Source organism: Dongshaea marina (assembly GCF_003072645.1).
Lineage (GTDB): Bacteria > Pseudomonadota > Gammaproteobacteria > Enterobacterales > Aeromonadaceae > Dongshaea > Dongshaea marina.
Window position 1 is genome coordinate 2,375,272 of sequence record NZ_CP028897.1, and the last position, 57,671, is coordinate 2,432,942.

Genomic DNA, 57,671 nt, shown 5'->3' on the forward strand with positions numbered 1-57,671 from the left:
GCAAAAAAGAGGGGCGATCGCAAATTACTGTGTATAACCCTAGCGGTAAGGCTATTTACGGCCGGGTATTGATCGTTAATCGTAATATCTCTGCTCTGCGCAAAGTAATTAGTGATCAGTATCCGGATGTTCAGGTTAGGATCCGCCAGATTAATAATAAGATCTTGCTTGAGGGTAATGTTTCCGATGAGGGAACGCATGCCGCTATTGCCAATCTTGCCAAGCAACTATTGGATAAGGGCCTTAAGCTGGTTGACACACTGCAGGTGACTAATGCTCCTCAGGTGAATATCCAGCTCACTATTGCCGATGTTAGTAAATCCCTGGAACACAATATTGGGGTGGACTGGAGTGATCTAAGTGGCTCAACGGGAACCTTTTTCTTTAGTAATCTAACGGCTCCCGATCTGTCAGCACTATTGAATGCAAATAGTGAGAATAAATCTAGCTATGTATTGGCCGAACCCAATATGACAGTGATGTCAGGCAAAAAAGCCAAGTTCCTGGCAGGAGGGCAGATCCCGATTGTCACCAGCTCAGTTAATGGACAGAGCGTTGACTATAAGGATTACGGGGTACAGCTCAATGTGGGAGCCGTGGTTAAGGCCCACGGTAAGATAGATATCACAGTCGCTACCGAGGTCAGTACACTTGGTGCCAAGACATATAATAACTATCCGACTCTTGATACCCGCCGTGCCTCCTCAGTAGTCCAGGTCAAAGATGGTCAGAGCTTTGTACTAGGTGGCCTCTTGAGTAGTGGTGATGCAAAAGATCTCAATCGTGTACCACTTTTGGGAGATATTCCTGTGCTGGGTGCGTTTTTCAGACACGCTCAGAATACAACAGATAAGCGTGAGATGATCGTGGTGGCTACGGTTCACCTGGTTCGGCCGGTGCAAGCAGGTACTGTGCAGCTACCAAGCATGCAGCACACCTCGGTCTGGCATGATCTGCTTGGATTACCAACCAGCTCAACTAAAAACCCCTTGGTTCAGCAGAGTGCGATTCGTAATGGAGGCTTCATCCGATGAAACACTGGTTTAAATATGTAGCTTTAACGGTGAGTTTCCTGACGGTCAGCAATGCAAACGCAATCGGCATCAGCAATGTCAGCATTCAAACAACCGATATGAGTTACACCGTCATCATCAAAAAGGGAACTCAACTCAAGCGTTTGGGTAATCAGCAGCTCATCAGCTATCAGGGAATAGACCGTGAGTTTAAGCAATATCTGGAACAGCACCGTACTTCGATTTTGGGTGGGAATAAAAGTCTTACCCTAAAATGGGTTGGTAAATCCGGCTATAAGATCATGAGTAAAGCACGTTCGCAGTTGATTCTGATGGGGGTTGCTGCACAGCAGATCAAAATAGTTGAGTTGAAAAAGCCCAGGATGACTAAGAGTGCTCAAGAGGAAACCCATAGAGAAACAGCCAAAAGTTTCGACATTCTGGCGGTTAAAGATAATCAGCCTGAACTGAAAATGACGCAACAACCTAAAGGACTGAAGCAAAGTTTCGATTTTCGCCTGACGGTGACCGATTACAAGGTTAAGGCTAATCCGTGCGGTTCCTGGAAGCCGTTGCAAAACGATACTCCTGAATTTGGCTGTGCAGTGAACAATGCTCTGATGCAGTCTTTGATGCATCCACAGAATAATATCGTGATTGATTAAGAGGTAACTAAGATGGATTCATTTAACCTGACTACCAAGGTTGCGATTTTTTATCAATCACCTGAATGCCGCCATGTTTTGGAATCAGCCCTTGAGTTTGAGGGGATGCAGGATGTCACTGCTATTGAGAACAAGGTTTCTAAAATTGCCGATCTCTGTAAAGAGCAGGAGCTGGATATAGCGCTTCTTGATTGTAGCCAGGAAAGCGATCTTCAGGCTGCTGTTGATCGGTCTCGCTTTTACTTCTCTGCCAGAACTTCAGTGATTGTGGTGGGTTGTGACCAGTCTATTTCTGTGCAACGGCAGCTGAAAAAGCAGGGAATCTATTACCTCTACTGGCCAGCCCACAAGAGTGATGTTTGCGATCTGCTTGATACAGTGAGTAACGATCGCCGGAATAACCGTCGTCTCGGGGTGCGTAATGCAAAGCGGATTGCGGTGCTTGGCGTCAAGGGCGGGGTCGGTACCTCTGTAGTGAGCTCTCAGTTAGCCTATATGTTGGAAAGGCGCCATCACCTCAATACCCTTCTGGTAGATAACAGCTTTGGTCAGGGAGACCTGGATCTACTGCTGAATATTCCGACGGAAGATCTTCATCGCCACCAGTTGGACTCAACTCTGCTCCACTACCTGGATGAATCGGCGGCCCTTTCTCTGCTGTATAAGCACTCTGAATCTTTTCAGTTGCTGTCACTACAGAGCCAGGAGCTGAACGTAGAGCAACTGCGCACTGCTAAGCGCCAGGTGATGGGGCTCTTAGCCGATCACTTTAATTTTATCCTCGATGATCTCTCGGCCTCTGTTGGTTTTACCCCGGATCTTGAGTATCTGGCGGAGCACAATGATTATCTGATGTTGGTGAGCGATAGTTCAGTGTCATCGATTCGTGCTCTGAGCCAGATGCAAAAACGCTTTGCTGAGCTGCAGCAACACAAGGGGCACTGTCAGCTTCTGACGGCTGTTAACCATGCGCGGCCGCTACGCGGTGGCAGTGTACTGAGTAATTCGGAAATCAAAAACTATCTCAAGGGCGAGCCGGATTGGATTCTTCCTTATGAAGCTCGCCTATATGCGACACTACTGGCTGGTAAGAAGCTTGGCAGAGAGAAGTTCGCTCAGGGCATAGAGCAGATCTGCAATAAGCTAACCGGTGAAAAAGAGCGTGAAGATCTGGCATATCGCCTGGCTAAGCGTTTACAAATTTTCCGGAGGTAGGGGTGAATATTCGGCGACAGGCTGGGATGACCAGCCTTGAGTTTGGGCTTGCGGGCTGGAGCTTCCTGCTGACGGTACTTTTTCTCATTGGCTTTAGCTATATGGCTTATGTTGCCAGTGTGGTTAATTATGTAGCGACAGCTGCCGCGAGAGACTCAAAAGATTACCCAAATGTCCTGATGAAACCTGATTATTATAAGAATCGCTTTGATGATATGAAGAGCAAGTATGGCCTGGCGATGCATCTTGTTGATACAACACATAATAAGGAGCATCCGGAGAATGATGCGCTACAGGTGGATGTTAAGCTTTTTACTAGCCCTAAAGATGTAAATAATTATATTGAAGGGGAGGGACATTATGTAGCGCCATTAATTTACAATGCTCGACTTGCTCTTTTTACAGTTAGCTATCGAATATCACCAATAGTATTATCAAATTATGCTATTACTATTCACCGAAGTGTATTGACCTATTTGGAGTAACATAAGTATGTCAAGGCCAACCCGGTTGTTGAAAATATTTTTCAATTCAAATAGAGGCAGCTTTACGATTGAGCTTGCTTTGGTGTTTCCAGTATTGATCTTGATGCTATTTTTTTGCGTTGATCTTTTCAGCCGTGTAAGTACTGTAGGTGATCTACAAAAACATTCCTATGCCATCGCAAATATCTTGGCAAACCATGAGTATGTATATAAAGATTCAGGCAGTAAGCCTGCCAATTTTACTCATATGGATGCACAAAACCTTTATTTGAACGCTTTGAACATGCTACGTAAAGATGGCCATCAAGTTGCAATAAAGTACGGAGCAAAGAGGGAAGTGGGTGGTGGTAAATTATCGATGACTATTCGGATCGTTCAGCCAAATTCACCTCCAACAATTATTAATTTTGATCCGGGTCCAGCAGGGAGCACTGATAGGATTTATGACTACCATAAGTGGCAAGATTTGAGCAAGATGACCGGGTGCCCGCAGGGTGATATGAGCAAATCTTATAAGTATCAGGAAACAGTACTCTCCAAAGAGGTGAGCCTCTATCAGGTTGACCTTTGCTATACCGGGGGGAAGATTTTTTTGATCGATTTCTTAGTAAATCAGGGGTAATGGAGCTACATGCTCAATCTCTGGCTCTTGGTGAGCCAATATCTCTGAGTGGCCTTTAGGTAAGCTTCGGTTGTGCTGAGAGAAAGGGTTATTTACAGCCCTCAATTCAGGCATATGCCCGAGTGTGCCTGATTTGTATTGTTCATATACTAGCCACTCTGAAATATTGCCAATTACACTTTAGCGATCGGGTTACCAAGCATAGTGGCCCGGGATGATCCCATTGAAGAGCATCACTTTCAGTGGGCTGTCGTCAACTCGGGTTGGCATTGGCTGGTAACAGGAATTTTTATGATCGGTTCAAAAGAAAATTACAAGCTTATTCGTCAGGAACTCTTCTCCATGCTGGATGCAGAGGCGATTTTGCGCAGTAATCGTGAAGATATCATTCAGGATGTGAGCCGGGCGGTGAGCCAGGTGATCAGCCGTTACAATATTCCGACCTCACAGCGGATTCATCACGCCTATACCGAGGCGATGGTCGATGAGCTTATTGGTTTGGGGCCTTTACAGAAGCTGGTGGATGATGAATCGATCTCCGACATCATGGTTAATGGAATCGATCAAATCTACATTGAGCGCAATGGGATCCTCGAGCCTTGCCATGAGGTGACCTTTATTGATGAAGATCAGTTGCTTCATATTGCCAAGCGTATCGCCTCAAGCGTTGGTCGCCGGGTCGATGAATCAAGCCCCATGTGTGATGCGCGCCTTGCTGATGGTAGCCGGGTCAATATCATCATTCCACCATTGGCAATCGATGGCACCAGTATGTCGATTCGAAAGTTTAAAAAGAGCCATCTTACTCTGGATATGATGATGGAGCGGGGCGCCCTGAACAGGGAGATGGTGCAGATGCTTAAAATCGCTGCCCGCTGTCGACTTAATATTCTGGTTTCAGGTGGAACTGGCGCAGGTAAAACTACACTGCTTAATGCATTGTCACAGCATATCACCACTACTGAGCGAGTGATCACCATTGAGGACTCAGCGGAACTTAAGCTGGTGCAACCCCATGTAGTGCGTCTTGAGACTCGGGTTGCCAGTATCGAAAATACCGGTAAGGTGACGGCGCGCGATCTGGTGATCAACGCTCTGCGTATGCGCCCCGATCGGATCATCATTGGTGAGTGTCGTGGTGCAGAAGCCTTTGAGATGTTACAGGCAATGAACACAGGCCACGATGGCTCCATGTCGACTCTGCATGCCAATACCCCACGTGATGCTTTTTCGCGTGTCTCTAGCATGGTGATGATGTCTCAGGATGTCAATTTCCCACAGCAGGCGATCAACAAGCAGATCACTGATTCGGTGGATATGATTGTGCAGGTCTCCCGTCTTCCTGATGGCAGCCGTCGCATCACCTCTATTTCAGAGGTGATGGGAATGGAGGGGGATGTCCCTGTGATTGAGAATATTGTGGAGTTTGTACCTGATCAGATTCAGGCCGATCCCGATCGCATCCAGGGGCGTTTCCAGTTTAATGGTTTGTTGCAACGCTCGGTACTGCGTCGCAAGGCGAGTTATTTTGGTGTAGCTGAAGAGCTTGAACAGCTTAACCGGACGCAACGGATCAATATCTGATCGATCCGGAAATAATTAATAATCTTCCGCAGTAGCTGGATTTAAGCTCATCGGTAACACTGTTAGGTTTAATTGTTATGCAGATATTATCTTTTGGATTAATCATTATAGGCCTTGGCCTGCTAGCCTTGCATACCTGGTTGCGCCGTCGGGATTTGGGTCAGCTGATGCAATCAGATATGAGCAGTGATGTTGAAGAGGTACATGAAAGCAGCTTTAACCTCAAGGCCCTATCTAAGCAGTCTTTTTTACAACGAACCTGGACAAGTTGGGGGCGGGGAGCTACAACTTTGCTTGGGCCGTTGGGGCCTGTATATCTGGTTGTTGGTTCTTTAGTGGTGACAGGCGTAGTTGCTACTGGGACCTTTTGGTGGATAAAGCTCAACTTGCTTGCTTATTCACCATTGATCTTCATTGTATTACTGCTAGCTTCTTTAGCATTTTGTAATAAGAAACGGCAGAGCCTTTTTGAGCAGCATTTTCCAAACGTATTAAACATTACCAGTAGTGCAATGCAGTCCGGTGAATCTCTGTCTCGTGCTTTGGAGCATGTTGTCGACTCCCTGCATAATTTTGTGGGCCGAGAGTTTGAGCTGGTTAGCTCACGCCTCAAAGTAGGTGAGGATCCCCAAGTGGTTTTTTCCCGCTCTTATGAGCGTAATCCCTATCCTAGCTATCGCTTTTTTATGGTTGCAATCATGATGGGGATCAATAAGGGAGCGCGCCTCAGTGAAGTTATGCAACAGCTGAGTAAGGTGATCTACAACAAGCAGAAACTTGAAGCCAAAAAACGCGCTTTGACTTCTGAGGCTCGGATCTCTGCAAAAATCCTTTTTGCATTGCCATTTATTTTTATGGGGGTCATGGCATATATGGCACCCGGAAATTTTAAGTTTGTGCTACATAGCTCTCATGCCAGCTGGTTACGCTGGTACATTATTGGTAGTGAAGCTACAGGTATGTTAGTAATCCAGTGGCTGATGCGGAGAGTGAAATAGAATGAAGCTATACTACCTTTTAATAATTTTTGCTGGTATCGCCATTTTTCTTGTCAAAGTCATTCATAAACTTCGCTTGAAGAGACGCTATCGGGCTATTTTTAAGGATGTTGAATCCGTAAAAGAGCGTAAAAAGAGCTCACTTGAGATTAAAATCTCTGAACTGAATGATAAATGGATTTCCTGGCGAAAAGAGCAGAAGAGTGTTGTCAGTGATAAGTTGATCGCCGCGGGATTTTATAACCCCATCGTACATGAGCTCTATGAACCGGTCCGACTAGGTTGTGCCATTATTATTCCTGCACTATTCTATTTTGTTTTTCAGATACAGATGCCAGCTATTCTTTTGATACTGGCGATTTTATTTATTCCGCGGATTTGGATAGAGCTGCGGGGTAAATCGGTGACAGAGGACATATCTCTAAGTATTCCAACATTGATGGAGCTAATGGCTGTTAGTGCTCAGGTGGGTATTACCATTGAGAATACTCTTGGTTATTTGAGCGCTGAAATGAGCCAGATAAACAAACATCTAGGCTATATGCTCTCCCGTCTGGAGAATCGAGTGAAATTGATCGGTCTTGAACCTGCCTTAGATGAGATGAATGGTCACTATAAACACCCGGATATCTTACGTTTTGTGAGTACATTGAAGCAAAGTTCGCAGTTTGGTGCCTCTATTTATAAACCTCTATTGCAGCAAGCCACTGAACTACGTGAGCTACAGTTAACCAGGACCGAAGAGAAAGCGGGTAAACTTTCAGCTAAGATGAGTGTGCCTCTAATCTTATTTATTATGTTACCTGTTTTGGTGTTGATTGTTGCCCCACCATTTATTCAATTAATGGCATCCGGTGGGTTATCTGGTTTTATTGGATCATAGATAAGATATTTTTTAATGAGGTATATTCATGCTTTTTGTTCGCTCTGAAAAGGGGGTGGCAGCCATAATGTTTGCTATTATGGCACCAGTACTTTTTGGGTTCTTGTTCCTTGCAATTGAGGGGACTCGTTATGTGCAGGATAAAACACGACTAGCGGATGCAAGTGAACAAGCGGCTGTTGCAGCATCAGTTTTAGATATGCCTCCGGTTGGACAGGATCAAGATTACAAAAAAATTGCTGTAAATGTGATTAATTCATTTATTCCAGAGCTACAGTTAAACTCTAAATCCAAATCAATTTCTGTGATAAGAAAAGGGTGGCGTTGTCGTGGCTATCAATGTACTAAAGTCGATGAAAGTGATGAGCTTCATGTGGACCATCGAACTTATCAGGTCAACTCCCAGCTTACATTCACTAGTTGGCTTCAGGGAGGAAATATCATTCCTGGATTTGAAAAGAACATCGTTATTGGTAATCAGGGACTATCAATTTCTCAAGTTGGGAGAGGAGCTCCAACGGACTTAATGCTTGCCATCGATGGATCGGGTAGCATGAAAGGATTTGGAGATCAGATGAAAGAGTCTATTCAAAAGTTAATAACTACCTTCAGAGCAGAACCAGATATATATTCAGGTATTAGTCTTGGGACTACCACATTTAACTCTATTGCATACAGGTTTAAAAATGGTAAAGGGAAACCTTTACAGTATTTTGATATTGCGCATGATTATAATAATTACCATTGGTGGGACGATTGGAGGCTTTATAGAACAGCATTAATTGATAACTTATTTACCTATCCTTGGAAAGATAATGCAAGGCAAGTTTCGTGGCATAAAGGATATCAATCAATACCACTGGTTGGCTATGATCCAAAAAGTGCGTATCAAAAGGTATGGGATCAAGTCGACGAATATAATGATTTAGATGGTTCAACAACTGTTGCTAATGGTGTCATTAGTGCTGCTCAAGAGTTAGATAAAGCAGCGAAAACATATGCTAAAGATAAAGGTCATCATCAAATAATTGCTTTAATAAGTGATACATATGATAATACTAATGGTTGGGCAATGAGTAGTCTCCAAGATCCATCTTGTAAGACAGATAGGAGTAATTTAGATAATTGTATGTGTAATAAAATCAGAGATACTCTTATCAAAGATGGTTCTAAGAGCTCTGTAATATATTTGTTTTATTACGGCAAGAGTATGAGTAAAATACAGGCTAGAAATTGTTATGATAAGGTTTTTCATGTTCAAGGCGATCTTTCAGATCTAGCAAAAGAGATCGCAGGCTCTGTCCGAAGCACTACTTTAGGTGATATTCATTTCCGCTATGATAAGCAGTTTGTAAATCAATAATATTGACTCTGAAATAATAACCCAAGTAAGCCATTATTTAGATGGTTTACTTGGAGTTCTTTTTGTTTATTTAATCTCTGCGGCGTAGTGATTTTGGGTTTTAACTAACCAAATATCGTGTTTTGCAAGGCGAAGGTTAGTGTAAGTGCGAAGGGGGGCCGGAGATCATTTATGGTCACAGAGGTGCTGACTTTTTCGGCAGTCAGGTGTTGCTTTTAGGTTGACAGGCTGCAGCCTGAGATGAGTCCGATATAATTGAGGGTAGGGCCAGCCGTGAGGATGGCATCAACACATTGAAAAGGATTTGCTATGAAACGCTGGATAGCTTTGTTTGTACTTTCGGGCTTACTAACAGGTTGCGTCTTACCTCCCCAAGGTGGGCAAGGGAGTGGGTCCGGAGCTAAGCAGCCGCAGGCTAGTGATCTTGCTCAGCAAGAGCAGATCCTGGTGAAATCCAAAAACTATCCCGGTCTGATCGCCTTTTATGGGCAGCAACTCAAGAGCCAGGATACTTCGTTGACCCGGATCAAGCTTGCTAAAGCCTACATGGCAATAGATGATCCAGATTCGGCGATGTTTTATCTCAAGCCTCTGCTGGCAGATAGTAAATCCCCCCTCTATCCGGAAGTTCTGCTGCGCCAGGGGGAGGCACTCTTAGCAAAGCGCGAATATCGCGCGGCAATTACTGAGCTTAAAAAAGCAGCGCAATATAAAGAGCAGGCCCCTGAAGCCTATAACCTGTTGGGCCTTGCCGAGGCTGGCCGTAAACACTATAAAACGGCTCGCTCAATGTTTGAACAGGCCAGGCTTCGCCATTACAACGACTTTAAGGTGATTAATAACCTGGCGTTTCTCGATATAGCCGAAGGAAAGTACCAGGCTGCGATTAATAAGCTGCAGCCGCTGTTCAACAGTGGGATGACCAACCAAACAGTAATCGCTAATCTGGTGATTGCTCTGATCAAGGTGGGTCGGGATGATGATGCCAAGGCCGTGTTGGGTAAAAACTATTCATCTTTGCAATTTGATGCGATGAAACGCGCCCTGGGGTCAACAAAACATTGATTTTGAACCCATAGTGTTAGACTGCGCGTCGACTAATGGAAGAGTTCGGGATATATTTATGTCATACATATGACACAGAGCAGTAGTGATATCTTGAAAATTCTTATTGTAGATGATCACACCTTGATCGCGGATGGGATCAGAAATTTTATTGAGACCTACAGCGGTGAGTCTGACTGGAGTGTAGTCGGCCATATTGATAATGGATTGGAAGTATATGGGGCATGTCAGGAGATGTCCCCCGATCTGTTATTAACGGATCTTGGGTTGCCGGGGATGGATGGGATCGATGTGATCCGGCGGGTGAGCAAGCGCTGGCCTGAGCTGCCGATCCTCTGCATCTCGGCCCACTCTGAGATGAATAAACTTCAGGGGGCATTGAAAGCAGGGGCAAAGGGCTACATCCTGAAAAAAAGCTCCCAGCAGACTCTGCTCAATGCGATCCGTGAGGTGAGCGAAGGACGGGTATTTGTCGATCCTGAATTTGGGGTCGATCCAACTGAGTTGATGAATACCGAGGATCTGGAGGAGAGCTTTGGGCTAACTCCCAGAGAGAAGCAGATCTTAAAGCTTATCAGTGAGGGCAAACGAAATAATGATATTGCCGACACACTGAACATAGGAGTGAAGACAGTCCGCACCCACCGACTCAACTTGATGCGAAAGCTTGGGGCTCATAATGCGACAGAACTCGTCCATTGGGCGTTGCGACTGGGCCTTTAAGTTTTTTATTGTTGTAAAATGCAGGGCTTTGCCCTGCATTTTTGTGTCCGGCTTATGTGAGAGGCTGATTTAAACCTCAGGGTAGCAATGGAAGAATAACTCAACTGAATCCTATCTTTTCGATTCAATGATCTCAGGGCTATTTCTAAAAATATCAAACTTAGCAAGCGATTAACTCAGGTTGTGTTATTTTTTATGGATATCCGGATTGGATTCAAATGATGACAATTTCTATATTTCTGTCTGAAAATCTGCTGGATATTTAATATTTTGAGTTCGGAAGGATTTTAATAGGGAATGATTGAGTCCAAAATTGCCCATTCTCTTGGGGTGCGTCTCACAGTTTTGGTTGTGTTACTTGTCTCCATTTTTTGGATCATCGCTTATGTGGCTCTTATTATGGGATCTGACAGGCTATATGCATCTGACTATATCCATAGGATCAATGAGTTAAGGGCTTCGAGTATCAGTGCTCATTTCAGGAGTGTTGAAAATGATGTAGGCTCATTGAGTCGGGATCTTATTGATTTTAGGGATGTGAAGCATATTTCACTTTTGCCGATCTCGCATGGTTCGACTCGATTTATTCCTTTTTGGAATAGCAAGAATGAATCACAAACCATGCACTATGCTCAATTGATCGCCAGAGGGATCAAAGCATCACCCTTTAGCTATATTGGAGGTTTTATCATCTATGATGATGACTGGTTATTACTGCAGTCATCTTCTGGTCCCGAATTTATTCATCAGCCGAAACTTGCTCAATTTTTTACCTCACTGTGGAAGGTTACCCCTAACTCTCGTGGTTATTATTGGGGGAGACCTCATTATGATCCCCTGTTAAAATTTTACTGGGTACCGGTTGCTCGAAAAATCATGAGCTTGTCGGGTAAGCCTGTATTAGTCGGAGTTTTTTTTCCCCTGAGTCGTGAGACTAAGATGTTAGAGTCTTACAATGGGGTTTTAACTTCGCGCTCCGGAAATATATTACTGGGCTCTCACAGCTTGATTAATGGTATTGGGCTTTCAGAGCTATTAGCAAAAGAGCGAGCTCAGGAGGACAGAAGCTGGTTTTCTGCCGGGCGCTTTGTATCCAGCTCAACGCTCCAGGGGCCGCCCTGGTTGCTTATTGGGATCCGCCAGCTATCAGCTGTTAATCAAAGTGAACTCAGGGCTCATTTGATGCATGTCGGTACGCTGCCCTATATCTTGATCCCGCTTTTGCTGCTGATGCTCAGCTTGTTGCTTATTCTTCATCTGAGATTAGTTCGGCCTCTTCGGCGATTTACTCAGATTATTCGTGATACCGGGGGGAGGATTTTCAGCAGCGCCTTCCAACTCAGCGAAAGGACGAGCTAGGGCAGATTGCATATTACTACAACCAATTACTCTCAAAAATTGAGGAAGCCTATCTGGGGATGGAGGAGCGGGTGATCCGCCGGACCAGGGCTTTGTCTCTACTCAAGGATAAGGCAGAGACTGAGGCGAAATCACGCCGACAGCGATTAAGCTTTTTGACCCACGAGGTAAAAACTCCCCTCAATGGGGTGATGGGCGCGCTGGAGTTACTCAGTAGTAAGATTCAGGATACAGAGCAGCATGATCTTCTTAAAACCGCGCTGATCTGCTCAGAGTCTCTGATGGAGATGGTGGATAACTACCTGGACTTTGATTCGAGTGATATGGGAAAGCTTGAGCTCAGTGAGCAACCGACCCGGTTATTTGATCTCATCGATCAAGTGATGCAGATCGTGAGTAATAAGGCACTGATGAAAGGTTTGTCCCTGAGTACTTTAGTTAATGCTGATGTACCCTTCGAACTCAGTCTTGATCCCCATCGGTACCGGCAGATTCTGGTGAACCTATTGGGTAATGCCATTAAGTTTACCGATACAGGAGAGATCCGGGTCATAGTGTCTGTCCTGTCCGGACAGCTGCGGGTTTCAATAGCAGATACCGGATGTGGGATCTCAGCGGATAAGCTTCCTTTTATCTTTGAGCCTTTTGTTCGTGATCGCAGGGAGGTGATAGGTACTGGATTGGGTCTGTCTATTGCCAAGAGTCTCTCAAAGCTGATGGCAGGTGATATCAGGGTAACCAGCCAGGTTGGGGTTGGCTCCGTATTTACCCTGAATGTACCGATCAAAGGAGCTCAATATCAAACTCTCAGTACGAAGCAGGTTAGCTCTCCGCTGTGGCTATGTGAGCAATTAATAGCCTGGGGTATATCCTGTCAGACTGAGCCAGATGAGTTGCCGTCCCAGTGGCCCGCAGAGCTTCGCTATCTACCGGGAGAGCTCTGGAAAAGATTAAGCTCGGGCTCACAGGAGCATGTCAGCCAAAAGCGAGCTCTCTCTTATCAGCAACGTACTTTGCATGTATTGGTAGTCGATGATATTCAGACCAATCTGACAATCATGCAGCGCATGCTTCAGGCGTTAGGGCACAAGGTAACTTGTTGCCTCAGTGGTCGGGAGGCTTTAGAACTTTGTGAAGAGGCTCTGTTTGATCTGGTTTTGATGGATATTCGTATGCCAGAGATGGATGGTTTTGAAACTTGTGTCCGATTTAAGGCCGACGATAGTGCTGTGTTGGACCCTGACTGCCCTGTGATTGCTGTTACAGCAAGCTCTCACGGAGGATTAAAACATCGACTCAATGAGGTCGGTATGTTGGATTTTATTCAAAAACCTGTATCTATGGAGTGCCTGAGCAGTGTTTTGGACAAAGTGATTAGTTATCAGCTAGAACGAGGCATTGAACTGGCCTTGAACTCAAAATTGGATAAGCCTCTGTTGCTTGATCCGGGATTAAAGGAAGAGCTACAGCTTCAACTTAAGGAGTTACTGAAGCAGTTAACCCATGCCATAGAGTTGGGTGAGGTAAAAATGGCTGAGAGTCTTACTCACGCAATGAAAGGAGCAGCAGGCCAGGGAGGGGAGATGATGCTACATGATAAGTTGGGAGGGATAGAGATAATGATGAGACAGGGTAAATTAAAGTTTGAAGATGAACTGAAACAGATCGGTCGATTAATTAACAAGATTTTAATCTGAAAACAGGAGGTTAAGAGAAGCCAGCTATAGTAGTCATAGCAGCATCATTATGCTCTATCCCTGAGCTGAGACTTATAGCTAAGCTCTGCAAATATTGAAATTGAATAATTATCGTTCAGCTCTTCTGATACCAGGACTCATGGCCATAGAGTTTATCTGTACAACTTTCGCACAGGCAGTGACTGAAGGTCGCTTCAGAGTTTTTTTCGATATAGGACTCAACCTGTTGCCAGTATCCCTCATCATCTCGAATGCTTTTACATTGAGCGCAGATGGGTAAAATACCATGTAACTTACTAATCTGGTTATAGGCGGCCTGTAGCTTTTGATTTGATTGCTTGAGCTGTATGTTTGCCGTACGCAGCTCTGAAACCTTACGGGTTAACTGTTGTGCAATATCTGTTGTTGCAATGACAAAAGGGATCACAATCGTGAAAAAACTAAAGCCCAGGTAAAACCAGGAACCTGACTGACTCATATTTAAGTGGTCTGAGATGTTCAGGGAGAAAGGATGGTTGATGGATATATAGCTAATCAAAGACATTAGCAACATAGTATAAATTATGGTTAATAAAACACCCTTCTTGCTCCAAAATAGATTCGATACAAGGATCATGATAAGCAGGGTTCTTTGCAAAGTGACCAGGGTTCCCCAGGCAAAATAGTCAAGGAAGGTAATGATGGTCATAAAGAGCAGTAAACCCATCACTTTGAGATTGTATGGTGATCGCTTGAGGATAGGTAACAGGCAAAGCACAAATATGATAACAGCCATATTCAGGCTGACACCTAAACGAAATCCGATAAATTGACTATAGAGGAGAGTCACAATCAATGCCGGTAACGCCAGGATGCCGCTAAACCAGTACAGTCTGTAGATCAGCGCTTGTTGTATTCTCGTGTGTGTCACTCTTACATTCTCATCATCATAGTCGGCGGGGGATTTCTGTTGCGCGATCCTAGCATGTGGCTCCTACTCAACCGAGTGAATATTCCTGCTAAAGTGATTAATCAGGCATTGGACCTAGGTCTCCAATTGGAGCTTGTGCGAGTTTCAGTCATTGAACTACGCTTTGAATAGATAGGTGTGATGGAGTTAGCGATGGCCCTGTTACCAGTGGAGCAGCCATGAAATATTTCCGTAGTCCCTCAATGGTGACTCGGCTGACATTACTTTCTGTGGTGCTGGTTGCACTACTGTGGTTTCTTGCGGAAAGCATGGCTTTTTATAGCTATAGCAGATTTTATGATGATCAGGATGAGATCACCCTAAGCTACGCCCAAAAAGTGACAGCATTGCGTGCGATGAAGGAGTCGGTTCGCTTTCAGGGGATTGAAACCGATCTGTCACTGTTGGAACGGGAGTGGCGCAGGCAATGGTATGGCAGGGCCCACCTGGAACATACCTTTAGTCCTAATACTCGAACTTATACCTTTTCGCTTAACCAAAAACCGATACCTGAGCAGCTGGTGAGTCGGGCCATACAAGTGATCAAGCATAAGGGTGCGACATCACCCCAAGAGTACCTGGATGGGTTTGTTATTTTTGACCAGGATTGGTTGGCTATCAATACCCTGTTCCCGGATTTGAAAGAATATCTTGCCGATCGAAAAAAAGAGCTGCTGCTACTGGCTAAGGCTAAACCCAATCTCCAAGGGGTTTACTGGGGAACGCCCGTCTTTGACCCCATGTTCAAATTCTGGCGGATCTCGATTGCCAGGAAGGTTGCAGCGCCCGGCGGGAAGTTTGCCCTCATCGGCTACTCTGTGCTACTCAAAGACATGATCCCTGATGATCATGATAAGAATGATCATAGCGTTTTTGTACTGGCAACACGGCAGGGGAAAATACTACCCGTGCTTTCTCATCAGGTTAGCCAGCAGCAGCTTGATCAACTGATGTCGCACCCGGATTCACCCAATAAGAATGCCTGGATGGCGGGTGATTATCTTATCTCTAAGGCAAATTATATTGGCCCACCCTGGATGTTGCTCCATCTGGAGACTCTCAAGGCGATTCATGCTGCGGAATTGCAGAGCCATATGGAGACACTTCCGTTTGCGCTTGGCTCATTGGTTCTGCTGACTCTGATTTTACTGCTGACCCTCAGATACAGCATTGCGGTTCCTCTTCGAAAATTTATCAGGATTATTCGCTCTACCGGTCCTGAAGATTTTGATACCCGATTGCCGGTTCGGGGAGAGGATGAGTTAGGCCAGATCGCGATGGCTTATAATCAGTTACTCTCTGCCATTGAGCTCAACTATCATAGCCTTGAGGATAAGGTAAAACGCCGCACTTTTGAGCTGCAGCAAACCAAAGAGCAGGCTGAGGCGATGGCGCAGCGGCGGAAGCTGCACCTGAGCTTTGCAAGTCACGAGATTAGAACTCCGCTGAATGCGGTGATCGGCATCATGGAGCTTCTGTGTTTGCAAAACCTACCCAAAGAATCGAGGGACTTGGCAAATACGGGCCTGAATTGCTCGGTTTCTCTGCTGGAGATGATTAATAACTTGCTGGATTTTAGCCGAATGGAGGCTGAAAAAGTTGAGCTGTCCCCGGTTACCACGGAGCTACTGGCACTGCTTGAGCAGGTGATGTGGAATATTGCTCCCCAGATGAGTCGTAAGGGACTCAAATTGCAGCTATTGGTAAAAGCGGAGGTACCCTATAGGTTAGAGCTTGATCCGCTCAAGGTTCAGCAGATCCTGGTCAACCTGCTCGGCAATGCGGTCAAGTTTACTGAGCAGGGTGAGGTATCACTGACGGTCGATGCTCGAGGGCATCGGATCTTGTTTCGGGTGGTGGATAGTGGCCCGGGGATCTCTGCTGAGTTGCTCCCGCATATTTTTGAGCCCTTCACCAAGGAGCATGATCAAAGTTCTGGTACAGGGTTGGGATTGTCGATCGCCAGCTCACTTGCAAGCTTGATGGGCGGTGGACTTGAGGTAAGTAGTGAGCCGGGGCAGGGCGCAACTTTTATACTCTCTCTACCTTTAGTTGCCCCTGAATATGAAAAGCTTCCGGGAGGTGATATCAGCGCTCCAGCAGTGTTGCATCCTCAACTTCAAGCCTGGGGTTACCAGTGTGTAGAAGGAGGCGAAACGACAGAGGAATTTCTGATCCCTGAATATAGCTATCAGCCAAATACCTTGTGGAATACTCTTTCAGGAGAGAGCTCTTCAACTCAACCAGCCCCTTCATCGACAGGCCTTATCAAACAGGCGTGGTCACTGCAGGTTCTGGTGACGGATGATATTGAGACCAATCGGGATATCATCCGTAGAATGCTTGAATCCCTTGGCCATCAGGTGACCACGGCATCCAGTGGTGAGGAGGCGTTGGAGCTTTCACAGAGCTGCTTGTTTGATCTGGTATTGATGGATCTCAGGATGCCGGGGATCGGGGGAATAGAGGCATGTCGCCTATGGAAATGTGATGATAGCGAGGCCCTTGATCCTGAATGCCCCATCGTTGCCATTACTGCCAATGTCCTCCCTGAGATTCAACATGATCTTGATGAGGTCGGGATGTTTGATTACCTGTCAAAACCAATCACCATGGATTCACTTTCGGCAATTTTGGATTTGGCGGTGAGCTATCAGCTGGCTCGGGGGGTTCGACTTACTCCTAATCCTAAGTACGATCAGCCGCTACTCGCAGGAGAAGATAACAGTCAAAAGGTTATTGCACAGCTAAGAGTCTTGTTGGGCCAGCTAGAGCAGGCTTTAGAATCTAATGAGAAGCATGAGATTCCTGAGCTCCTGCATGCCATCAAGGGGACTGCAGGCCAGGGGGATTGATGGAGATCCATCAGTATGTGGAGTCTCTGGAATTGAACCTGAAAAGTTCGGGTTTCGTGGATGCGAGAGCTTTATCAGAATTGAGTCTATTACTGGATGAGCTGGAGAGGTGATCGTATAAATACCCCTGTTTTATGCTCCTCCATGAAGTTAAAGTCTATGTTTCCGATAAAATCAGGCATTTGCCTTAATTGCATCAAAAACCTTTTAAAAACAATGATGTAAATGGTGTTTTTTCCACTTAAAATCCATACGATCCTCTGGGGAAAATTTCTTTGTTGTGTGCTTAAAACTTCGTCACTAAGATGTGCGTCTTTGCTACCTTTATTGTTCAAAATATCTTAAATGTTTGAGGCCAGTCGGGACCATTGTTTTTATAGAAGTGGTCAACTCGGACAAATCACTTGAGAACCTTTCCATAATAAACTTGGATATTAATAGCATGCGCTCATTACTAACCCCGCGCACCTTGTTTGGTGTTTTGCTAGTCTGCTACCTTTGTTTGGCGGTTCACTTTTATCTTCCCAATATGGGCGGGTGTGGTCTCGATATGCCTTATAACCAGATGGGATGGGTCTTTGTGACGGCTATGATCACTTGTGGTATCTGGCAGGTTGCTCGAGACGGAGAGCTGGTCGTTAGCCGCTTTCATCTGTGGAGCTGGGTTATCTGGTTATTCTTACTGATCCCTCTTATTTACCCTCTGAGTCAGAGTTTTCAGCAAGTTTCCGGTCGCTTTGTCGCGATCTCGGCGGGGTTACTTTTTTATCTAAGTCTGTTGCAGTTTCGTTTTACTGCAAGAGAGAGAGTCAGGGGGCTCTATCTTGTTTTATTTGCGGTCAGCATTGAGATTGTTATTGGACTAATTCAGTACTTTTGGTTGACACCGGGAAACTGGATCCAATACGACACAGCTCTAAATCGTCCCTACGGGATCTTTCAGCAGCCTAATGTGATGGCGAGTTTTGTTGCCACGGGTCTGGCGATCAGTCTCTATCTATGTACCAAGCAATCTACAACGTCACTTAAAGGCTGGCAAATTGCCCTGCATGGTTGGATTGCTCTTTCTGGTAGCTTCATTTTGGTGGTTCTGCAGTCTCGTACCGGTGAACTAGCTGCCATAGTCGTAATGCTATTACTGCTTCCGGCAGGGATCAGGTATCAGAAAAAGCGATTATTCAGTTTCCTGCTTCTGGTTGGTGTTGGGATTTTTCTTGGGCTGGTGGCCCTGGCTTATATCCAGGGAGTAAAACGCGGTGGTGATGGTTTTGACTCCAATCCGGGGCTGCGAGTTGAGCAGTACCGGGAATCTATCCATCTGATAGAAGAGCATCCGCTCCTTGGTGTTGGCTATGGAAACTTTTCCCAGGCATTTATCCAAGACTATCCTAAGCAGCCTCATCCTACTCAGGCGATGCTGGATAACATGGGGCGCCAGGAGCATCCTCACAATGAGATCCTTTACTGGACGGTTGAAGGCGGAATCATAGCCCTGATAGCGCTAATTATCTTTGGCTGGCGTTACCTACTGCTTCTCAGAGGTGGGGATTGGTATAGGCGCCTTGGATTGATGGCGATTATTATGCCGCTTATGCTTCACAGTCAGCTTGAGTTTCCCTTTTATCAGTCTCTTGTACACTGGCTGCTATTCGTCGGAATCATCTATTTGACAGATGTTGAGAGAAATCAGACATGGTCCGTTGCTGTAGTTTCTCGTAACTTATTAAGAGTCAGCTCGTCACTGATATTGGTGTTGGTTACCATCTATATGCTTGGGACCATGCAGGCGGGCTACTGGCTGGAGCGCCTTGGTAAAACGCCGGGTGCCCTGCAGCATATTGTGTACCCTGGTTACTGGAAAGGCAGGGTGGATGGGCTGAGGTTGATTCAAAAAGCCTGGCAAAGGGATGACATGGTATTGCTTGATCAGTATCAAGCGGAGCTGACTCAAGCCAACCGCAAACAACCTACAGCGACTGGCTATGCAGGACTGATACTGCTGGCGAGTAAGCTGGGTAACGCAGATCTTGCACAGCTCCTCCGGAAAGAGGCTCAGGAGCAATTTGGTGCTGAGAAAATGAGTCAAGAGCTGCAGAAGAAACAGAAATACCTGACTATCGCGATGCAGCCTTAGCATGAAGCCGAGGAGGGCTTATCAAGGCCCTCCCTGGCAGTTAGTTTTTCTTAGTGGCTTTTGCTTTACTCTTAGGTTTACTGGTTGCAGCCGCTCCCTTGGACTTATTCTTCTTGGTTGCAGGTTTGGCGGTTTTTTTGGCTCTGGTCGCCCTGGACGTTGCTTCCAGCAGTTTTTTTACCGCCTGTGGGTTATGCGCTTCACCGCAGATAAACATACAGGTTGAGCGAGCCTTTATCCGGTAGTGCTTATCTATGCTGGGCAAGGCGTCGCCTAACGGAATGATGTCATCCGGCGACTTCAATGAAGTATCCATGATCCGCCGCCACTTGCCTTTTCCCTTGAGGTTATTGGGGGGAGGCGGGAGTTCAAACTCGAGATCTTCCCAATAGGTATTAAAGCCAAAGTAGAAGGCAACTCCCATGTTGTGATTTACCACAGATAACCCCAGGGCTCTCGAGTAGGGGGACCAGTCTGGTTTGTAAGGCTCGGTGCCGTGCCATGCCAGATCGGAGCGTTGCAGAACCTCGGTCAGGGAGACTGGGTGAGGATCTTTGTCACTGGTACTGAACATGTATTTTCGGTAACGGATCAGCTCTTGCACAAAGCGAAACATCTCTTTGCCCCGGGTTGAACTCTTCCAGTTCATCCAGCTAAGCTCATTATCCTGACAGTAGGCGTTGTTATTACCATTTTGGGTTCGCAGAACCTCATCTCCCATCAGAACCATGGGGGATCCTACCGACAACAGGTTGATCGCCATCAGGTTTTTAGCCTGTTGCATCCGAAGTTTGTTGATGGTTCGCGAGTTAGTTTCGCCCTCGACGCCACAATTCCAGCTGTAGTTGTGATCGCAGCCATCGCGGTTCTGTTCATTATTGGCTTCGTTGTGTTTCTGGTTGTAACTCACCATGTCCCACAGGGTAAAACCATCATGACAGGTGACAAAGTTGATACTTTTCTCAGGATCGGCCTGCTGATAGCTATAGATGTCGGGGCTGCCGATCAGGCGATCGGCAAAGGTCTGGATCGTCCCCTCATCGCCTTTCACAAACTTGCGTACATCATCGCGAAACTGGCCATTCCACTCCCGCCAGCGGGTACCGGCGAGTCGACCGACCTGATAGAGGCCTCCGGCATCCCAGGCTTCGGCAATGAGCTTACACTCACCCATTATGGGATCGGTGTCGATACTCCACAGGGTTGGAGGGTTTGACAAGGGGGTGCCGTCTTCGCCGCGAGACAAGATGGATGCCAGGTCGAAACGGAATCCATCAACATGCATTACTTCTTTCCAGTAGTGGAGGCTATCGGTGATCAGCCTGCGCGAGACCGAGTGAGTTGCATTGAAGGTGTTGCCGCAACCGCTGTAGTTGGTGTGGTTCTTGGTAGCCGGATCCAGGATGTAGTAGATCTCGTTATCAATCCCTTTAAAGCTAAAGATTGGCCCGCCCTCACCACCTTCGGCGGTGTGGTTGTAAACCACATCCAGGATCACCTCGATGTCTGCCTTATGCAACGCCTTGACCATCTCCCGAAATTCATTGATTGCCCCAAGGGAGGAGTGATCGCTACTGAATTCCGAGTGAGGTGAGAAGAATGACATGGGACTGTAGCCCCAGTAATTGATCTTACCTTCGGGGCATCCTGTGGATCAAACTGATAGACAGGCAGAAGCTCGACCGCCGTGACCCCCAGATCCTGAAGGTATGGGATCTTCTCAATGACACCGGCGTAGGTGCCGCGCTTGTCGGCGCTGACTCCCGAATTCTCATTGTTGGTAAAGCCGCCTACATGTAGTTCATAGATGACGGAGCGAGATAGGTGGTGCCTAGGCGAGCAGTCACCCTCCCAATCAAAGTGTCCCGGATCGACCAGGACGTTTTTAGCGCACTGGCGGATATTGCTTCCCGGAATACAGGCCGCTTTTCGATCATAGTTGGGGCCCAGTACCACCTCTTTACCATAGGGATCCAGCAAGATCTTTTCTTCGTCGAAGCTACAACCCGGGTGGGGGCGATAGGGACCGGTGATCCGGTAGCCATAGAGTTGGCCTTCGCTGATCCCTTCGATGAAGATATGCCAGTAGTAGGCGGTGCGATTTTTCCGGGGGCAGAGGGGGATAATCTTTGGATGGATATCTGTCTCACTGTCAAAGAGTAACAATTCAACACTGCTGGCGAGACGGGCCCATAAACAGAAGTTGACTCCATTGTTCTCAAATACAGCTCCAAGTTGCCCACAGTGTCCTGGCGTTGTTTTCATACCCATCCTCCCTGCTCAGGCACAGAAAACATCTTACTTTTTTAACGTTAGTCCAATTTTGCTGTAAATGTATCCAATTGGAATAAAACTCGGCTAAAAACCAGTTGAAAATGAGGCGACAGAGCAGAGCCGGGTCATGGAGCCTCGTTTATGGATGCTCAATAAATAACCCGATGAAAAAATTAGGAAAAAAACTTGCATCCTGGTTCAGGAAGGGTATTATACGCCTCGTTCAGTCGCGGGGTGGAGCAGTCTGGTAGCTCGTCGGGCTCATAACCCGAAGGTCGTCGGTTCAAATCCGGCCCCCGCAACCAACACTCTGTTGATAAGCTGTCAAACCTGACAACTGTCTTAGAAACAGAAAATCATAAATGTAGTCGCGGGATGGAGCAGTCTGGTAGCTCGTCGGGCTCATAACCCGAAGGTCGTTGGTTCAAATCCGGCTCCCGCAACCATTTCCCTATGTTCCCCATAGTAAACAGCCGATCGGGCTCAGCTCTCGATAAACCAGGTGAATACCGTCGATTCAAATCTGGTTACTGCAACCATTTCCATGTATTCCCCATAGTAAACGGCTCATCGGGCTCAGCTCTCGGTAAAGCATCCGAAGATTTCTGGTTTAGCTCTGGCTCCAAAACCAATCATTTCAGAATTAGCTCCCGATAAATCAGACAGGGACGTTGCACCACAATCAGTTCCTGTAATTCTTTTCCTGTGACTTTATTGATGAGCCAGTTTGTTGGGTGATTCATTGCTCTTGTCAGGGGGAGAGTAAACCTTGCTACTCCAGATATGCTTAAGAGAGATCTTAGATTTAGCTATTTGAATAGCAGCTTGACCAGATCGCGAAAATGCCTGGCAAAATGAATCCGCAGATCGTGACGAATATACTCGGGAAGTTCTTCATAATCTCCTTTGTTCGTAGCAGGGAGGATCACCTCCTGAATTTTTTGTCGCCTGGCCGCGATCAGCTTTTCCCTGATCCCGCCGACAGGCAGGATATGCCCGGTGAGCGTCATCTCACCGGTCATCGCAATGCTGCTCATTAAGGGCTGATCACGAGCCAGGGATAGCAGGGCACAGGCCATGGTGATCCCGGCGCTGGGTCCATCCTTGGGGGTTGCACCCTCAGGAATATGCAGGTGGATCTGGGCTTTTTCAAAAAAATCAGGGTGGCAGGGGTAGAGCTGGGGTTGGCTACACAGGTAGCTGTATGCGATAGATGCAGATTCCTGCATCACATCTCCCAGTTGTCCGGTTAGTTTCAGGCCACTTTGAAGCTGGTGGATCTGGGTTGCCTCTATCGAGAGAGTCTCTCCTCCGAGGGAGGTCCAGGCAAGTCCGGTGACTATGCCGACTCCCTGCAAGCGCTTCTCTTTCCTGTAGGGGGCAGGCCCGAGCAGCTCTTTGATCTGTCGCTTGGTGATCTTTATCTTGCGCTCTTTATCTGTCACAAGCTGAACAACAGATTTGCGAATGATTTTGGCTAACTGTTTTTCCAGCTGGCGCACCCCTGCTTCGCGAGCATAGCCTTCAATGATCAATTTAAGTGCTCCCTGGGTAATGGTCAGAAGCTTAGGTGCGACACCCGCCCGGTCCAGTTGGCGTGGCCATAGGTGATGTATGGCGATGGCTAATTTCTCATAATCCAGGTATCCGGCGAGTCGGATCGTTTCCATACGATCCAGCAGTGCAGGGGGAATATGATCCAGAGTGTTGGCGGTGCAGATAAACAGGCAATGAGACAGATCCAGCCTGAGATCCAGGTAGTGATCGAGAAACTGGTTGTTCTGCTCCGGATCCAGGGTTTCCAGCAGCGCCGAGGCGGGATCTCCCTGGTAGCTGACCCCCATTTTGTCGATCTCATCAAGCATGATGACTGGATTCATCACCTGGCACTCTTTGAGTGCCTGTACCAGCTTCCCGGGAAGGGCACCGATATAGGTGCGCCTGTGCCCCTTGATCTCGGCTTCATCTCGCATTCCACCAACACTGAATCGATAGAAGGGGCGATCAAGGGCTCTTGCCACCGAGCGACCGACAGAGGTTTTTCCGACACCGGGCGGACCGATCAGCAGCAGGATAGATCCGATGATCTCACCTTTATAGCGACTCACCGCCAGGAACTCAAAAATCCTCTGCTTTACATCTTCAAGGCCCTGGTGATCTTCATCCAAAATTGCCCGGGCCTGTTCGAGAGAAAAGTGGTTCGAGCAGAAAACTCCCCAGGGGAGTGCGGTGATCCACTCCAGGTAGTTGCGGGTGACCGCATACTCGGGTGAGCCAGTCTCCAGGATTGAAAACTTATCGAGCTCCTCATCAATCCTCTGCTGAACCGCACCTGGGATCTTCTTGTTCTGTAACCTTTCCTCAAAGGTTTCGAGATCGGCGGTTTTATCATCTTTCGCAATACCAAGCTCTTTTTGGATAACCTTGAGTTGCTCTCTTAAGAAAAATTCACGCTGGCGTTCCTGGATATTTTTATCCACCTCCTTGCTGATCCTTGTCTGTAAGCGTGCAACCTCCATCTCATCTTTGAGCAGAGCCAGAACCTGTTCCATTCTGGGCATGAGATCGCAGGTATCCAAAACTTGTTGCAGCAGTGCTCCCTTGGCTGTGGTGATCGCTGCCGCACAGTCTGCAAGCTCAGAGGGCTCATTGGGGTTAAATCGGTTCAGATACTGCTTTAACTCCTCTGTGTATAGTGGGTTAAGTGGCAGCAGCTCCTTGAGAGTACTGATAAGTGCCATTGCATAGGCTTTCACCTGGGCCGGTGGTCCTTCATGGCCTTTCGGATAGTCGACTTCGACCAGGTAGGGGGCAGAGTTGGTGAGCCATTGCTTGATCTGAATTCGACACAAGCCTTCGGCAACAAACTGGATCCCATGGTGGACCTTGGTTGCATGGTGAACCCTTGCCATGCAGCCGGTTTTAGACAGGCGCAACGCCAGGGAATGCTCCTGCTCTGGTCCCAGGCGTTCTTCATCGACGTAAAAGAGTCCGACCATCCGGTGGTCAGTCTGATTCACTGCATGCAGAGTTTTTTCCCAGGGATCGGCCTGGATCTGGATCGGCAGGATCTGAGTGGGCAAAAAAGGACGGTTATAAACAGGAATGATATAGAGCTCATCCGGGGTTTTATGGCCTGGGATAATCATATCGCCTTGAGATGGGGCGTGGCGGCTCATAGCCACTCCTTTATAGGGTGGTTCTGCCTTAAGTAAAGTATATGAAGGGAAGAGTTGTGAGTTTGTGAGCTGGATCTGAATGTGGGATTGGCAGCGATCCTCGATCGCTGCCAGAAGCTACTATTCTGATTCTTGCTCTATCGGAGGTGTCTCATCTTCGAGGGGGTGTTGCGCTTGTGCTTCAAGCTCCTTGAGAAGCTCCTTTTCATATTGGTCGTGACAGATCATGGTTCTCTCCATTGGGGCAGTCCGGTTTGCCCTAAGATGAGATTACCCTTACTTAAAGAATGGTTTTGTGAGCTGGATACAAAAAAAGTCCCTCGGGGGACTTTTTTTGTTCGACTTGGTTTAACCAGACAAAGACACACACAAAACTTTGGAAAACAGGCTAAACCTTTTTCGAAGTGGTTCTCTTCTTTAGCTTCTATTCAGTATAGATATTAATCAGCCAGCGATAGAAGGAAGAGACACCGCGATCTGCGCCATAGACACTGTAAATACAGCAATCATGATAAATTCTTTCATCGATGTACTCCTCGAGTTAGTTATGAACTTGGTTACAAACTATACCATGTTTTTTTTGGATGGCAAGCGCTAAAGTTGTTTTTTTTGGGATTATCCTCCCGTTGCGATTGTTTGGCCTGTTTTTCATAAAATATGTCGCATGAAATGCCCTGTTGCACCCAGTTCGGAGGTGGTTTTTTGGTTGTCAAACCATATCGCAACAGGTTGTTTTATAAGTATAATTTATGTTTTATGTTTTATGTTTGGCTGTTCTTATGTATTTGTGGTTTGGGGTTCTTCGGGCTTTATTTTTTCTCATGGGAGAGGAGATGTCTGTTGTTGATTATTTGTAAAGGTTCTGCTGGCCATCCTTGTGAGTGGCTGATATTGTTGTTTTTTGTACAGGAGATAGACTTGAAATAGATGCTCTGTTGGGCGAATAGCAAGGGGATAGGTGATGGAATCACTGCGAGTTGGCGACTTTATGAATGCGCGTACAGTAACCTTTGAGCCGGATATGTCTTTGCAGCAGGCAATCGATAAATTTATCCAGAGCAAGCAGTACGGCGGCCCTGTGGTCGATCAGTATAAGCATCTGCTGGGCTGGTTGTCTGAGCGAGACTGTATTGCGACTATTCTTGAAGAGAGTTATCACTGTGAGCAAACCGCCAGGGTTGAAGATGTCATGCAAAAAGATGTCCTGACAGTCTCTCCTGATGACAGCGTCCTCAAGCTGGTGGAGCAACAACTTGAAGCCAAACCTAAGGCCTATCCGGTTGTGGAGCAGGGGATCCTCAGGGGAGTGATCACCCGTCATGAGATGATGAAAGCCCTTAAGGTTCACATGAGCGCCTGCTATAAGAAATAAGCCATCAAAAAATTGCTTCCAGCCCAGGCTCTGTTGACGTAACAGGTTCTGAGCCTGTTACTCTTGCAACTGTGTTGCTCGTGACATGAGCTGCCAAATTTAGAGGCTCAACAGGGCTTTTTCAGGGGAAACCCACAGAGCGGTGGCCATTTTTGAACCACCGGATTATCGGGTGCTCAGGTAAAACAACGACAGCACACAACTTTTTCCTTGCTGACCGAACAAATAGCCAGCTGCAGGGCCTAAGCCAGGCGCTGACAGCTTGGCTTGTTCCTGCTAGGATCTCCCGCTGATATAGAGTGAGGGGGTCTCCATTGACAGTCACGGTTGAATCGATCAAAAAACAGCTTACGCCTTTGATGCGTGTCGACAGGCAGCGTATCTTACGGCGCCTTAAAGGTGCCCAGCGGGCTAAACCGGATAAACAGGATTCAATACTGCAGACGATTGAACGCGATAGGGTGCAATCAAATCTTCGTTTTGAGGCGCGGGAGCGCTCCATTCCTGTGATTGATTACCCTTCAGAGCTGCCGGTGAGCCAGAAGAAACAGCAACTTCTGGAAGCGATTAGTGATCATCAGGTCGTGATTGTTGCCGGTGAGACCGGCTCCGGGAAGACCACTCAGCTACCCAAGATCTGTCTCGAGCTGGGTCTGGGGATCAGGGGAGCGATTGGTCATACTCAGCCAAGACGGATTGCTGCACGTAGCGTCGCCAGCCGAATCGCTCAGGAGCTAAACTGTGAGCTGGGCCAGCAGGTGGGTTATAAGGTTCGCTTTAGTGATAAGGTGTCCGAGAATACACTGATCAAGCTGATGACTGATGGGATCCTTCTCACCGAGCTCCAGCAAGATCGCTATCTCAATCAATACGACTGTTTGATCATAGATGAGGCTCATGAGCGAAGCCTTAATATCGACTTTATCCTGGGCTACCTGAGCCAGCTCCTGCCAAAGCGGCCGGATTTGAAAGTCATCATCACCTCGGCCACCATAGATCCCGAGCGCTTTTCCAGACACTTTAACGACGCACCTGTGGTTGAGGTCTCCGGCCGGACCTATCCGGTTGAGGTACGCTACCGCCCACTCCACGAGCAGGATCTGGAACTCAATGAGGGGATCCTCAGTGCTGCCGAGGAGCTGCACCGGGAGGGGCCGGGCGATATCCTGGTCTTTCTTAATGGGGAGCGGGAGATCCGGGATGCGGCGGAGTTTTTGACCAAGCAACTTAAGGGAAGTGCTGAGGTCCTCCCTCTTTATTCCCGCCTGTCGGTCTCGGAGCAGAACCGAATCTTTGCCTCCCATCAGGGGCGACGTATCGTGCTGGCAACCAATATCGCTGAGACATCACTCACCGTGCCCGGGATCCGCTACGTGATTGACCCGGGAACGGCCCGGATCAGCCGTTACAGCTATCGGACCAAGGTTCAGCGTCTGCCTATTGAGGCGATCTCACAGGCCAGTGCCAACCAGCGAAAGGGGCGCTGCGGACGGGTAAGTGAGGGGATCTGTATCCGCCTTTACTCGGAAGAGGATTTTGTGGCGCGCCCCGAGTTTACCGATCCTGAGATCTTAAGGACCAACCTGGCTTCGGTGATCCTGCAGATGTTGGCACTACGTCTTGGCAATATCGCCGAGTTTCCCTTTGTTCAGCCGCCGGATCAAAAAAACATTCGGGATGGCTTGCGCCTGCTCGAAGAGCTGGGAGCGATTGAACCCGGGCTTTCCCATCAGCATGCGAGCTTGACGGCGATCGGTAAGCAGCTCTCCCGTCTGCCCATAGATCCACGACTGGCTCGGATGGTACTCACTGCCAGTGACCAGGGGTGTCTGAATGAGGTGATGATCATCACCGCCGGATTGAGTATCCAGGATCCGCGTGAGCGACCTCTGGATAAACAGCAGGCGGCAGATGAGAAGCATAAGCGCTTTGAGGAGGAATCATCGGATTTCATTACCTTGCTCAAGCTTTGGGAATACCTGCAGGAGCAGCAAAAAGAGCTGACCCGTAACCAGTTTCGCCGTTTGTGTCAGAAGGAGTTCCTGGCCGGGCAGCGGGTTCGGGAGTGGCAAGATATCTATAGCCAGTTAAAGCAGGCATGTCGTGAATCCGAGCTGCGGCTCAACCATGAGAGGGGAGATCCCGATGCGATCCACCGGGCTCTGCTGTCAGGTCTTTTAGGGCATATCGGGCTTAAGGAGGGGAGAGTAAGAGCTTTCAGGGGGCACGCAACAGTCAGTTCCACATCTTTCCGGGTTCGTCACTTTTTAAAAAGCCACCCAAGTGGGTGATGGTTTCCGAGCTGGTGGAGACATCAAAGCTCTATGGCCGCACTGCGGCACGGATCTATCCGGAGTGGATCGAGTCTTTATGCCAGCACCTGGTGAAGCGAAGCTATAGTGAGCCTCACTGGGAGAAGAAGCGTGGCGCCGTGATGGCTTTCGAAAAGCAGGTTCTGTTTGGCCTGCCGATTGTAACGCAGCGCAAGGTGAATTATGGGGCAATTGATCCTGTGGTGAGCCGGGCGTTATTTATCCGGGGGGCTCTGGTCGAGGGGCAGATCTCCAAGAAGTATCCTTTTTTGCAGCAAAACCACTCTTTGCTGGAGGAAGTTGAGCTGCTGGAGCATAAATCCAGGCGCCGCGATCTGCTGGTCAGCGATGAGGTGCTTGAAGAGTTTTATGCCGAGCGCCTGCCGGGAGAGATTGTCTCGGTGCGCCACTTTGATAAGTGGTGGCAGAAGGTACGGCGTAAGCAGCCGGAGCTCCTTAACTTCCAAAAAGAGATGCTGCTGCAAAAAGATGCCAGCCATGTGACCGCTCTTGATTATCCCGATCACTGGTATCAGGGGGAGCTCAAGCTTCCTTTGAGTTACCAGTTTGAACCGGGAAAAGGGCGCGATGGTGTCACGGTGCACATCCCCCTGCCATTGCTCAATCAGATTGAGCCTGCAGGTTTTGACTGGCAGATCCCGGGGCTTCGTAAAGAGCTGGTGATCGGCTGGATCAAATCTTTGCCTAAGCCACAGCGGCGTAATCTGGTGCCGGCACCTGAGTATGCGGGTGCATTTCTCGGGCGGGTCGATAAAATTGAGCGTCCCCTGTTCGATGAGATGGAGTATCAGTTCCGACGGATGACCGGGGTGATGATTGAGCGCGAGCAGTGGGATCCCTTAGCAATTTCCGAGCATCTGAAAATGAATTTTAGCGTGGAAGATGCCGATGGTGTCCCTCTGGTTCAGGGAAGTTGTCTCTATGAGCTTAAGCAGCAGATGCAGGGGCAGATCCAGCAAGCTCTTTCGCAGGCTGTGGATGACTCTCTTGAGAAGCAGGGACTCACCCAGTGGAGCTTTGGAGATCTTCCAAAAAGCTGTGAGCAAAAAAGAGGGGGCTTTGAGATCAAGGCCTATCCTGCGCTGGTGGCTCGGGGTGACAGTGTCGATGTGAAGTTGTTTGATAGCGAGCAGGCCCAACAGGAGGCGATGCGTGAAGGGGTACGCAAGCTGCTGCTGCTGAATATTCCATCTCCGGTCAAATATCTGCAGCAGAAACTGCCCAATAAGGCCAAACTTGGACTCTACTTTAACCCCTATGGGCAAATAGGGACTCTCATCGATGATTGTATTTCCTGCGGTTGTGATCTGTTGATCGAGCAGCAGGGAGGACTGGTGTGGGATCAGCAGGGATTTGATGCACTGCGTGAGAGTGTCCGTGGTGCGCTCAATGATGCAGTGGTAGGGATCGCCATTGAGGTCGAGCAGATCCTGAGCCTGAGTAATGATATTCGAAAGCGTCTCAAGGGTAAGATCCCACTGGAGATGGCCTTTGCGATGTCGGATATTCAGCAGCAGCTTGAGCTTTTGATCTATCCGGGCTTTGTGACCGCTACCGGGCATACACGATTGAAGGATCTCAATCGCTATCTCAGAGGCATCTTACGACGCCTGGAAAAGCTTCCTGTGGATCCGATGCGCGATCGGGCGCACCAGCTCAAGGTTCAAGCGATCAGCAGTGATTACCAGGCGCTGAAAAATAAGATCCCACCGGGCCAGCCCGTCTCTGAAGAGATTTCAGAGATCCGCTGGATGCTGGAGGAGCTTAGGATCTCATTTTTTGCTCAGCAGCTCGGGACCGCGTATCCGGTTTCAGAAAAAAGGATCCGCCAGCGGATGGAAGCGTTTTAGTCACAAGGAGTTGGGTTTGAGTATGGGGCCAGCTCCCGTGCTGAACCCAGTGGGCTTTATGATGTGGGCGATAGGCGCGAAAGGGGGGAATAGGCTTGTGTTGGTTATGCTAGCGTGCTAGTATTCGCGCGCAATTTTGCGGAACCGGGCGGTCGCACCCAGTTCCAAATTTATCTTTTTGAGGAAACTATTATGTCATTCGTATTTGAAGCTGAAATTCGTCAGGATACAGGGAAAGGTGCGAGCCGCCGCCTGCGTCACGCTGACAAGCTGCCTGCAATCGTTTACGGTGCCGGCAAAGAGGCTGTTGCTATCACTCTGGAGCACAGCGCGCTGAACCTGGCTCAGGAGCATGAAGCTTTCTACAACGAAGTTCTGACTCTGAAGATCGGCTCTGAAGAGCTGAAGGTGAAGGTGCAGGATATGCAGCGTCACCCATACAAGCCTAAGCTGACTCACGTTGACTTCGTTCGCGTTTAAGTCGCAAACAGCTTGCAGCCTGTAACCAGGCTGAGAAAACAAAAAATCCGATGCCTCACGCATCGGATTTTTTGTGCCTGCGATTTAGTCCGGCACTGAATCCGCCTATGCTATTTTTGCTGAGTTATCATAAAGGGTTGAGGCAGAAGCTGCGAGGCTTTTGGAAATGGGTTAACCTATTGATATTGAACGCCGAATGGCGATTTAATTATGTTCATCACGTCCCCCGGATATTAAGATGATGTGATAGGGGATTAAGTGTTGACTCATTTCAGATTTGGGATAATATCCACGGAAAAATGACAGGAGCGCAAAGGCCAGGATGACAAAAGAAACGAGTCACAAGCTTCGATTACTAGTTGTTGATGATCATGAGCTCATTGTTGATGGGCTCAAAAGCATGTTTGCTGATATACCTTCGCTGGAGGTCGTGGGCCAGGTTGAAAACGGGCTGGAAGTTTATACCGAGTGCCAACAGTTACAACCAGATCTTCTGCTAATTGATCTGATGCTGCCGGGACTCAATGGTATTGATGTAATCTATCAGATCCGCAAGCGCTGGACCGAGATGGGGATCATCGCTCTGACCTCTGTTTGTGAAGAGCATAAGGCAAGAGAAGCCCTGGATGCAGGGGCCAATGGTTACGTCCTGAAAAATAGCTCCCGGCAGATCCTGTTGTCGGCGATTGAGATGGTCCGTGAAGGGAAGCGCTTTATTGATCCATCTTTGCAGGCTGCCTTTATTCAGCCCCAGCCGGGGAAGATGAGCAGAAATCTTCGGTTCTTACCCGCAGAGAGCGCCAGGTGTTAAAGCAGATTGTTGAGGGTTACCGAAATCGTGATATCGCAGAGAATCTGAAAATCAGCCTGAAAACCGTTGAGAGCCACCGGCTGAATCTGATGCGTAAGCTCGATGTGCATAATGTAGCAGAGCTGATGCAATGTGTTAGCCGGCTAAAGCTATAGCTGAAGATATCTGATCATTTCGCCGGAGTTATGAAATCAGCTCCGGCAGAGCCAGATGTGACTTAGTAGATTTTTCAGAGGCCTGTTCTAATTTAGATGCCTGAGCCTTGATGCTTTTATCTTATGGGGGCTTCTGCTCTTCCCACTGTTGATACAATTCCAATGCTGCTACATCTTCCGGATGTGCGCGCAGACATACTATTAATCCATTATGCAGGCCTCGCTCCCTGATTGCTTACCAGTTCGGTGTTTATACCAATCTTAGTAGTTAAGAGATCAGGATGTAGCGAGTTCCTATTTGGATAATCTGTGAGTCATTTAGCCCGTTACCAGCATGGGCGTAGTTGCTTCGCAACGTAGCGAGTGCAATGGACTGCGAATAGGATAGGGCTACCAGGATGGTAGCCGCTGGGATCGAGCATACAAGGTTAAGTTGATCCAGAGCAACGCGCGCGAAGCAGGGTGGAATTGCTTCTTAGTAATAGAATGAGAGGGAGGATGCCAAACTGGGAGGATGCCCATGGGAGGGTATCGCTGAGCTGGAAAGGAGCCTCAGGAAAGAGGCTCGGACTTGCTGCGTGGCGCAAATGACTCATGGATTATTAGAATAAGCTGATCACCTTTCTTCCACGACAATGGCCTGGAAGCCATTTTACCCCTAACGCAGAGGAGCAGCCTGAGCTTAACTTGGTAGTTTACTATTAGGAGCGGTCAATTCGAGTACTGTTTTGATAAACTGACCACTTTGTCTGCCGAGATATCTGTCACTCTTCTGATGCTGTGCCTTTCAGCCATAATTAACTCTCCCGGGGCGGCCCTCCTAACTGTCATTATGTTGCCTTGAGAAGATGCTTGAATACTCTTTTTAGTATAAAAAAGACTCTAAAACAGATCCCAGGGGTGATAGATTAGGGGGCATGTTGTTTGAATTAATATGTTTATTGGGTATTAATTCACCCATTCATTACTGCATTCTCTAAGGTAAAAACCCTATTTTTCTTTATCTCCAGATAAATATGGCGATATGACATTATTGGCGTGATATATTTCGCTCCTGCATTTCAGAGCTGTTGAATGTTTTGCTAAGTGTGTGTTTGGCAATTTAAAATACTTCAGCGTCTGAGGGTTGAGGCTGGAAGTGATATAAATGCTGAAATTTAAAAGGTTTTCTTGGTGAATGAGGTTTCGAATATTATTTAAGCAACTCAACTTAGGGTGGCTATTATTTACTCTAGTTAATTAACTCACCTAATAGCTTGAGTAAAGACAAAACTTAATGTTTATTTTAATGGAGTGAGTTTTTCTTCTATTGAAATAATCAAAGATACTAATTTTAATAAATTGTCTAAATTTTAAGTTTCGCCTTGTCTGTTAGCGGCAATATGGAAAACTCAGGCAAATAGGTAATCCGCCGCAAATAGGGCTCAGCTATGAGCTCAGCGCAGGAAGCATCCCCTATTCATAAAAGCCAGCTTGGTTTTCGCTGTGGTTAGTCCATAGCGACTAAGCCTGGAGATGAATAGGTTAATTCATTTCATCGGTCGTGTTTCTACGCACAGCTATTGATGATCAACTAACCAAAAGGTAGTGATGATGAGTGATGCAGTTCTTTGTATATTAAATGACCACGCTATGGCAGCTAATAAAATCCTCATGGGTTACTGGGAAAAGCTCTGTGAATACGCAAGGAATAACCCCAGTCTGAGGATACACACAGTTATTTTTAAAGGTAATATAAGAGATGAAAAACAATATGATGCAAACAATGCAAGACAGGAATTACTGCCAAAATTAGAGGGGATAGATCCAAGCTCAATTACACGAATTCATTATTTTGGACATGGGTGTCTTAGCAAAATAAAAGTAAAAAATAAGCAAAATGAGGTAGTAGAGAGAGAGGGGATTTTTTCATCAGATGTTCAAGGTAAAATCCATCATAGTTTTTTTATTGAGCTTTTGGAATATTTTAAAAATACTAAATTGTTTATTTTTGAAAGCTGTAATGCAGCAGGGGCAAAAATATTTCCTTCGTCAGAGAATACGGAACAGATTAATAAAAGAAAAGAGCGTGCTATAACCGATGCTAGGTACGTATTAAAACAACAGAAACAGAGAGAAGTCATTTATAAATGGTATCAAGGAGGTATTAAGGCATCTGAAAAAAGTGGATTGAAAGTAAAAACAAAATACAATGATAAAAGTGATAAATATGCGCCAATTAAGTTGTCCGGAAGCATTCTGGATCGGCTTGCCTTTGCTGCATCTGTTCGATTTCCTCATCGGCATATTGAATTTTATGGACCGGGCGCACCCAATACTCCCCAGAATTGGCTGTATAGCCCACGAGATCGCATTTTTGAGACACAAAAAGATCCGGCCAAAGTAAATATGCTTGAGATGAGTCAAGGTGAATGGGCCAACACAGGTCTGTGTGTGGCACCCAGAAAAGGTTCGGAGCAGGAGGAGCAGGAAGAGAATAAGAAGCGTGAAGATGGTCATTTTTACTCTAAGCGAACGGCTTATTATGGCTACTGTCTGTATGGGCGTCATAATAAATGTGTGGATGGAAGATCATTTAACGTAATAGAATCATTACTGGAAGATGAGTCGCAGAGCTCACAAGAGCTAAGGCTCGAAGTTATTCATGTCATAGAGTTTCTTAAAGAACATGCCTCACAAAGTGATGTGCAAAAGCATCAGCTAGATAACATAAAAAATGAGATTGAATCATCTAGGGTAATACCAGAGCCTCTGATAGCTCAAAGGGTTGAAGAGATCATAGTGATCTCCAGTCAATCAAAATTTCTGTCTCCGATTATTAGCATGTTGGCTGCGTTGCGGGAACCTGAGTGTAGTAATACGGATCATATTAAATGTTTAATAAATACTAGGGGCTGTCGTCATGAGCGGACTAGTTTGAGTACAATATATTCTTTCATCATTAATCTGGAACTACACAATGAAGAGCCCAGCCCACCGACGCCATGACATATCAGACCGAGTATGGAGCCTAATCGAACCCCATATATTGGGAAGAAAAGGTGATTGGGGAAAGGCGGGTCGAGATAACCGACTCTTTATCAATGCTGTTTTTTGGATTTTAAGGACAGGCTCACCTTGGAGAGACCTTCCTCCCGATTATGGCGACTGGAAAAATACCCATCGACGCTTCAGTCGCTGGCGTGATAAGGGAGTTTGGGCTCGCCTCCAGGAACGTTTAATCCATGAGCCTGATTTTGAGTGGCTGATGATCGACGCCAGCCATATCAAAGTCCACCCAGATGCCAGCGGTGCTCAGGGAGGTAATCAGGATATGGGGATAACAAAAGGGGCTAAACAGTAAAATCCACTTGGCTGTAGACTCTCATGGCATGCCTGTTAAGTGCTTTGTTACCTCAGGTACAACGGCAGACTGTTCTCAGGCCTTGGCTCTGATTGATAGTGTCGATGCTGAGTATTTACTGGCTGACAGAGGCTACGATACCAATGCCTTGGTCTCCCAAGCCGAGTTTCTGGGAATGAAAGTGGTTATTCCATCGAGGAGAAACCGGAAGGTGCTACGGGAGCATGATAAAGGTCTCTATAGAGTTAGGCATTTGGTAGAAAATGCTTTTCTTCATCTGAAGAGGTGGCGAGGAATCGCGACACGATATGCAAAAAATACCGCTTCATTTGAAGCGGCGGTTCAAATACGTTGTGTAGCACTATGGGCTGCCATCTTATGACGACAGCCCCTAAACTTTCACGCGACCCACTGTGCGGTTTGAATGTGAAGTCTTTACAGCTGTTTGCTGGCATTTCACTGTAGGCTTGTTCCTTAGCTAGCCTGCTGGCTCATTACTGAGTGGAGCCTTAGCCCGGGTTTTAAACTATTTAGCCAAGCCACCTTCAGAAGGTATTCCCCATAAGATCCATAAACCCAGGGACGGGGTAAAAACAAATACAGTTAAACCTATGAGCAATCAAAGTGCCAAGTGAGCCCTTTCTAAAGGCTATTTACCCTCAGTGTCTGAGGCGCATCACAAAATCCTTCAGACGTTAATCCGGGTGCGCGCTAATCACTTCTAACTGGCGAGCTGGTCGATCAGTTTTTCGAGTCGCTGCAGATCTGCGGCGTCCAATTCATCCCCCTTTCGAAGTTTCTCTTCAAGGTCTTCCACCATCAATTTGATCTCGGCTAGTCCGCAGGTCCCGGCACACCCCTTAAGCGCATGTAGCCAGTGGCTGAGCTGTTGTGGGGATTGTGCCCTAAACGCTTTGAGACTCAGGCTATACAGGTTATAGAGCTCTTCATTGACCCTGGCCTTCATGGATGGTTCGTCTAGATCGACGATGGCCTGAGGGCCTGCCGAGGCCTCGTTTAACTCGATCCCACGGGAAAGTTGGTAATTTGCCGCTTTCTCTATGGTTCGTGCCAGTTGCATCAGGGAGACAGGTTTCACCAGGTAGCCGTTCATCAACTGATTGAGAAGCTGATTTCGCTCACTGGGGTGAGCATTTGCGGTCAGAGCCACGATATAACAGTCACTGTCGAGAATGCTCAGATTTGCATTGCGCCAGCGCTGGGTGGTTTCGATTCCATCGAGATCCGGCAGGCGAATATCCATCAGTACCAGATCAAATATCTGTTCACAGGCAAGTTTTAATGCCTCAAAGCCACCGGATGCGGTGACCACCTGTTGTCCTAACTGCTCCAGCATGCGGCGCGTAACTTCCCGGTTGGTCTCTATGTCATCGACCACTAAAACCTTGAGTTGGGCTGACGCGGCAAGATCTTGCTGCTCCCTGGAGGGGGAGAGCGCCACAGGCTGAGTGGGGTAGGCCTGGGGACTGGTCTCAGACTCATTGAGCGGAAGTTGCAGGGTGAAGGTTGAACCATGTCCCGGCGTGCTCGCAAGTGTCATGCTTCCCCCATTAACTCGGCAAGTTTGAGACTGATAGGGAGCCCTAGGCCGCTTCCGGATTGTTGATGGCGGGTTTGGTGAAATGGCTGGAAGATCCTTTGCTGATCCTCCCGGGCAATCCCGATCCCCGGATCTTTAACGGCAAAGCTAAGGATCTGTTGTTTGACGTCCAGCTGCAGGCAAATCTCTCCCCGGGGGTGAATTTCACTGCATTTGCCAGGAGATTGATCAGGATCTGTTTGATCCTTTGACCATCACAGAGAATCGTCGCCGGGATCTCCGAGGAAGCGGTAATCGTTAGCTCAAGCCCCTTGCTCAGAGCTCTGGGCTCAACAATTTTAAGAGCCTGTTTAGCCAAAAGCAGAGGTGAAAATTGACGAAGGGTCAGGATCATCTCACCGGCTTCGATGCGGGAGATATCCAAAATGTTGTTCACCAGGGTTAACAGAGAGTCAGCACACTGCTCTGCAGTAGAAGCCATCTCCTTTTGCTCCTGATTGAGGCTTGATAGCTTGAGTAGCTCCAAAGAGCCGACAACCCCATTGAGTGGCGTTCTGATCTCATGGCTGATATCGGTCAGGTATTCGCTCTTGCGCAGATTTGCAATTTCGGCGGCCTGCCTGGCGACTTCGGCGGCCTGTTTGGCCTTTGCCAGGGCGGATGTACGCTGCTCGACCTTGCTCTCAAGGTTCTTATAGCCATCTTCGACTTCGCTGATCAATCGGTTATAGGCGCGAGCTATCTGCCCGAGCTCATCCTTACGCTCAGAAGGAAGCCTCTGGTAACTCTTATTGCGACTGGAGTCATGGAGGATCCGAATGAATTGACGTAATGGATCGAGCAGGTAGTGGCGCAGCGTCAGGATCAGGATGGCGATTAGAATGATCAAGGCTGCGATACCAAAGGGGAGGTGGTGACTCAGGTGTTCTAACTCAACCTTATTGAGCTGAGATAGGGGTAGAGGTTTACCAGCTCCCAGGGAGGCGATTTAAGAGGGGCCCGGGTCACATAGTAGTTGCCACTGTTAAAGTTGATTGCATCCGGAGAGGCGAGTTGTTTCTCCAGATTGGCCTCCTCCTCGGTTGTCAGGGAGCTGGGGAGGATCGGCAGTAGTTTTCCATCTCTTGAGAACAGCAGGCTAAAGTTTCCGGGGAAAATTGGATAGTTTTCAGCCACCAGTTGGTTGATATGCATGGTGTAGCCGGCATAGATCAGCTGTCCATTGAATGCGGTGGCCGTGGCGACGGGAATACACCAGTTATTGGAGCTTTGATCATAGTAGGGTTTGCCCCAGTAGTAACCATTGGATGAGGGCTGCTTGAGCAGATCCCTGAGCTCGTCGATGTGAGAGATCACATAGGGGTGATTTGAAGCCAGGGTATCAAAAGCGATCCCCTCGTTGGGGATGATGATGAAGCTATTGCGATACAGGACTTGGTTACCTATGGTGTGCCCGACCAGAAACTGGATGGTATTGATCGCCAGGGGAGTAAGCTGAGAGAGTTTAGTAACGCTGTCATCAAAGGCCCAGAACCGGCCCGACAGCTCTTGATCTATGGGGTGTGGATGAGGAGTTTGACTCAGGTGCTCCCGCCAGCTGTTGAGCAGGCGGAGGGCATCATTTTGCGCAAAGATAAACCGCTCGCTCTCAAGCTGAGCTCGCATTTCGGTATAGGTCTGGTAGTAGAAGAGGATCCGGCTGCGAGCCTGGCTGTAATAGCTGTAGTAAGAGAAGACAGCGGCGGACTCGGTGAGCAGCCAAAGGGCAGCCATCGTCAGCCCTAACAGGATGGTAAGCCGGGTGACCAGCGAGGATTTCCAGGGTAGTTTCATGCGCGCTAATGTTTGTTCCCACAAAGAGGGTGTATTCTAAAACATTAGCAGCCCGCTCATAAGGTGTTTTGTTGAAAATACCTTATGAGCGGGCTTAGGCTCTGTTGAGGTTTCAGATTTTGCTCAGGCGACGGCCAAAACCTGCTCGCGGATCTCAGAGGGGCTAAAGCTGTAACGCTTTTTAAAGCTATCTGAGAAGTGAGCGTGATTATTGAATCCGCACTCCAGGGCTATGTCTGAGATCCGCATGTTACTTGCCAGCAGGAGCTTGTGACCATGCTGCAATCGTTTCTCAACCAGCCATGATTTAGGGTTGATTCCATAATTTTCATGGAAGATGTAGTTAAGCTTACGTACGTTAATTCCAAGCTCAGAAGCATAACGCTTCACTGACCAGGGCTTAAGCGCGTTGGTTTCGATAAATTCAATCAGATTATGGTCCCGGTCGACAAAGTGTGTCAGCAGACTTGCAAACGTTCCGGGATCAACGGCAAGGCCATAGGTACAGATAAACTGTAGCAAAACCTTACGATTGTGTGCCCCGATACTGTGAACGACCTGGAGCATCGCCTCAGACAGAGGTAGCTGGTAAAAGAGCTCTCCCTCAATAGGCTGGGGAGCACTTGCCTTAAGCAGATCGGTCAGCTCCAGGTAGATCTCCTGAAAATCAGCTCTGTAGAAGGGAATCGACTCCAATTCCTGCTGCTGTTGTAAGGTAGCAGTTGCTCCTTCATGGGTTATGACCAGGGTCCTTCCCGCGATGGGAGTACTTTTACCACGGATGCAAATTGCACCATCTTGATTGAAGAAAAAAAATTGAATCTGTGCCATCGGTGAATATTAAAGTATCTCGTTGAATAACCGGGACAGATGATGACAGAATTTAATACTGATTAAGATCAGGTGAACACCTGATTTTTTTCTCAGTACTCTCATGGAGGGGACAGCTACGCGGATCCTAACAGCTTATTTGAGGCTTTGCTTTGCAAAAAATGATGAGTTTTTCGGAACTGGAAAATGAAATATCTGAAAGTTGAAAATTCTGAGAGGAGAAATTGGTGCGTCCGAGTAGACTCGAACTACCGACCCCCACCATGTCAAGGTGGTGCTCTAACCAACTGAGCTACGGACGCACTAAGAAAGTGGTGCGTTCTAGTGGACTCGAACCACCGACCCCCACCATGTCAAGGTGGTGCTCTAACCAGCTGAGCTAAGAACGCATCGTTTGAGGCGAGGCCATAGTATCGAATCGGTTTCCCTCGGGCAAGGTGTTTTTGGGGGGATCACAAAAAGAAGACTCAAGTGATTATTATCTGCTCACTTAGCGTGGCTGCGAAATCCGTTAGCTGATTTTATCAGCGTAACTGCTATGCTTGGGTCCTTCTAACTCAGGGAGAAACGTCATGTTCAGTGGTATTGTCGCGGGTGTCGCCAGGATTGAGGCGATCGATGAGAAAATTAATTTTCGTACGTTTTGGGTGAGTCTGCCGGAGTCGGTGCGTCTGGGACTCAAGATCGGAGATTCTGTCGCGCACAATGGTTGCTGTTTGACCGTGACCCAAATCGACGGGGGCAGGTCAGTTTTGATCTGATGCAGGAGACCCTGCGAGTCACCAACCTGGGGGAGCTTCAAGTCGGGGACAGTGTCAATGCTGAGTCTGCTCTGAAGTTTGGGGATGTGATTGGCGGCCACCTGATGTCCGGGCATATCATGGCAATGGCGGAGCTTTTGGAGCGAACTCCCTCTGACAACAACCTGAGTCTGACGTTTCGCGCTCCTGCCCACTTAATGAAATATATTCTGACCAAGGGCTATATAGGAATTGATGGGATCAGTTTGACGGTCGGCGAAGTAAAGGACGATTGTTTTGATGTTCACCTGATCCCGGAAACTCTGAGCAGGACGACCCTGGGAGCAAAACAGCCGGGAGAGCGGGTGAATATTGAGATCGATCCCCAGACTCAGGCGATTGTAGAGACGGTGGAGCGGGTGATGGCGCAAGGCGGGGTGTGGCAGCCGGGGCTGTCAGGTTAGCCAGGCCTTGGGGCGCTGGCCGGTTAAAAGATCTGCTCGTCGTCTGCGTCTACAAACAGCTGTAAACGATCATGGAGCTCGTCACGATGTAGCACCAGGTGAATGGTGTTATAGCAGGCCATGCACTCTTCATGATAGTCCTGATCCCCCTGAGTTGCGTCCAGCTCAACCGGGGTATGACAGCCACAGTGGGGGCAGATGATATTCTTGTATATGTGATCACGCATAACCGATCCCCTTTTCACTCTGTTTCCTTAAGTTTAGTGATTTTAAGCTCCCTGTATGGGATCAATGGCACAGAACCAGGGTTGCTGTGCCGGGGGATCTCGAAGCGGGCCCTGGCTCACAAAATTGAGCTGGCGCGCTTTCTCTCCTGAGTGATGATCTCTGGTAGTGCTGCCAGGCTGCTGAGTTGGTGATCGGCTATCACCCAGCGGGGATCGTGCTGCTGACTTTGCTCCGGGATCACTACAGATCGCATGCAGGCGGCTTTCACTGCGACCAGGCCATTAAAGCTATCTTCAATGGCTAAACACTGCTCGGGGTGAGCATTAAGATGTTTTGCGGTTTGCAGGTAGACCCCCGGATGGGGCTTACCGTATCGCTCATGCTCTGCGGAGTAGCAGTGAGTAAAGTAGCTGCCGATCTCAAGGGTATCGAGAATCGTGGTGAGCAGGATGTCGGGGAGGAGGTGGCCAGCCCAATGGGGAGATCCTGGGAGCGACAAAACTCAAGTGCTTCATGAAGGCCGGGCTTACTCTTTCCTTCACTGGCGATCTGCTCGCAGACTCTCTGAACGATTGCATTGATTACATCGGTGCAACTGCTTCCCTCCCAGGGGTGCTTTTGGTACCACCATCCGACCAGTTGGTCGATCCGGATCCCCATGGTTTTATAGGTATCTTCAAGGGTGATCGGTACCCCAAGTTTGCTGAGGATATCGATTTCGGCCTGTTGCCAAAAGGGCTCTGAGTCGATAAGAACCCCATCCATGTCAAAAATGACGGCTTGTAGCATGAGAGAACCTCAAGAGAAATGGAGGCTCTATTATACCCGCTTGTCAGGGTGCTTCCAGGATTTGCTGGGTCAGCTGTTTCGCCTGGCTGAGGTAGGCATCCCCGAAAATATTGCAGTGATTCAGGATGTGGTAGAAGTTATAGATATCACGACGGGTACCATATCCTTCGTCGAGGGGAGCTTCGCTCAGATAACCTTCATAGAAGCTTTGAGGAAGGCGACCAAACAGCTCGGTCATCGCAATATCGACTTCGCGATCCCCCCAGTAGCATGCGGGATCATAGATGACCGGCTGGCCATCCTGGCAAAAGGCGATATTGCCATTCCACAGATCACCATGCAGCAGTGAGGGGCGCGGCTGGTGGTGAGCGAGTTTTTGCTTGATCCTGGCGATCAGCTCCTCGATATCTCCAAGCAGGATCCCTTTTTCCTGCAGCAGCTGTAGCTGCCAGCCGATGCGTTGCTCTGCAAAGAACTGACACCACTTTCGTTGCCAGCTGTTGGGCTGAACCGTCGGACCAATATAGTTGTCCTCATCGGCTCCATACATAGCCTGTTCGCCGTGAGAATGCAGCGCCGCTAATTCGATTCCCGCCTTATACCAGCTTTCGGGAGTTGCAGGTTCAAAATTCAGGTATTCGAGCACCAAAAAGCTGTGAGTCTTGGTTTTGCCATAGCAGATGGGGTGGGGCACACGAATGGTCTGGCTGGCGAGCAGAGTTTTTAACCCCTGAGCCTCCACCTCATAGGGGTCTATGTGACTCTTGTTATTGGTTTTTACAAACAGGGAGCGGGAACCATCGCTGATATGATAGGCGTGATTATTATCATCACCAGCGATTATGGTGCGCTCTTTAATTGCAAAGGGGGTTTCTAATTCACAGGCAATTTGCTCTGCAATGGATTGCCACATAAGACCTCCGGCTCCTTGGTCAGTTCCTAGGCATTTAAGTTTTACTTTGACTGCTTGATCCTATGGTTGTCAAGCAACTCCCGTGGATGTTTGGGCGAGCAGAGATGCTGGATCGCGAAATTGTGATATTCAGGGGGCTAACAGGGTTTTGCCACCCATGGGCGTGCTGAAAGAGCAGAGAAGCCTTAAGCCTCTTTTCGTCAGTGAAGATAAGAGGCTCACTTGCAGTGTTTTCTGATGAGTGGACCATCATTTTTACTCTCGGGCAGAGTTGCGACAAAGTGAAGGTTTTTGATTATAAGTGAGGTTACCGCCTGATACTTGCTTTGCTGGTCACCTGGAGGAGGGCGTTAAAGGCATATGACAGACCGCCTCACCAATCAGATCACATATCTTTCCTGGTGGGAATCAATACAGGCTTGGGCTTTCAGCTGCTGGTGGGGAAGGAGAGAGTGAGCCAGACTCGATACTCGTCATTCCGGGAGCGTTCCAGGCGGATCCTTGGATGGTGCCTAGATGAGGCAGTGACTGTCGGCAACACCGATGGCCGGAACCTCTGTGTCTTTAGTGTGGGGAGATTGCGGATCCCCTGGTTAATGACAGGTATCAGTTGCTGCTTAAACTCTGAGAGATAGAGAGAACCAGCCATGCAGGAAGAGCTTGCCAACAGCATGGATAGTGCCAGTAGTGTGAATGCTTTCATTGGAGTAGCCCTGCAGGATTCGATGGGCGAATATTAGACAGTTCCGCACCCTGATTGAATCGGGCAAAAGACTGAGTTGTATATAAAGTGAACGCTGGTTATTTCGAGAACATTATAGGTGAGTAGACCGCCGGAACCTCCCCAGCAGCCTCTCGCAGAACGGTACGTGAACCTCTCGACTCATACCGCTCCCATCAAACAAACGCACCAACCATTCCAGCTCGCCAATGGGCGAACAAGCCAGGGGATTGCTTCGCTATTCTCTTCATGAGTTCAGAAGCTCTCGTCCTGGAGCGATGAGATAAAGACTTATATTTCCTTCTTGCCCATGTGATCAGCCCGTTGTTTATGAGGCGACACACTGCATACATCGCACTACGATAGTACTTCCCATAGTACATGAGCCAACCTTGGATCATGGGGTTCAGAAGCTTTGCTAGATCCTTAAGCTCCAAGTCAGTTCTTGTTCTGAACCTTAACTTCCTGAGCTTTTCCCCGATGGATAGAGTTGACTGCTTGCTGATGGCCGGTCCGAATCCACTGAATACCTGCTTGGTCCACCTGTTAATGCTTTTTCGGCATCGGAAAGTGTACCCAAGGAAATCGAACGCTGTATGCTCATGCTGTCCTTGGCGAGATCCATCCTTGCAATAGACAATTTTTGTCTTTACAGGGTGTAGCTCAAGTCCACACTCACGGAATCTCTCGGTCAGTATATTTAACATCATTTCTGCTTCGACTTTGCTGTTGCAATGGACAAGCCCATCATCCGCAAAGCGGCACCATTTTAGGTGAGAGTAGTGTTTTTGTAGCCATTTATCAAACACATAGTGCAGAAATAGATTGGCCAGCAGGGGGCTAATGACACCACCCTGTGGTGTCCCCTGATTACGATGTACCAGGCTATTATCCGGCATTTGCATCTGAGCCGTTAACCAGCGCCGGACATACAGTCTCACCCACGTAGACTCAGTATGCTTTTCGACGGCTCTCATCATCAGCTCATGCGAGATGTTGTCAAATAGCCCTTTGATATCAAACTCAAGCAACCAGTCGTATTCCCAGCACCTCTTCCGAGTAATCCCCACTGCATCCAGTGCCGATTTATTTGGTCTGTAGCCATAGGAATCATCTAAAAAGTAGGGCTCAATACAAGGTTCAAGCTCAAGTTTGACCACCATCTGTGCGATACGGTCACTTACTGTAGGGATACCCAGCAGTCGCTCTCCTCCGGATTTCTTTGGGATAGCTACGGCTTTAACCGCAGGGGGAAGTAACTTCCCGAGGACATACGGTTCCACAGTTTGTAAAGATTGGATTTTAAGTCTTTTTCAAAACACTCAATAGACTGATTATCTATGCCAGCGGCTCCTTTGTTGGCCTTGACCAACTCGAAGGCACGCATGACTTGCTGTTTTGAAATGGAAAATGGTTTTGCTGCGCTCAAGTCTTCCTCCTACCGTCCGGTAGTTGAGAGTTGACCATCAGCTGTTTGATGCTGCCCCTTTGCTCCACGCTCATTACAAGCGCTTCCTCACTACTACGAGCAGCTCCGCCCCAGTACTACGCATCGGTACTCTTATGCTCATAAATTTAGTTATTTGCATTTCTCCCTTCTCATCGTAGTGACTGGTTCTCGCAGTTCCCATGGAAAGCCCAGTGCAGGTTCACGCCCACTCAACGCCGGGTACCGCCAGCACAGCATTCGGAGTACACTTGCAGGCTTATCCCGGAGGAGCATAAGACCTCCGGTTTTGATACCGTCTATATGATTACGACGCCTCGACATGGGTTCGGGGTTACTCGTCTCCCTGCACCATACCTGATCTCTCTTGGAGACCTTTTCTTCAACGCTCACTACCGGGACTCTTAATCCAAGCAGCTTGAAGCGGTTTGAGGCCGACTTCCGACAGCAGACTTCGGTGGGTCTACCACCATCTCCCCATGAGCTTTTACATACAAGATCATATCCTTATCAAATTGTATGTGTGTCTGCGACACACTTATGCCATCATGCCTATTTAATGTATTAATTCAATCCCATTGGCCAACCTCATAAAGCCCCATATATATGAGGTTTATCAAATATAGTATGTTAATTATCAAAACAAGGCGGCACCTGGTTGGTGATAACAAAAGGGTGTGATAACTTGGCAAAAAATTATTAATCTATCTCAATGGCAACAATCAAAGATGTAGCACACCGGGCTGGGGTTTCCATCTCCACTGTATCTCATGTATTGAATCAAACTCGTTTTGTAAGCCAGGAAAGTACCCAGCGGGTGCAGGAAGCAATCGCTGAGCTTAACTATGCGCCAAATTCTTTGGCGAGAGGACTCAAGCTAAATAGCTCAAAAAGCATTGGGATGCTGGTAACAACAAGTTCAAACCCTTTTTTTGCCGAGGTGATCCGGGGAGTTGAAGCGAACTGCTTTACCAACGGCTACAACCTGATCCTCTGTAATACCGAAAATCAGCAGCATCGCCAACAAAGTTACCTGAAAATGTTACTCGAAAAGCGAGTGGATGGTCTTCTTGTGATGTGCTCCGAAATCAGCCAGCAACTCCTGTCATTACTAAAGACCCAGAATACGCCTCAGGTAGTGATGGATGGGGGGTGGCCATGTGATTTTGCCGATCTGATCCAGGATAATTCACGCCATGGCGCTTACTTAGCAACTAACCATCTGATCCGCCAGGGATATCAGGAGATAGGGTGCCTTACAGGCCCAATGGATCACTTCCAGGCACAACAAAGACTTCATGGTTTTAAACAGGCCCTGAGAGAAGCTCAGCTCCCGGTTCATAATGAATGGATCCTGGAGGGCGATTTTAATTCAAAATCAGGCTTCGAGCTGATGCAACAACTCTTGAGTCAAAACTCGCAGCCAAAGGCCCTGGTGACAGGGAATGATCTCATGGCGATCGGCGCGATAAGCGCTGCTTTTACACAGGATATCAAGATCCCACAGAATATGGCTGTGGTCGGCTATGATGACATTGAGCCGGCGAGTTATAGCATTCCTCCACTAACAACGATCCGTCAACCTGCCTACCATTTGGGAGAGCAATCCGTTCAGCTTCTTCTTCGGCGGATCCAGGAGCCGGCCAGGGCAATCGAGCGACTGTTACTGGAGCCAGAGCTGGTGATCCGTCAATCTGCGCTTTAGCCATGGCGGCCACTGAGCCCCATCGGCCGGTAAAAAGATTCAACTGTGCCTGCTTCAAATCCATAGCTTAATCAGGTGTTTTTTTAGCGGCTCTTCCCAGTTATGATAAGGGTCAATGTGACGGAAAAAATCATAACCAAAGCAGGGAGATTGCAATGGATAATGAAACACTGCAACAGCTTTTAAAAAGCGCCAAAGAGGATCTTGGGCGCTCTAAGAACACCACTCGAGACAGAGCTGAGCAACAGGAATCACAATCTGAACATTGTGAATCCAAACAAGACGCACGGGTCGATGAACTTGAAGTGAGTCATGAATAACTCAAAGCCTTGTTGAAACAGGGTAGGGGATCGCGGCAGAATGCCGCAACCCTAGGCTCTGTTGACATTTCCAATTTTGAACCTGTTGTCCTCTGAAAATGTCCTGTTCACGACGCGAGTCATGAGGTTTAGTTGTTCTAAATGAGTGATGAGTAACAATGAACAGGGCTTTTTTAGGTGCAACCCGAAGGGCAGTGGCTATTTTCCCTCCCAGCAGCGTTATCAGATGCTCATGTAGAGCAACTACACCACACATCTTCTGCCTTGCTGGATGAAAAAATTGCCAACTGCAGAACCAAATCTGAAACGTCAACAGAGCCTGGACTCCTGGTTGATCCCGGCCTCTTAGCTTACTCGTAGTACCCCCGAAAAGAGAGCTCCTCAATCGCAGCATACTCTCCTGAACTCTTGAGTTTTTTTAATCCCTTATCAAAATCATCTAAGATTTTCTGAGCCCTTTCACCGGGAATATTTCTGGATACGATCAGGTAGTAGGGTGACTCATGCAGCGCCTTAGGATGATTGGTTAGCAATTGCCCCTGAATGGGTGAGAGCTTCTTGTTGATCAGGGTGTAGCCGACCACGGTCTCAAGTGGGAACACATCGACCCGTCCCCGGATCAGCTTTTTCAGATTTTGCTCATCGGTATTCGCATACTGTGCATTTATCCTGTTGGCCATCACTTCTTTATCAAATCCTTCGCCATAGGAGTAACCCCGGGTGATAGCAACCTTGTACTTTCTGACATCGGCATAAGAGCCCCAGTCAAAAGGAAAGTCTTTACGGTGAAAAAAACCTTTTTCATCACCAGTATCGGCTCTTTACTAAACAGAATCTCCTCCACTCTTTGGCTGTTTTTAATCCAGCAGGGGCCTATATCATAAGCTCCCTCAACAACCAGTTTGTAAGAGCGCTTCCAGGGAAAGTAACTGCTCTGGATCTTATATCCCTGTTTTTTAAGAGCTTCCTTGATGATATGAGTACAGATCCCCTGTTCTTTAATGTGCTCTCCTGTCAGGGGAGACCACTCGCCACTTGCCAGGGTTAGAGTCTGTTCGGCGCAAACGCAAAGCGTGAACCCCATAGCAACAGCGAGTGAAGCCATTTGGGTGTGCAAAGGTGTCATGGAGAGCTCCTGCCGGGAGAATACTCTTAATTTATAGTCCATAAACAGCGCGATGGCATCAGATGACGCACTGAGAGCCATAGGCCAATTCGGATCACCGGAGCATTAGAAAATGTCAAAGACGGTCGCTCAGATCTGTAGTCTGCCAAACAATAATACGCACAGTCTTGACTATCTCAGAACATGCGTCTACAGTGTATACGATGTAAACACGTTGGCTGGAGTTGTTCTGAATGAGCAAAAGTGAATCAAAATCTCAGGTCGTATCTGTACGTCTCAATGAAGAGCAGATCGACTTTCTCAACCAGGTAAAGCAGCAGATGGAAAGCGATCTGGAAGCCAGTGTCGCAATGGGAACCGTCGTTCGCCACATTATTTCCAAAGTAAGACATAAGAAGCTGCGAGGCATGGAGCGCTCCTCGGCATGGGTCAGCCAGGACAGATTCCTCTCCCTTGAAGCGAGAGTCACCGCCCTTGAAAACGAATTCATGAAAAAGTCACACTAACCAGGAGTTATCATGTCTGATGTTAGAACCTGTCCTCTTTGCCAGGCCAAGGCTAAAGTCAAAGTAGACAAACAAAGCGGAGATCTTCTGTATACAGGTCTACAGGATCAAGACTTACTAAAGAAGATTGGCCAGCTCAAGAAGATGTTAGCCAAAGAGCAAGAGCGTAACCAGGAATTGAAAGCACGGCTGGCACAACAGACTGTCAATCAGGAGGGCTAACAGCTTGAGGCGGATGATCATAAGCCGCAACCGATCCCTTATTCATTCTTTGTTCGTTTGGAGTTTCTATCCATGCCCCAATCCTCAAAAAACCCACTTTTTCTATATGTGATAGTCCTGTCCCAGTTTGTGGTGCCCTTTATGTTTTCCGGGGTCGGGGTCACGCTTCCCTCGATGGGGCATGAGCTTGGTGCAAGCGCAGTGTCTCTGGGCTTGGTTGAGACCATCTATCTCGGTGCTGGCGCTGCATTTCTGCTTCCCATGGGGAAGTTGGGGGATGTCAGTGATAAGAAAACACTTTTTAAAATCGGACTGTGTCTGTTTACCCTCTCGACTCTGGTGATCGGATTTTTGCCGGGGATCGGTTTTATTATCGCAACCCGTTTTGTGCAGGGAATTGCCGGGGCTATGTTGTCTGCAACCTCGATGGCGATTATCACTGATATAGTACCGGCCCACAGGCGAGGGCAGGCATTTGGCCTTTCGATCGGGGTCGTCTATGCCGGACTGGCGATCGGCCCTCTGATCGCAGGTTATATCACCCAGCACCTGAGTTGGCACTGGGTTTACTGGATAAGCTTTGTGCCACTGGCCATCGCCACTGTTCTAAGCTTGCTGATGCTCAAGAGCCGTTGGCAGGCACCCCGAGAGCCGATTCATATCCTGGGATCCGTGCTGATTGTTGCAGCCCTGATGTTACTGATTTTCGGTGGTGCCCTGCTGAGTAAGACCCACTGGAGTTATACACTGCTTATCGTCGGTGCACTGATGCTGATTTTATTTGTTTTAACTGAACTCAGGGTTCGCCATCCGTTGTTGCAGTTCAGGGAGGTGATCCATAACTCACCGCTCTCTGAAGCCTTGGTCATTCAGTTGCTGCTCTATGCCAGTGCCTTTGGTACAACATTTATGTTTAGTCTGTATCTGCAAACTCTGCGGGGCTATGACGCCGAAACCGCCGGGCAGATCCTGATTGTGGGCTCGGTGCTGATGGCCTGTGTTGCACCTTTATCCGGCCGTTTTGCAGATAAATATTCTCCACGAAAGCTATCTGGCTTTGGGGTCTTGAGTGTGATGGTCAGTACCATCCTTGCCACTCAAATAGATTCGGCGACGAGCTTAAGCTACATCGTGTTGATCTTGTTGCTGCAAGGATTAGGGTTTTCTCTTTTCTCATCGCCAAATATGGCGATTATTATGGGCAGTGTCTCTCGTAGCCAAACCAGTGTGGCCTCGGCTCTGGCTGCAAAGATGCGCTCTCTTGGGATGGTTTCCAGCATGCTGATCATCACTATTTTACTCTCTCTTCTTGTTGGAAGTGGTCAGCTTAAGTTTCATCAGCAAGCGTACCTATCGGTCATGACCCATGCGTTTACTATTTTTTCTGTATGCTCCTGTCTGGGTCTGTTGCTATGTTTTCGCTCTATGCATAAAGGTAACAAAGCTTCATCACCGGCCGACTCAGGCTGAAACAGCCAAGCTTTAGTGATAAAATGGCCTCTTTTCCCAAGACAGCCCAGAGACGCGATCATCGATGCAAGAGCATAGCCTGAAAAATGCACGGAAAATAAAAAAACGTAGTAAAAACCAGAGAAGGCGCCGCATATTACGCCGTTATCGCCGCTAGTCTCCCCTGTGGGTCTGAATGAGCTCTAAAAGCCTGCTTTTGCAGGTTTTTTTATATCCGATTGCAGATTTACTGGAGCTTAATTATGAGTTACAACTACTAATAAGTAGTACAAGACTTTTAGCCATCTTTTAGGGCAGGGAGCACAGTCATGAATGATATCGAACTACTCAATCAATTATCTCGCCATGATGTCATCGCAAGCCTGGTTCAGGATGAGGATCCACTTCACCGGGAGACTTTTTATCAACTCGTGATCGAGGAGATCCAGCAAGATGGATCGATCGGTGAGGTGATTGAAGTCTTTGATGTACCTATAGACACCGCATTAGCCGTGCTCCATGAGTGTTATCAACCCGAGCCAGAGCTCCACCCTGAACGCTACATGCTCAAGGTGAGTGGATAGCGCTAAGTATCGGTTGAATATGGAGGGCGATTATTATGGATCCTGATCTGTGATGTCGCCCTCAGGTTAAAAATATATTGCAGTTCTGTAGCTTGAACTCCTCACTATTGAGCATTATTGTGTTAAATTCCGCTAAGAAATTATTCTTATCCGGTTATGTCTGCTAATGCATTGGGGAGGAGACCATGGAAGGTCTGGATATACAGATAGAGGGACTTGTTTCTGAGTTTGTCACGGCAAAAAAACGTCGCGCCTATTGGGAGATGCATCACTATAAAGGCCACCAGCGCTGGGATCATGAAGTAACAGAACTCCGCGGCCGGTTGCTTGAACTCATCGCCAGGCGCCATCGCCTGATGGAGTTAAGTGATCCCCGCCCACAGCCTTCGATACGAAAGCTGCTCGCTCAATCCTGAACAAATAAAGGCGCGTAGGCTTTTTCTGCGCGGCTATCCGACCAAGAAATTTCACCACCAGCACTCATCAACCCCACTTATCCCTGATACTTTTTGCTTAGGCCTATAATGATCCGGTATGTTTAGCAAAATCCAGGTAACTGACTCCATCACGCTGCCTCCTTATCCCTGAGGGGCTGTTTGATAAGGGGTCTGATCATATCCGCTCAAGCGGGAAGCCTCACTAACCAGGACAAATACCTGGCCCCGGGTTGCTGAATTCTAAGGCTTACCGAAATACTTAGAGTCCGAATTTTCCCCCTGGAAATATCAATTCGACATAGATGCCAAGTGTTGTTAGCTTAGTAGGTGTGCCTTTTATGGATTGAGGGTGAATGGATGAAGTTCTCTAACGTTTTCTATATTGCATTGCTTGTGCCGCTTACCTCATGGGGTTCCTATACCAAGTTGCGCCTGGTGATGCCAAACTTCTCCCCATTTACCTATGCTGAGAACGGTGACTTCAAGGGCTATGGCTATGAGCGAGTCTCCAAAATCCTTGATGACATGGGAGTCTCATACTCAGTCAAGCTGGTACCTACCTATGCCGCAGCGGTGACCGAGGTAAAGAGCCAACTTGCTGATGGGTTTTTCTTAGCCTCCAAGAACTATGAGCGAGACTCCTTTGCTGTGTTCTCTAAACCGATGATGATTAACCGGTGGAGCTGGTTTGTTTCAACGGCATACAAAAACTCACCAAAAAATATTGGATTCAAGGAGAATGCCAGAATCGGAACGCCTTTTGGCACCAATACGCAGCGCTGGTTAGAACAAAATGGCTACCAGGTCACAAACCGAAACCCGGATGTCTCAGATCTGATCAATAACCTGAAGCTAGGTAGAATTGATGCGATTTTCATGGCTGAAATGGTCTTCAAGGAATTTGCTGATGGGCAAGGGCTCAAGCACACGGCCTACCAGCAATATGTCCAGTCCTCAAGGGACTTTGGAGTGTATATCTCTAAGAAATATCTGGCTAAAAATAAGGGTTTCATGGCTGCATTAAACAAACAGATCGATAACCTGCACACGATTGGGCTTCAAGACTAGCGGGCAGCATCTGTGCTATGCACCAACAACAGGAGTTGCCGGCCCCTTGAGATGGCCCTTTGTTTGGTGTTGTTTACTGGTTGAGTACAAGGCCCTTGCCAGACCGCCTATAGGATTGAACCGGTGCTAAACTGAGATGAGGTAGTAGCAAGTTCATCAAAGAGGGAACGAATGAAGATATTGCTGCTTTCATCTTTCCTTATCCTGGTTTTAGCCCATGCCCCTGTTAGCAGCAGTCATGCAAGCAATGACATGTGTAGCCTTCGCTATGTAACCGAGAACAATCCCCCATTCTCATACAATGTTGACGGAGAGTTAAAGGGGGTGTTTATCGATATATTGAAGGCTGCGTCAAAACAGGGGTGCAAAGATCCTGCAAGTCTTGATATCAAGATGCATACCTGGGCACGTTCGTACAAACTGGCCTCAAATATCCCGGGTTATGCTTTACTTCCGACGACACGTAAACCCCACCGAGAATCAAATTTTATTTGGGTGGGTCCTATACTAAATGCACCAAAGGTATTAATGGCACTCAAGAGTAAAAAAATAAAGATAGAAGATATATCCCAGCTTAACAGTTATAGAATAGGCGTTGTCCGTAATGACATTGGCGAGGAGTTTTTACTTCAGTCCGGAGTGAGTAAGTCGAGCTTATACCGTACCAATGATCCTTTTAAGTTAATTACAATGCTATATCATGAAAGAATAGATCTGTGGACTATCAACTATTATTCGGCAATAAAGATGCTAAGCGGGAGTCATTTTAACTCTGATGCGACTGAGTCAGTTTATACACTATATAGTGATCCTGTCTATTATGCGATTAGTTTAGGAACAGATCCTGAAGTAATAAATAGTTTGAATTATAGTATTGATAAACTAAAGCGATCAGAAAAATGGAAGTTGATTTTTCAAAAATACAATATGATGAACGCCATTGTAAAATAACTCTAGCATTCATGAAAAAATGCTCCCTCCATGTTGAGTGCCTTGTTGTAGAGGCAAAGAGTAGGGAGCTGGTTTGGAGCCGTACCGGTTAAAACTAAAAACCTAGTAGGACAGGGAAATCTTGCTATATCTCCTGTTCTGTATGATTTGTGGTATATGGTGGCTTGGAAAATTCTGCTTCACATATATCTTCATAGATATTCATCAGTGTCATCAGCACATCATCGGCGATCAAATCATCCTCGGTACCTGTCTGTAGCTTTGAAATAGCAAAATTAAGAGCTTTAAGCTCACTGATGATATGGTAAGGAAGGTCAAGCATGGAGTTAAGTGGAGTGAGGTAGTTGACTACATACTCAGCTTTGCGAAGCATCGGAGCATCTGTCTCAGCCAGGAACACGATAGCCTGCTTGGTGAGCTCTGCGGCATACTTGTACTTTACGAATGTTGCCATCAAATCACTCCTTGAAAGAGGTGTCACCTGAGAAGGCCGGTGCAGCTATGAGATCTGTGTGCCATTCCCCCAGCTGATGAAACTAGCCTATCTCAGGCGACACTCCAATTGTTAGCATACTGAATAAAAAAAGCTATTCAATCAGCTCTTTAACGTGACACGCTTCAAATTGGACATGCTTACCGGTGTGGGCAGGAAGATATATGATGCACAAGTTGGCCCTGGCGATGCACAAACCCGGAATGACATCAACAAGGATTGATGAGAGTAGAAGTCTCTATGGCTTGATAAGCCTGGTAGGCTAGAGGATAACCCTCACGGGCGCTATCAGTACCGCTCTTCGCTTCAGTAGCAATCAATCGGAAGTTTAGCTATCTTCAAAGAATAACCAATGAGAACAGTCAGATAGCTATGGATAGCCCAGCATATACATGTATGACACTCAATATCCCTATCATTGATAGACAACACCATCAGTTGTTTATGTTGATCGATCAACTAAGTAAAATGAGACCATCAGGCTCCAGTAAGCGAAATATTGGCAAGATCCTGGATGAGCTGATTGAGTATTCTGATTACCACTTTTGTACCGAAGAGAGCTTGCTACGTGACAATGAATACCCATTAACAGAAGATCATCTATCTGAACACGCACTTTATATTGCTACCATTGGTCACTTTAAGAAAGAGTTCGATAGAACCTATGAGCGCGACCTTGATTCCCTGTCAGAAATCACTATCAAGATCCACCGCTACCTTTTAACATGGTGGAGTGAGCATATCGCACAAAAAGATAGCCAATATGTTGACTACATCAAAGCTATTGATATTGGTGAGCAGTGAGTAGGCTTGTGCCACATTCGGCGAAACCTGAAAACAGCTAAGATCGACTTATTACAACATATCGTCCGTCGACACTAGCAGCTTTTTCAATCGGCTTATCCCTTCTTGCAATTCGATTTCATCATGGCCGCAATATCCTAAAACGAACCCCTGCCACTCTTTTGGGTTTGATGCAAAACCCGAAAGCGCCCGAATACCTAAGCCTTGTGTTCTGGCGAGCTTTTCCAACTGTTTATCTGCCCAGGAATGTGAAAGATAAAAAACACTCTGCATACCCGCCTGCTCAGCCTGCAATCTCCCAAAATCTGCAAGCTGTTCCTGTACTAACTCAACAAACAACTTTTGCCTCTGAGCATAGATGCGCCGTGAGCGGCGAAGATGTCGATGAAAGTCACCTTTTTGCATAAAGTGTCCGAGAGGGCGCTGTCCCAATAGTGAAGCCCTGTTACCTCTGTTGTGAATTGAGCTTGCCACTTCCTGGATTAATTGAGGTGGGACCACCAGATACCCCAGGCGTAAACTTCTTGTGAGAACCTTAGAGAAGGTCCCTATGTAGAGGGTCCTTTGATATTTATCCAGGCTTGCCAAGGCTGGAATAGGTTGACCCGCATAACGGTACTCACTGTCATAGTCATCTTCTACCAGCCAGCTTTTATGAGTGTTTGCCCATTTTAAGAATTCGAAGCGCCGTCCGGCTGACATGGCTCCCCCAATGGGAACTGATGAGAGGGAGTTAGAACCAACAACTTTGGGGTGGATGAATTCAGAGAGGGAAGCTCTGCTCCCTGATGACGAACAGGGAGCCAGGTCATCTTTAACTCAAGGTGCTTTGAAAAATCCCGAAGGCCAAGGTAACCGGGATCTTCAAGCCCTATATGATCTCCACGGGACAACAGGCTCACAAATACAAGCTCTAAGGCATCCTGAGAGCCTGCAGTAATGACTATCTGCTCTTTTGATGACTGGATCCCTCGCCATTCAAATAGATGTTTTGCGATCTCCTCCCGAAGAAGCTCATCACCAAAGGGATGACTGCTGGAGGTGAGAGCCAGTGGATCTTTACGTGCCACCTGAGAGAGGGATTTAGCCCAAGCTGCATGTGGAAACAGGCGCGGGTCGGGCTGACCCGGTGTCAATAACAGAGCTGGAGGTGGTTTGAACTGTCTTGGGGAGTCAGGAGAGGGTAGAGAAGGTCTATCGATCCTCTCAATATTTCCCGTTGTGGCAACTCGATAGCCCGAGCCAGGATGACTTTCGAGATACCCTTCGCTTACCAATTGCTCATAGCTTGTGACAACCGTTGATCGGGAAACTCCTAACTCAACAGCAAGCTGTCGAGTTGCGGTTAGTCTCATTCCCTGTTTTAACTGCCCGGAAGTGATCTGAAGTCTCAGGTACTGGCAGATTTGTTCAACCAGTGAGTGGCTTCTGTCGCGCTTAATGCTGAATGGGAGTGGGAGGGGAGCAGGCAAAATTGGTATGTTTATTTTGTTCATAATTGGTTATTTATCCTAATCCAGATTTTCTGTAATTTCTAGCTCAAGACTAACCATGCATTGAAGAGAGGAGCAATGGAACGACTCAATGAATACGCCCAGCCGGTCGGAGAGGAGCTACCCCACTGGCAAGGAGCGATGGCTCCGGAGAAAAAAATATTGCAGGGCAAGTATTGCCGGTTGGAGCCGCCCGATGCGAGCAAGCATGCATCTTTACTCTATTCAGAGCTAGAGGGAGCCGCTAAAAATTGGACTTATCTGCCCTATGGGCCTTTTGAGGAGCTGGGTGACTTTTGTAACTGGTTGTCTGATGACGCCATGGGCGAAGACCCATTATTTTTCGTTATTTTTGATAAAGTGACTGAGCTTCCACTTGGGTTAGCCAGCTTCATGAGAATCGATAAGGCAGCAGGCTCTATAGAGATTGGTCATCTTCATTTTGGCAAAAGACTTCAAAAGACCAGGACCGCTACTGAGGCTATCTACCTGATGATTAACTATGTATTTGAAGAGCTTGGCTACCGCCGTTGTGAATGGAAATGTGATGCTTTGAATAAACCCTCTTGTAATGCAGCCCTGCGCTTTGGTTTCACCTATGAAGGAACATTTCGCCAGGCTTGTATTTACAAGGAAAGGAGCCGGGATACCAGCTGGTTTTCCATAGTGGACCATGAGTGGTCTAAGCTTCAAAGATGCTTTTCATCCTGGCTGGATACGGATAATTTTGATGAAAATGGTCAGCAGAAACAAAGCTTAGCCCACATGATGGCTCACGTTGAGGGTTAATTTATTCTGACCTGCGTGTTGGGGTCGATCTTCGTATTTTGGCTCAACCAGCACGCCATAGCCAAGTAGACTATTTCTGGTTAGCCAATATTCCCGCCTCAGCAGCAGGGTGTGTATCCGTCCATGGAACCTCTGCTGCCCATCACTGCTAAACAAGGCTGGTGATCTTAAAATCAGGATACCTTTGTATGAGCAATGGATCTGAGACATAACCAAGGGTAAGAATACGCGAGGAAAGTGATTTAGGGCATCAGATGGCTGATAAAAAAAGGGCACACAACAGAAGGTTCCAGGCGAATGACTTATACGTTATCCTGCTTATCAAAAGTAGGGAGCTGCATGAATAAAAGCGTCGTAGAACAGGCAATAGAAAATGTGAGGGCCAAGTCTCAGGGAACAGTAACCTCTATAGGGCATGCGGTTACAATTAACTTCCACCCAGACCGTTATACACCCAATCATAAACCTCTACTTTTAGCAATTGCCGATGATGGGCACCTGAAATCTCAATTTGAGACAGGAACCAGTAATGGTGGTTTGACTGCTTACTGTGGTGGTGAACGATGGTCATGGGAGCAAAGAGTTTTTGGAGGGGCATACGACAATGCACCTGATCACCTCAGGCCTAAATATGGAGCGCTCAATTTCCGGGGCTATGAAATGGGTGCATCTCCACGCTTTGGTTCCGCTTATTTCCAGTTAAAATCACACATTCTTGAACGTACTACGTTTTGTTACCCCGACAGTTATTTTGAACCCGAAGATTTTGCAGTACTTGACCATCTAAACT

At 47.5% G+C, this 57,671-nt stretch carries 49 protein-coding genes, 4 tRNA genes and 6 pseudogenes (2 of these 59 only partly in view); 37 read left to right on the forward strand and 22 right to left on the reverse strand.

The genetic code is table 11. The annotated features are described in order from the left end of the window. From DB847_RS11390 to DB847_RS11450, 13 genes are all read left to right on the forward strand, one after another. Positions 1 to 1,034: the 3' portion of a type II and III secretion system protein family protein gene (locus DB847_RS11390; RefSeq protein ID WP_108650793.1), read on the forward strand. 199 nt of this gene lie to the left of the window's left edge; the window shows 1,034 of its 1,233 coding nt (coding positions 200–1,233); its start codon lies off the left edge, out of view; it ends in the stop codon at positions 1,032 to 1,034. Then, complete coding sequence (locus DB847_RS11395; RefSeq protein WP_108650794.1) at positions 1,031 to 1,678, forward strand: hypothetical protein; 648 nt, start codon at positions 1,031 to 1,033, stop codon at positions 1,676 to 1,678. Before DB847_RS11390 ends, DB847_RS11395 begins: the two co-directional genes overlap by 4 nt. Before the next feature lie 12 nt (positions 1,679 to 1,690). After that, complete coding sequence (locus tag DB847_RS11400; RefSeq protein WP_108650795.1) at positions 1,691 to 2,893, forward strand: AAA family ATPase; 1,203 nt, start codon at positions 1,691 to 1,693, stop codon at positions 2,891 to 2,893. A 2-nt stretch (positions 2,894 to 2,895) separates the two neighbouring features. Continuing rightward, positions 2,896 to 3,378, forward strand: a complete 483-nt coding sequence (locus DB847_RS11405) for a TadE family protein (RefSeq protein ID WP_108650796.1) — start codon at positions 2,896 to 2,898, stop codon at positions 3,376 to 3,378. Between the two features lie 7 nt (positions 3,379 to 3,385). Further along, positions 3,386 to 4,000, forward strand: a complete 615-nt coding sequence (tadF, locus tag DB847_RS11410) for a tight adherence pilus pseudopilin TadF (RefSeq protein WP_108650797.1) — start codon at positions 3,386 to 3,388, stop codon at positions 3,998 to 4,000. Positions 4,001 to 4,291: 291 nt separating this feature from the next. Further along, positions 4,292 to 5,584, forward strand: a complete 1,293-nt coding sequence (locus tag DB847_RS11415; protein WP_108650798.1) for a CpaF family protein — start codon at positions 4,292 to 4,294, stop codon at positions 5,582 to 5,584. Between the two features lie 167 nt (positions 5,585 to 5,751). Next, positions 5,752 to 6,582, forward strand: a complete 831-nt coding sequence (locus DB847_RS11420) for a type II secretion system F family protein (RefSeq protein WP_159084555.1) — start codon at positions 5,752 to 5,754, stop codon at positions 6,580 to 6,582. 1 nt (position 6,583) lies between these two features. Continuing rightward, positions 6,584 to 7,465 (forward strand): type II secretion system F family protein, encoded by an 882-nt coding sequence (locus tag DB847_RS11425; protein WP_108650800.1) that lies wholly within the window; start codon positions 6,584 to 6,586, stop codon positions 7,463 to 7,465. A gap of 28 nt (positions 7,466 to 7,493) precedes the next feature. Then, positions 7,494 to 8,828 (forward strand): TadE/TadG family type IV pilus assembly protein, encoded by a 1,335-nt coding sequence (locus DB847_RS11430; protein ID WP_108650801.1) that lies wholly within the window; start codon positions 7,494 to 7,496, stop codon positions 8,826 to 8,828. A gap of 309 nt (positions 8,829 to 9,137) precedes the next feature. Beyond that, on the forward strand, positions 9,138 to 9,893 hold the full coding sequence (locus tag DB847_RS11435) for a tetratricopeptide repeat protein (RefSeq protein ID WP_108650802.1): 756 nt from the start codon (positions 9,138 to 9,140) through the stop codon (positions 9,891 to 9,893). Between the two features lie 93 nt (positions 9,894 to 9,986). Continuing rightward, positions 9,987 to 10,616: a two component system response regulator gene (locus tag DB847_RS11440; RefSeq protein ID WP_234418563.1), complete on the forward strand. Its 630-nt coding sequence runs from the start codon at positions 9,987 to 9,989 to the stop codon at positions 10,614 to 10,616. Between the two features lie 297 nt (positions 10,617 to 10,913). Beyond that, positions 10,914 to 11,975: a hybrid sensor histidine kinase/response regulator gene (locus DB847_RS11445; protein WP_108650804.1), complete on the forward strand. Its 1,062-nt coding sequence runs from the start codon at positions 10,914 to 10,916 to the stop codon at positions 11,973 to 11,975. Between the two features lie 71 nt (positions 11,976 to 12,046). Then, the gene (locus tag DB847_RS11450; RefSeq protein WP_159084556.1) at positions 12,047 to 13,672 is read left to right on the forward strand and encodes an ATP-binding protein; all 1,626 of its coding nucleotides are present in this window, start codon (positions 12,047 to 12,049) and stop codon (positions 13,670 to 13,672) included. A 115-nt stretch (positions 13,673 to 13,787) separates the two neighbouring features. Here DB847_RS11450 and DB847_RS11455 read toward each other — a convergent pair whose 3' ends face one another. Next, positions 13,788 to 14,582: a hypothetical protein gene (locus DB847_RS11455; RefSeq protein WP_108650806.1), complete on the reverse strand. Its 795-nt coding sequence runs from the start codon at positions 14,580 to 14,582 to the stop codon at positions 13,788 to 13,790. A 218-nt stretch (positions 14,583 to 14,800) separates the two neighbouring features. Here DB847_RS11455 and DB847_RS11460 point away from each other — a divergent pair, with 218 nt between their 5' ends. Continuing rightward, complete coding sequence (locus DB847_RS11460; protein ID WP_108650807.1) at positions 14,801 to 17,476, forward strand: ATP-binding protein; 2,676 nt, start codon at positions 14,801 to 14,803, stop codon at positions 17,474 to 17,476. A 442-nt stretch (positions 17,477 to 17,918) separates the two neighbouring features. Further along, positions 17,919 to 19,610 carry a PglL family O-oligosaccharyltransferase gene (locus DB847_RS11465; protein ID WP_108650808.1) on the forward strand — a complete coding sequence of 564 codons (1,692 nt, stop codon included), beginning with the start codon at positions 17,919 to 17,921 and terminating at the stop codon, positions 19,608 to 19,610. 202 nt (positions 19,611 to 19,812) lie between these two features. Here the strand turns inward: DB847_RS11465 and glgX are convergent. Further along, positions 19,813 to 21,875, reverse strand: a pseudogene (glgX, locus tag DB847_RS26640) (glycogen debranching protein GlgX); the annotation flags it as partial. Positions 21,876 to 22,112: 237 nt separating this feature from the next. On the opposite strand from glgX, the gene DB847_RS11475 reads away from it, so the two are divergent. Continuing rightward, positions 22,113 to 22,189, forward strand: a tRNA-Met gene (locus DB847_RS11475). A gap of 64 nt (positions 22,190 to 22,253) precedes the next feature. Further along, positions 22,254 to 22,330, forward strand: a tRNA-Met gene (locus tag DB847_RS11480). A gap of 363 nt (positions 22,331 to 22,693) precedes the next feature. On the opposite strand, the gene lon is transcribed toward DB847_RS11480, so the two are convergent. Beyond that, entirely contained in the window at positions 22,694 to 25,063 is a 2,370-nt protein-coding gene (gene lon / locus DB847_RS11485; RefSeq protein WP_108650809.1) for an endopeptidase La, read from the reverse strand. Between the two features lie 961 nt (positions 25,064 to 26,024). On the opposite strand from lon, the gene DB847_RS11490 reads away from it, so the two are divergent. From DB847_RS11490 to DB847_RS11515, 7 genes and pseudogenes are all read left to right on the forward strand, one after another. Next, positions 26,025 to 26,435, forward strand: a complete 411-nt coding sequence (locus DB847_RS11490) for a CBS domain-containing protein (protein WP_108650810.1) — start codon at positions 26,025 to 26,027, stop codon at positions 26,433 to 26,435. A gap of 314 nt (positions 26,436 to 26,749) precedes the next feature. After that, positions 26,750 to 30,618 (forward strand): annotated as a pseudogene (gene hrpA / locus DB847_RS11495) (ATP-dependent RNA helicase HrpA). A 192-nt stretch (positions 30,619 to 30,810) separates the two neighbouring features. Next, entirely contained in the window at positions 30,811 to 31,098 is a 288-nt protein-coding gene (gene rplY / locus DB847_RS11500) for a 50S ribosomal protein L25 (RefSeq protein WP_108650811.1), read from the forward strand. Positions 31,099 to 31,420: 322 nt separating this feature from the next. Next, positions 31,421 to 31,909, forward strand: coding sequence for a response regulator (locus DB847_RS11505; protein ID WP_199911807.1), 489 nt, complete (start codon positions 31,421 to 31,423; stop codon positions 31,907 to 31,909). Then, entirely contained in the window at positions 31,903 to 32,064 is a 162-nt protein-coding gene (locus DB847_RS24960; protein ID WP_199911808.1) for a LuxR C-terminal-related transcriptional regulator, read from the forward strand. Before DB847_RS11505 ends, DB847_RS24960 begins: the two co-directional genes overlap by 7 nt. Positions 32,065 to 33,657: 1,593 nt before the next feature. After that, positions 33,658 to 35,052 (forward strand): hypothetical protein, encoded by a 1,395-nt coding sequence (locus DB847_RS11510; protein ID WP_108650812.1) that lies wholly within the window; start codon positions 33,658 to 33,660, stop codon positions 35,050 to 35,052. Then, positions 35,024 to 35,789, forward strand: a protein-coding gene (locus DB847_RS11515) for an IS5 family transposase (protein WP_108650678.1) whose coding sequence is annotated in 2 segments (ribosomal slippage) — positions 35,024 to 35,394 and positions 35,393 to 35,789 — 768 coding nt in all. Because the reading frame shifts where the segments join, the coding sequence is not laid out codon by codon here. Before DB847_RS11510 ends, DB847_RS11515 begins: the two co-directional genes overlap by 29 nt. A gap of 339 nt (positions 35,790 to 36,128) precedes the next feature. On the opposite strand, the gene DB847_RS11520 is transcribed toward DB847_RS11515, so the two are convergent. The 7 genes and pseudogenes from DB847_RS11520 to DB847_RS11545 form a co-directional block, all read right to left on the reverse strand. Beyond that, the gene (locus DB847_RS11520; protein WP_108650813.1) at positions 36,129 to 36,968 is read right to left on the reverse strand and encodes a response regulator; all 840 of its coding nucleotides are present in this window, start codon (positions 36,966 to 36,968) and stop codon (positions 36,129 to 36,131) included. Continuing rightward, positions 36,965 to 37,171 carry an ATP-binding protein gene (locus DB847_RS26645; RefSeq protein ID WP_407644461.1) on the reverse strand — a complete coding sequence of 69 codons (207 nt, stop codon included), beginning with the start codon at positions 37,169 to 37,171 and terminating at the stop codon, positions 36,965 to 36,967. Before DB847_RS26645 ends, DB847_RS11520 begins: the two co-directional genes overlap by 4 nt. Before the next feature lie 254 nt (positions 37,172 to 37,425). Beyond that, a pseudogene (locus DB847_RS26650) lies at positions 37,426 to 37,857 on the reverse strand (histidine kinase dimerization/phospho-acceptor domain-containing protein); the annotation flags it as partial. A 38-nt stretch (positions 37,858 to 37,895) separates the two neighbouring features. After that, a complete protein-coding gene (locus DB847_RS11530) occupies positions 37,896 to 38,801 on the reverse strand; it encodes a hybrid sensor histidine kinase/response regulator (RefSeq protein ID WP_108650815.1) in 906 nt (301 codons plus the stop codon). 123 nt (positions 38,802 to 38,924) lie between these two features. After that, a complete protein-coding gene (locus tag DB847_RS11535) occupies positions 38,925 to 39,632 on the reverse strand; it encodes a helix-turn-helix domain-containing protein (protein WP_108650816.1) in 708 nt (235 codons plus the stop codon). Between the two features lie 225 nt (positions 39,633 to 39,857). Then, positions 39,858 to 39,934: transfer RNA gene (locus DB847_RS11540), tRNA-Val, on the reverse strand. A gap of 10 nt (positions 39,935 to 39,944) precedes the next feature. After that, a tRNA-Val gene (locus tag DB847_RS11545) sits at positions 39,945 to 40,021 on the reverse strand. A gap of 183 nt (positions 40,022 to 40,204) precedes the next feature. Between DB847_RS11545 and DB847_RS11550 the strand changes: the two are divergent. Next, positions 40,205 to 40,836, forward strand: a pseudogene (locus tag DB847_RS11550) (riboflavin synthase subunit alpha). A gap of 23 nt (positions 40,837 to 40,859) precedes the next feature. On the opposite strand, the gene DB847_RS11555 reads toward DB847_RS11550, so the two are convergent. The 6 genes and pseudogenes from DB847_RS11555 to DB847_RS25570 all read right to left on the reverse strand — a co-directional run bounded on the left by DB847_RS11555 (position 40,860) and on the right by DB847_RS25570 (position 44,916). Further along, positions 40,860 to 41,063 carry a CPXCG motif-containing cysteine-rich protein gene (locus DB847_RS11555; protein WP_108650817.1) on the reverse strand — a complete coding sequence of 68 codons (204 nt, stop codon included), beginning with the start codon at positions 41,061 to 41,063 and terminating at the stop codon, positions 40,860 to 40,862. 116 nt (positions 41,064 to 41,179) lie between these two features. Further along, positions 41,180 to 41,853 (reverse strand): annotated as a pseudogene (gene hxpB / locus DB847_RS11560) (hexitol phosphatase HxpB). Between the two features lie 43 nt (positions 41,854 to 41,896). Beyond that, a complete protein-coding gene (locus DB847_RS11565) occupies positions 41,897 to 42,766 on the reverse strand; it encodes a fructosamine kinase family protein (RefSeq protein ID WP_108650818.1) in 870 nt (289 codons plus the stop codon). 427 nt (positions 42,767 to 43,193) lie between these two features. Then, positions 43,194 to 43,469, reverse strand: coding sequence for a hypothetical protein (locus DB847_RS24365; RefSeq protein ID WP_159084557.1), 276 nt, complete (start codon positions 43,467 to 43,469; stop codon positions 43,194 to 43,196). 194 nt (positions 43,470 to 43,663) lie between these two features. Beyond that, positions 43,664 to 44,770 (reverse strand): group II intron reverse transcriptase/maturase, encoded by a 1,107-nt coding sequence (gene ltrA / locus DB847_RS11570; RefSeq protein WP_234418564.1) that lies wholly within the window; start codon positions 44,768 to 44,770, stop codon positions 43,664 to 43,666. Then, positions 44,719 to 44,916, reverse strand: a complete 198-nt coding sequence (locus DB847_RS25570) for a hypothetical protein (protein WP_234418657.1) — start codon at positions 44,914 to 44,916, stop codon at positions 44,719 to 44,721. Before DB847_RS25570 ends, ltrA begins: the two co-directional genes overlap by 52 nt. Positions 44,917 to 45,646: 730 nt before the next feature. On the opposite strand from DB847_RS25570, the gene DB847_RS11580 reads away from it, so the two are divergent. Both DB847_RS11580 and DB847_RS24370 read left to right on the forward strand, forming a co-directional pair. After that, the gene (locus tag DB847_RS11580) at positions 45,647 to 46,639 is read left to right on the forward strand and encodes a substrate-binding domain-containing protein (RefSeq protein ID WP_108650819.1); all 993 of its coding nucleotides are present in this window, start codon (positions 45,647 to 45,649) and stop codon (positions 46,637 to 46,639) included. A gap of 155 nt (positions 46,640 to 46,794) precedes the next feature. Further along, positions 46,795 to 46,959, forward strand: coding sequence for a hypothetical protein (locus DB847_RS24370; protein WP_159084558.1), 165 nt, complete (start codon positions 46,795 to 46,797; stop codon positions 46,957 to 46,959). Between the two features lie 350 nt (positions 46,960 to 47,309). On the opposite strand, the gene DB847_RS11585 is transcribed toward DB847_RS24370, so the two are convergent. Both DB847_RS11585 and DB847_RS11590 read right to left on the reverse strand, forming a co-directional pair. Beyond that, positions 47,310 to 47,639, reverse strand: coding sequence for a hypothetical protein (locus DB847_RS11585; protein ID WP_407644446.1), 330 nt, complete (start codon positions 47,637 to 47,639; stop codon positions 47,310 to 47,312). Then, positions 47,639 to 48,085, reverse strand: coding sequence for a hypothetical protein (locus DB847_RS11590; RefSeq protein WP_108650821.1), 447 nt, complete (start codon positions 48,083 to 48,085; stop codon positions 47,639 to 47,641). Before DB847_RS11590 ends, DB847_RS11585 begins: the two co-directional genes overlap by 1 nt. A 233-nt stretch (positions 48,086 to 48,318) precedes the next feature. On the opposite strand from DB847_RS11590, the gene DB847_RS11595 reads away from it, so the two are divergent. The 7 genes from DB847_RS11595 to DB847_RS11625 all read left to right on the forward strand — a co-directional run bounded on the left by DB847_RS11595 (position 48,319) and on the right by DB847_RS11625 (position 53,302). Then, on the forward strand, positions 48,319 to 48,591 hold the full coding sequence (locus DB847_RS11595; RefSeq protein WP_108650822.1) for a hypothetical protein: 273 nt from the start codon (positions 48,319 to 48,321) through the stop codon (positions 48,589 to 48,591). 12 nt (positions 48,592 to 48,603) lie between these two features. Continuing rightward, entirely contained in the window at positions 48,604 to 48,813 is a 210-nt protein-coding gene (locus DB847_RS11600) for a hypothetical protein (RefSeq protein ID WP_108650823.1), read from the forward strand. 72 nt (positions 48,814 to 48,885) lie between these two features. Further along, on the forward strand, positions 48,886 to 50,283 hold the full coding sequence (locus DB847_RS11605; protein ID WP_108650824.1) for an MFS transporter: 1,398 nt from the start codon (positions 48,886 to 48,888) through the stop codon (positions 50,281 to 50,283). 308 nt (positions 50,284 to 50,591) lie between these two features. Beyond that, a complete protein-coding gene (locus DB847_RS11610; protein WP_108650825.1) occupies positions 50,592 to 50,846 on the forward strand; it encodes a hypothetical protein in 255 nt (84 codons plus the stop codon). Between the two features lie 185 nt (positions 50,847 to 51,031). Further along, the gene (locus tag DB847_RS11615) at positions 51,032 to 51,262 is read left to right on the forward strand and encodes a hypothetical protein (RefSeq protein WP_108650826.1); all 231 of its coding nucleotides are present in this window, start codon (positions 51,032 to 51,034) and stop codon (positions 51,260 to 51,262) included. A 378-nt stretch (positions 51,263 to 51,640) separates the two neighbouring features. Beyond that, on the forward strand, positions 51,641 to 52,351 hold the full coding sequence (locus tag DB847_RS11620) for a substrate-binding periplasmic protein (protein ID WP_108650827.1): 711 nt from the start codon (positions 51,641 to 51,643) through the stop codon (positions 52,349 to 52,351). A gap of 171 nt (positions 52,352 to 52,522) precedes the next feature. Then, on the forward strand, positions 52,523 to 53,302 hold the full coding sequence (locus DB847_RS11625; protein WP_108650828.1) for a substrate-binding periplasmic protein: 780 nt from the start codon (positions 52,523 to 52,525) through the stop codon (positions 53,300 to 53,302). 124 nt (positions 53,303 to 53,426) lie between these two features. Here the strand turns inward: DB847_RS11625 and DB847_RS11630 are convergent, their stop codons facing one another. Next, complete coding sequence (locus DB847_RS11630; RefSeq protein WP_108650829.1) at positions 53,427 to 53,756, reverse strand: hypothetical protein; 330 nt, start codon at positions 53,754 to 53,756, stop codon at positions 53,427 to 53,429. A 435-nt stretch (positions 53,757 to 54,191) separates the two neighbouring features. Between DB847_RS11630 and DB847_RS11635 the strand changes: the two genes are divergently transcribed. Beyond that, the gene (locus DB847_RS11635; RefSeq protein WP_159084559.1) at positions 54,192 to 54,599 is read left to right on the forward strand and encodes a bacteriohemerythrin; all 408 of its coding nucleotides are present in this window, start codon (positions 54,192 to 54,194) and stop codon (positions 54,597 to 54,599) included. A 51-nt stretch (positions 54,600 to 54,650) separates the two neighbouring features. On the opposite strand, the gene DB847_RS11640 is transcribed toward DB847_RS11635, so the two are convergent. From DB847_RS11640 to DB847_RS26655, 3 genes and pseudogenes are all read right to left on the reverse strand, one after another. Then, positions 54,651 to 55,301, reverse strand: a complete 651-nt coding sequence (locus DB847_RS11640) for an aminotransferase-like domain-containing protein (RefSeq protein ID WP_108650831.1) — start codon at positions 55,299 to 55,301, stop codon at positions 54,651 to 54,653. Then, the gene (locus tag DB847_RS25575) at positions 55,271 to 55,669 is read right to left on the reverse strand and encodes an aminotransferase-like domain-containing protein (RefSeq protein ID WP_234418565.1); all 399 of its coding nucleotides are present in this window, start codon (positions 55,667 to 55,669) and stop codon (positions 55,271 to 55,273) included. The genes DB847_RS11640 and DB847_RS25575 overlap by 31 nt, the downstream gene beginning before the upstream one ends. A 216-nt stretch (positions 55,670 to 55,885) precedes the next feature. Then, positions 55,886 to 56,095: pseudogene (locus tag DB847_RS26655) on the reverse strand (GntR family transcriptional regulator); the annotation flags it as partial. Between the two features lie 75 nt (positions 56,096 to 56,170). Here DB847_RS26655 and DB847_RS11650 point away from each other — a divergent pair. After that, positions 56,171 to 56,881 (forward strand): GNAT family N-acetyltransferase, encoded by a 711-nt coding sequence (locus tag DB847_RS11650; protein WP_108650833.1) that lies wholly within the window; start codon positions 56,171 to 56,173, stop codon positions 56,879 to 56,881. 339 nt (positions 56,882 to 57,220) lie between these two features. Then, positions 57,221 to 57,671, forward strand: the 5' portion of a protein-coding gene (locus tag DB847_RS11655) for a DUF3626 domain-containing protein (protein WP_108650834.1). The gene runs 386 nt beyond the window's last position; only the first 451 of its 837 coding nucleotides appear in the window; the start codon lies at positions 57,221 to 57,223; its stop codon lies off the right edge, out of view.

What these genes read in the sequence shown, in the direction of transcription:
- DB847_RS11625 (WP_108650828.1), top strand. Translation starts at nt 52,523, where the DNA reads ATGAAGATATTGCTGCTTTCATCTTTCCTTATCCTGGTTTTAGCCCAT.
- DB847_RS11415 (WP_108650798.1), top strand. Translation starts at nt 4,292, where the DNA reads ATGATCGGTTCAAAAGAAAATTACAAGCTTATTCGTCAGGAACTCTTC.
- DB847_RS11465 (WP_108650808.1), top strand. Translation starts at nt 17,919, where the DNA reads ATGCGCTCATTACTAACCCCGCGCACCTTGTTTGGTGTTTTGCTAGTC.
- tadF (WP_108650797.1), top strand. Translation starts at nt 3,386, where the DNA reads ATGTCAAGGCCAACCCGGTTGTTGAAAATATTTTTCAATTCAAATAGA.
- DB847_RS11640 (WP_108650831.1), bottom strand. Translation starts at nt 55,301, where the DNA reads ATGTCAGCCGGACGGCGCTTCGAATTCTTAAAATGGGCAAACACTCAT.
- DB847_RS11585 (WP_407644446.1), bottom strand. Translation starts at nt 47,639, where the DNA reads ATGGCCAACAGGATAAATGCACAGTATGCGAATACCGATGAGCAAAAT.
- DB847_RS11460 (WP_108650807.1), top strand. Translation starts at nt 14,801, where the DNA reads ATGAAATATTTCCGTAGTCCCTCAATGGTGACTCGGCTGACATTACTT.
- DB847_RS11490 (WP_108650810.1), top strand. Translation starts at nt 26,025, where the DNA reads ATGGAATCACTGCGAGTTGGCGACTTTATGAATGCGCGTACAGTAACC.
- lon (WP_108650809.1), bottom strand. Translation starts at nt 25,063, where the DNA reads ATGAGCCGCCACGCCCCATCTCAAGGCGATATGATTATCCCAGGCCAT.
- DB847_RS11590 (WP_108650821.1), bottom strand. Translation starts at nt 48,085, where the DNA reads ATGACACCTTTGCACACCCAAATGGCTTCACTCGCTGTTGCTATGGGG.
- DB847_RS11530 (WP_108650815.1), bottom strand. Translation starts at nt 38,801, where the DNA reads ATGAAACTACCCTGGAAATCCTCGCTGGTCACCCGGCTTACCATCCTG.
- DB847_RS11600 (WP_108650823.1), top strand. Translation starts at nt 48,604, where the DNA reads ATGTCTGATGTTAGAACCTGTCCTCTTTGCCAGGCCAAGGCTAAAGTC.
- DB847_RS11580 (WP_108650819.1), top strand. Translation starts at nt 45,647, where the DNA reads ATGGCAACAATCAAAGATGTAGCACACCGGGCTGGGGTTTCCATCTCC.
- DB847_RS11565 (WP_108650818.1), bottom strand. Translation starts at nt 42,766, where the DNA reads ATGTGGCAATCCATTGCAGAGCAAATTGCCTGTGAATTAGAAACCCCC.
- DB847_RS11605 (WP_108650824.1), top strand. Translation starts at nt 48,886, where the DNA reads ATGCCCCAATCCTCAAAAAACCCACTTTTTCTATATGTGATAGTCCTG.
- DB847_RS11425 (WP_108650800.1), top strand. Translation starts at nt 6,584, where the DNA reads ATGAAGCTATACTACCTTTTAATAATTTTTGCTGGTATCGCCATTTTT.
- DB847_RS11400 (WP_108650795.1), top strand. Translation starts at nt 1,691, where the DNA reads ATGGATTCATTTAACCTGACTACCAAGGTTGCGATTTTTTATCAATCA.
- DB847_RS11395 (WP_108650794.1), top strand. Translation starts at nt 1,031, where the DNA reads ATGAAACACTGGTTTAAATATGTAGCTTTAACGGTGAGTTTCCTGACG.
- DB847_RS11430 (WP_108650801.1), top strand. Translation starts at nt 7,494, where the DNA reads ATGCTTTTTGTTCGCTCTGAAAAGGGGGTGGCAGCCATAATGTTTGCT.
- DB847_RS11555 (WP_108650817.1), bottom strand. Translation starts at nt 41,063, where the DNA reads ATGCGTGATCACATATACAAGAATATCATCTGCCCCCACTGTGGCTGT.
- DB847_RS24370 (WP_159084558.1), top strand. Translation starts at nt 46,795, where the DNA reads ATGGATAATGAAACACTGCAACAGCTTTTAAAAAGCGCCAAAGAGGAT.
- DB847_RS11520 (WP_108650813.1), bottom strand. Translation starts at nt 36,968, where the DNA reads ATGACACTTGCGAGCACGCCGGGACATGGTTCAACCTTCACCCTGCAA.
- DB847_RS11535 (WP_108650816.1), bottom strand. Translation starts at nt 39,632, where the DNA reads ATGGCACAGATTCAATTTTTTTTCTTCAATCAAGATGGTGCAATTTGC.
- DB847_RS11595 (WP_108650822.1), top strand. Translation starts at nt 48,319, where the DNA reads ATGAGCAAAAGTGAATCAAAATCTCAGGTCGTATCTGTACGTCTCAAT.
- DB847_RS11630 (WP_108650829.1), bottom strand. Translation starts at nt 53,756, where the DNA reads ATGGCAACATTCGTAAAGTACAAGTATGCCGCAGAGCTCACCAAGCAG.
- DB847_RS11505 (WP_199911807.1), top strand. Translation starts at nt 31,421, where the DNA reads ATGACAAAAGAAACGAGTCACAAGCTTCGATTACTAGTTGTTGATGAT.
- DB847_RS11420 (WP_159084555.1), top strand. Translation starts at nt 5,752, where the DNA reads ATGCAATCAGATATGAGCAGTGATGTTGAAGAGGTACATGAAAGCAGC.
- DB847_RS11650 (WP_108650833.1), top strand. Translation starts at nt 56,171, where the DNA reads ATGGAACGACTCAATGAATACGCCCAGCCGGTCGGAGAGGAGCTACCC.
- DB847_RS24365 (WP_159084557.1), bottom strand. Translation starts at nt 43,469, where the DNA reads ATGAAAGCATTCACACTACTGGCACTATCCATGCTGTTGGCAAGCTCT.
- DB847_RS11445 (WP_108650804.1), top strand. Translation starts at nt 10,914, where the DNA reads ATGATTGAGTCCAAAATTGCCCATTCTCTTGGGGTGCGTCTCACAGTT.
- DB847_RS11435 (WP_108650802.1), top strand. Translation starts at nt 9,138, where the DNA reads ATGAAACGCTGGATAGCTTTGTTTGTACTTTCGGGCTTACTAACAGGT.
- DB847_RS11620 (WP_108650827.1), top strand. Translation starts at nt 51,641, where the DNA reads ATGAAGTTCTCTAACGTTTTCTATATTGCATTGCTTGTGCCGCTTACC.
- DB847_RS11610 (WP_108650825.1), top strand. Translation starts at nt 50,592, where the DNA reads ATGAATGATATCGAACTACTCAATCAATTATCTCGCCATGATGTCATC.
- rplY (WP_108650811.1), top strand. Translation starts at nt 30,811, where the DNA reads ATGTCATTCGTATTTGAAGCTGAAATTCGTCAGGATACAGGGAAAGGT.
- DB847_RS11635 (WP_159084559.1), top strand. Translation starts at nt 54,192, where the DNA reads ATGACACTCAATATCCCTATCATTGATAGACAACACCATCAGTTGTTT.
- DB847_RS11615 (WP_108650826.1), top strand. Translation starts at nt 51,032, where the DNA reads ATGGAAGGTCTGGATATACAGATAGAGGGACTTGTTTCTGAGTTTGTC.
- DB847_RS11510 (WP_108650812.1), top strand. Translation starts at nt 33,658, where the DNA reads ATGAGTGATGCAGTTCTTTGTATATTAAATGACCACGCTATGGCAGCT.